Genomic DNA, 49,868 nt, shown 5'->3' with positions numbered 1-49,868 from the left:
TCGCCGTCTCTACAAAAGACCGATTATTGTAGAGACGGCGATTTATCGCGTCTTTTGCCTTAACCGAACCGTATTGAGTGCTATGGGAGCAAAGCAAAGCATTCCCGGACGATGAGCTTAAACTAGGAAAGCGGTAAACTCAGAAGATAACAAGATAGCAACTCCTTTGGCTATCAGTTAAGCTCAACTTTCGCTTCCCATACTTGGGAAACTATATGCTACAGCTTGTAATCATTGTGTTTGTTGTTCTTTTAGGTTCAGCGCTTTGTTCTAGTGTAGAAACGGCCCTGTTCTCTGTTTCGACCCTAAGAGTTAGACAATTAGCACAATCAAATAATCGTTCAGTAGTAACACTTTTAGCGATTCGTGAAAACATGAATCGGCCTATTGCGGCTATTGTAATCCTCAACAATACTTTCAATATCATTGGCAGTATTCTCACAGGTAATATTGCTACTCAAGTATTAGGAGATAGATGGCTTGGTGTATTTTCAGGGGTATTAACATTCTTGATTATCATCTTTGGTGAAATCATCCCAAAGACAATTGGAGAGCGTTATTCTGAACAAATCGCTATACTTGCGGCTATACCTGTGGCTGGACTTGCTATTGCTTTCACACCCTTAGTTTGGATTCTAGAAAATGTTACTGCACCTTTTTCTAAAGGGCAAAAACGACCAACCACCAATGAGGCTGAAATAAAGCTGTTGGCAAAGATTGGGCATCAAGAGGGAATTATCGAAAGCGATGAAGCAGAAATGATCCAGCGAGTGTTTAGATTAAATGATGTGACTGCATCTGATTTAATGACACCCCGAATCATGTTGACATATATCTACGGGGATATGACTCTTGCTGAAGCGAAAGCCAACATTATTGCGTCTCAACACACCCGGATTATTGTAATAGATGGATCTCTTGATGAAGTCATTGGATATGCTTTAAAACAGAAATTACTGACAGCAATGGTTGAAGGAAGTAACAATCAAAAGATTTCTAGTCTGACTAGAAAAGTGAACTTTGTCCCTGAGATAATTCGGGCAGATAAATTGTTGAAAAACTTCATAGAAGCTCGTGAACATCTTGCAGTAGTGGTAGACGAATATGGAAGCATCGCTGGTGTCATCACTTTGGAAGATGTGCTTGAGGTGATAACTGGTGAGATTGTAGATGAAACTGATAGAACTGTTGATTTACAAGAAATTGCCCGCAAGAAGCGAGAAAAAATGTTGCAGTCTATGAATATTAACAATTAACCTTCTCTGCGGTTCGACTCCTAAAAACGATCGCTCAATCATGATCCTAATACCAATTCAATTAATGGTTGCAACACATCCTTGGGTAAAGACGCGATGAATCGCGTCTCTACAAGATGGTCTATTTGTCGCATTCTTTTTTCAGATTGGTATGAACTGGTGCGTTAACGCAGTGTAACGCACCTTAGCAATTGGCAAACTTACTCGTCAATTTGACCAACGCGGCGGATATTCAAAATGTCGCTCATTTTCTTAATTTGGACGAACACTTGCTCTAGTTGAGAGCGATCGCGTATATCTATTCCTAAGTCCATCAATGCAGGTTGACCAGCAGAGGTTTTCACCTGAGCATGGCGAACATTAATCCCTTGGTCACTCAACCGTGACAAAATATCCTTTAGCACCCCTACGCGGTCAAGGGCTTCAATTTGAACATCCACTGGGTATGTATGCGGACGACCACTATTTTCTGCACCTGGGTTCCACCTAACTGGTACTAAGCGCTCATACTCCACAGTCTCCAAATTATGGCAGCCTTGGCGATGGATTGAAATACCCCTACCTCGCGTCACCACACCAATAATTGGTTCGCCAGGAATCGGGGTACAACACCCAGCTAAATAATATACCAAACCTTCCACCCCAAAAATTGGCGAATCTGTGGAGCGTGAGGTCGTTGGAGGTGCATCTCGCAAAGCTTTTGATGTCGCTGGTTCTTTGGGGATAAATGGCGACACAGTGGAAGCTGGTTGTTGTCCCTTCGCTACTTCTCGCCAGCGATTTAGCACTAGGTTCAAGGTAATTTCACCGTAACCCAAACCAGCGAGTAAATCATCTACGCTGTGGTAATTACACTTTTCGGCGACAATCTGCATCGCATCGGACTTCAGCAAACTATCAAAACCAGTTTTACCAAGTTCCTTTTCTAACAACTCCCGTCCACGGGCAACATTTTCTTCCCGGCGCGATCGCTTGTACCATTGTTTTATCCGATATTTCGCTGCCGAAGTTCTGGCAAAGTTCAACCAATCTAAACTCGGATGGCAGTTCTTTTGGGTTAAAACCTCGACAATATCGCCATTTTGCAGCCGCGTTGACAGTGGCACCATTCGCCCATTCACCCGCGCCCCTGAACAGTGATTCCCTACTTCCGTATGAATGCGATAAGCAAAATCTACAGTGGTAGCACCAGGACTTAAAGGAACAACATCCCCCTTAGGGGTGAAGACATAGACATCATCTTCAAATAGATTATCTTTGACGCTATCAAGATATTCTTGGGCATCCTTAAGATCAGTTTGCCATTCCAGCAGTTGCCGTAGCCAAGTAAACTTGTCATCTGTCGCTGTCAAATGGCTAATACTAGAACCACCTGTTTCTTTATACTTCCAATGGGCGGCAATCCCATACTCGGCGATATGATGCATTTCGATTGTCCGAATTTGCACCTCTAAAGGACGGCCAGTTAGTCCAATCACCCCAGTATGTAACGACTGGTAGCGGTTAGGCTTTGGTAGTCCAATGTAGTCTTTAAATCTCCCAGGAATTGGGCGAAAAGCATCATGAACCACCGCCAACGCCCGATAGCATTCCTCATTAGTTTGAACAATAATTCGCAGCGCTGCCAAATCGTAAATTTCATGAAATTCCTTTTGCTGGCGGTGCATTTTTTGGTAAATGCTATAAAGGTGCTTGGGACGACCGCTGATATCCTGAAACTGGATTCCGGCTTGCTGCAAACGCTCTTGCAACATGTTCGTAGCTCTAGCCAATTTCTCTTCTCGCGCCGTCCGTTTTTCGGAAACATGCTCCTGCATTTGGCGGAAAGCTTCTGGTTCCAAATATTTAAAAGCCAAATCTTCCAGTTCCCATTTAATTCGCCAAATTCCCAAGCGATTGGCTAAGGGCGCGAATATATCTCGCGTTTCCTGGGCACTGCGGCGGCGGCTGGCCTCTGACATATATTGTAAAGTTCGCATATTATGCAAACGATCTGCCAATTTCACCACAATTACCCGAATATCTTGCGCCATTGCCAAAAACATCCGCCGGAAGTTTTCGGCTTGGCTTTCGGTTTTGCTGGTGAAATTGATTTTAGAAAGCTTTGTGACACCTTCGACCAATTGCCGCACTTCTGGGCCAAAGCGTTCTTCTATTTCTTGACTTGTAACTTCTGTATCTTCAACGACATCATGGAGAAATCCAGCTGCTATCATAGCAGCACTACCTCCCAAGTCACGCAGCAAGTCGGCTACAGCAATGGGATGGGCAATGTATGGTTCTCCAGATTTGCGGTATTGACCTTGATGCAATTGGTAAGCAAATTCAAATGCGCGACCAATCAAGACTGTATCGCTATGCCTTCGGTCATCTTCCCCTGCGCCGCTAGTTGTGGATGACTCCTTCAAACATTTTTTTAACCATTCCGGAATGGCGAGATCAACTGATGAATTTATAGCTAGACTGCTCATACAATTGGGTTTGGATAGGATCGGTAGATAACTGAATGATAAATAAAACTGGCAGCATCGCTCTAAGAAGATGCTGTCGCCCAGAGAAGGGTAGAAAAAACAGTGTAAGGATGATTCTCCAATTGCAGACGGTAGTCATCCACTGCGGGTTTCAAGGATCATAAACTTGAAAATCCATTGATGGCAAACAAAGCCTCAAACCATGATTTGAGGCTTTTAGTGCTGATAAGTACTTAAGAAAGTTTATTGTAGAAGAAAAATTACTTGACATTAATACTATCTTAACTAGCACTGGATGTCTTTAAACCGTGAGAAATATCTGGCACTCGTAACCTTGCTAGAGCAATTACGCTCCGATGCCACAACTACCCAAATAGTTGCACCTGAACTGCGACAGCGTATAGCCTCCTTGCAGCAATTTTTCGGGCAAGAGATTGTGCCTTTGGCTGATGAAAACTGGCGAGTGCAGTCTTATCAAACGGAGATGAGCAAGCAATTGCGCTTGTTGGAAATAGATGTAATGTTTTTCCAAGGAGCGCGGCAAGCATCTACTGCACAAACGAGACTTCAGACGATTTGCGATCGCTTGACAACCCTCATTCAATACTGTGATGCCATTCTGCAACCAGAAGCGGAAGGAGAAAAATAACAACTGTTCACCTTTTTCTCTAATTTCTCCATCATCTCATTTATGACCTATGATGGAAAGTTATTTTGCTAACAAGTTGGAATTGGGCATGGGGAATGGGGCATTGGGCATTGGTTATTCCGTCTCCCTTGCACCCTACTCCCTATTCCCTACTCCCTTTATCAAAAGATTCATGGTGCGGCGCATGTATGCTTCTACTGGCTCGGTTGTGGGTTTGAAGATTAGCGCATAGTATAGTGACCCGCTTACAAGGTCGATAATTAGTTCTACGTCTGCATCCTTGTGAATTTCGCCTCTAGACTTGGCACGCTCAAGTATTTTAGAAAAGGCTTCACGTCGGAGTTTTGTATATTTTGTCCAGTAAACCTCTGCAAACTGAGGATTGCTAGACGCTGTACTAATGATCAGCGCAAGTGTCTGACGTCCAAGGGGACTATCTATTTTTTTGGCGGCATTATTAATCAGGATATCCATGTCTCCCCAAAAGCTATCAGTATCGGGGATCACTAAATCATCTCTCAAACTTTCGATCGCGTCTGCAACTAATTCTTCTTTGGAAGTGTAACGCCGATAGATGGTCGTTTTACCAACTCCAGCACGGGAAGCGATCGCTTTTACGGCTTCCCTTGGTGCGATCTTAGAAGTAATTGATACCAGTATTGTTAACGTTGCCCTGACAGATATACAGGCTAGTTTGGGTGCAACTGTCAGTGAGGTTGGCTGGGTAGTAACTGGATATGCGATCGCAAATGTCGTCTTAATTCCCTTATCTGCATGGCTGGGAGATTACTTTGGACGCAAAACCTACTTCATTTTCTCGTTGATTGGCTTTACCCTGGCCTCGGTTTTATGCGGGTTGGCATTTAATCTCCCAATGCTAGTTTTTTCTCGAATTCTTCAAGGTTTATGTGGTGGCGGATTGCTAGCTAAAGCCCAAGCGATTTTGTTCGAGACTTTTCCACCTGCTGAACAGGGTTTAGCACAAGCAGTTTTTGGGGTAGGTGTAATTGCTGGCCCAGCCATCGGCCCGACTTTAGGGGGATTTTTAGTAGATGGTTTGGGCTGGCGGTGGATTTTCTTTGTGAATATTCCCTTCGGGATCGTTGCAGTGGCGATGTCAGTGGTATTTTTGCCCAAAGATAAAGACAAAAGCGAGACACAAAGTCAAGCCGTCGATTGGTTCGGGATTGGGTTTTTAGTTATCGCTATTGGCTGTATGCAAACTTTGTTAGAGGAAGGAGAGAAAGAAGACTGGTTTTCCTCTGGTTTTATTACCACATTAGCGATCGCCAGTATTATCGGATTAGGACTATTTATTTGGTACGATTTGAAAATAGACCATCCTGCCGTTGACTTGAGAGTTTTACGTCACCGTTCTTTAGCTGCTGGAAGTGTGTTATCAGCCGTGGTAGGAATGGGGCTTTATGGCACGCTCTTTGCTGTGCCGATATTTGCTCAGAGTGTGCTGCACTTTACGGCAACGCAGACAGGACTATTGTTAGCACCTGGTGCTTTAGCATCTGCGATCGTTATGGTTTTATTAGGCAAACTGTCTAGTAAAATTGATGCCCGATTTTTAATTGCGATGGGTGCTGTCGGATCGTCTGGAGTCATGTTTCAACTAGCAGCAATTACCCCACAAACTGGCATAGATGATTTATTTTGGCCATTGGTATGGCGTGGGGCTTTTACTGTGTTGATGTTTCTCCCTTTGAGTTTGGCAGTTTTAGGCCCGCTACCTAAGCAAGATATTTCTGCCGGCTCTGGTTTCTACAATCTCACTCGACAACTGGGTGGTAGCATTGGCATTGCCCTACTCACCACCTTACTTGACCGACGACAAGCTTTTCATCGAGACATCCTGTTAGCAAAACTTAGTCCTTATGACCCAGAAACCAATCAGCGCCTCGATGCGCTCAACGGGGCACTCCAAGGTCAAGGTATGGATGCGACAACGGCTCAACAACAAGCACTAGCTTTATTAAGTCAAACAGTAGATACCCAAGCTGCTGTTTTGTCTTACGCAGATTGCTTTCGGGTGGTAGGGGTAGGCTTCCTTTGCTCATTACCTCTGTTGCTATTCTTGGGTAAAGGTGGTGCAGGAGTAAAAGCGCCAGTTGCTCACTAGTATTCTGTATCGTTAGTTATGAGTGGTTAGCGGTGGTCAGATCCCCGACTTCTTCAAGAAGTCGGGGATCTCGTAGCCCAGCAAAACTACGTAAAAACACGGCTTCAGAATTAATCTCTGCTGAAAGTCACAGCAGAAAGTTAATACACACGGATTTATCTGGATAAAAAAGTAAAAGTCCCACTCAGTTTTGAACGGGACTATGTGAAGTCTTATTGCTAAAATTAGAAATTTTGATCTAGAAAAAGTTCATTATTGTGATGATACCAACGCTTGTTAACATCATTAAAGCGCCCATAATTATAGATTGGCCTAATGGATTGCTGAATTTTGCATTGTTCATTTAAGTAAAATCCCTTTTATTAATAGTCCCTTAACCATATCAAAATCAGTATAAATATCTATAAAACCATTGTAAAACTTAAATTACCGTAAAATTTCTTAGTAAATACTTATTTTTGAACTTAAGTATCAATTTTTACTTTTAATGATTTGTTCTTCTGGTCTGCCGACTTCCCATTCTCCAGTTCCACAACGTAGTAATTTCCGAACAGAATAAATACCTGAACTCCGAGCGGAATACGTGCCTTGATGGGATAAAATAAATCTTAATCAAGGTAAAAATATTTTGAATAGAAGATTATCATGACAGCATCCACGGAATCTAGAAACCAAGCGATCGCTTTTGACTTAGAAAAATTAAATGAGCAATTTGAAACTGCCACTCCCAAAGAAATACTGGCATGGTCTATAGAAAATATCCCAACGGGACTGGTGCAAACAAGCGCCTTTAACGTGGATGACATGATAATTACCCATATTCTTTACAGTGAACTGAAGCATCCCGTTCCTGTGATCTTCCTCGACACCTTGCACCACTTCCCTGAAAGCCTAGAATTAGTAGCCAAAGCTATACAAATCTACAACTTGGATTTGCAAACTTTCAAAACTCCAGATGTAGACACCCGCGAAGCCTTTGAAGCCAAATACGGCGACAAACTCTGGGACAAGGATATTGCTAAATTCCACCACATTACAAAAATTGAACCACTGCTACGGGGTCTAGACGAACTCAATAGCGTCGCTTGGATTACCGGACGCCGCCGTGACCAAGCAGTAACCCGTGCGAATATGCCCATATTTGAATTTGATGGTAAAGGTCGGCTGAAAGTAAATCCTATAGCTACTTGGACACGCAAAGACAGCTGGCTTTACGTGGCTGAACACGGAGTTATCTACAACCCCCTCCACGACCAAGGTTATCCCAGCATCGGCGACCAACCCATCACAACCAAAGTAGGCGAAGGCGAAGACGAACGCGCCGGACGCTGGCGGGGAAGTGATAAAACAGAATGTGGAATTCATATTTAGTCATTGGTCATTTGTCATTTGTCATTAGTATTAGACAAAGGACAAATGACTAAGAACAAAGGACAAATATGATTAAAATCCTCCATCTCTCCGACATCCACATGGGAAGCGGCTTTTCCCACGGACGAATTAATCCGGCGACGGGATTAAATACACGATTGGAGGATTTTGTCAATACTCTCTCTATATGTATTGACCGAGCGCTGACAGATGCAGTTGATATGGTGATATTTGGTGGCGATGCTTTCCCGGATGCGACACCACCACCTTATGTACAACATGCTTTTGCCAACCAGTTTCGCCGTCTTATGGATGCCAATATTCCAACAGTACTGTTGGTAGGCAACCATGACCAACATTCCCAAGGACAGGGAGGGGCGAGTTTAAATATTTATCGCACTTTGGGAGTGCCAGGGTTTGTTGTCGGTGATACATTAACTACTCACTGCATCCAAACCCGTAATGGCAAAGTGCAAGTAATCACGCTGCCTTGGCTGACTCGTTCGACTTTGATGACTCGCCAAGAGACTGAAGGTTTATCTTTGGCGGAAGTCAACCAACTATTAACAGAACGTCTGCGAGTTGTTCTAGAAGGGGAAGTTCGCCGTCTTGACCCTGATGTGCCTACTATTCTTTTGGCCCACTTGATGGCTGACAATGCAACCTTGGGCGCAGAACGATTTTTGGCAGTAGGTAAAGGCTTTACTCTACCCCTATCTTTGCTGACGCGACCTTGTTTTGATTATGTAGCGTTGGGACATGTCCACCGCCATCAAAATCTGAATAAATCCAACAACCCACCGGTGATTTATCCAGGGAGTATTGAGCGGGTAGATTTTAGCGAAGAAAAAGAAGACAAAGGCTATGTAATGCTGGAACTGGAGCGGGGAAGCGCTGAGTGGGAATTTTGTCCTTTAACGGTTCGGACTTTCCAGACCATTGAGATAGATATCTCGAAAGCAGATGATCCGCAAGCGGTGTTAATGAAAGCGATCGCTAAGTATGATATTGAAGATGCTGTAGTGCGGCTAATTTACAAACTCCGCTCTGAACAGATGGATTTAATTGACAGTTCCTCTCTACATACTGCTTTAAGTCCTGCTCACACCTACACTATTCAAGCAGAATTAGTCAGTCAATTAGCCAGGCCCCGGATTCCTGAATTGAGTGCGAGTAGCAGTATTGACCCAATGGAAGCGTTAAAAACTTACTTGAACAACCGCGAAGACCTCAAAGACATTGCAACATCAATGATGGATGCAGCCCAGAAGTTGCTAGCAAATGAAGTGGAAGTTTGGCTAGAAGCAGCAACTAATGAGTAGTATAAAGCCAATTAATTTACTATACTCCACTCCACAAAACTTATGACGAAAACAATCCAAGTAAAGGACACTGACTTACGCTATTTAATCGATAACTTTGGTATTGAGTTAGTTTTGGATGACTCATTTTTCCGGGAATGGCAAGAAGATTTACCAGAAATTAATTGCTGAGTACTTAAATCTTAATTGCTTGATTATATATTCTGACAGAAGGGGTGATGTCTGACACCAGCCGATACGCGTTTACGCTACATAAGTTAGCATTAAGTAATAAGAAAATGTCTTATATTTCAATAGTAGTGATTACAGGAGTAAGCAGACAATGAAGATTAGGGGAATCAAACGCGGTCAAACTATTGAATTATTAGAGCAAATTCACAGTATTCCTGATGGAGCAGAAATAATCGTTAATCTAGAACTTACTTCTACTGAAGCTGTCGTAGCAAAACTAGACTTGACAGATGAAGAAAGGCTTACAAAATTGAATAAATTATTTGGAATTTGGCAAGACCAACCAGAGTTGATAGATATATTTGCTGAAATTGACCAGCAACGTCATACTTACCAAGGAAGGGTGATAGACTCAATAGATAAATAGAAGAAAGACTAATGTATCTTCTAGATACTAACATTTGTATTGCATTGCTTAATGGCAATCCCAAAGTAGTACCTATATTTAATCGCTATTTCAGCCAATGCTATCTATCTACAATAGTAGTTTCAGAACTTTACAAAGGTGTTTACTGTTCTAAGCAAGTTGAAAAAAATTTAGAAACACTAGCACAACTAACTGAACTATTACCCATTGAGGCATTTGATATAGATGCTGCCAGAGAATTTGGTAAAATTCAAAGTGAATTGAGGCAAATTGGTAGACCAACAGGAGAAGTAGATGCACTCATTGCTGCCGTTGTCCGCTCTCGTAATGATATTTTGGTTACGAACAATATCAAGGATTTTGAAAATATACTTAATTTGCAATTAGAGAACTGGTTAGAGTAGCAAAAAATCTGTATGAGTATTTCTACAATTGAGCGATCGCCTGATTATACTTTCTCACGGTAGGAGCGATCGCTCTTTCAATAATGAGAGAATATACTGTCTATAAATTTAGGGAAGTTCATAATGAAGCGAGAATTTAATGTAATTATCGAACGAGATGCAGATGGCTACTTTGTTGCTTCCGTCCCAAATCTTCCTGGTTGTCATACGCAAGCTAAAACTTTAGATGAGTTAGTGGAACGTATTAGAGAAGCGATTGAACTTTGTCTAGAATTTGAGGAAGAACAGCAGGATTCACTCGACTTTGTTGGTATTCAACGAGTCGCAGTTGAGATATGAGTCAATTCCCAAGTCTCACAGCAAGGGAAGTTATTGCAGCCCTGAGCAAAGTTGGTTTTGAAGTGGCTAGGATACGTGGCAGTCATCATATTATGATACATAGTGATGGGCGTAGGACAGTAGTTCCTGTACATTCAGGTGAAACAATTGGTCGTGGTTTGCTAGCACAAATACTACGCGATTGCCAAATAACTCGTGAAGAATTTAGGGAATTGTTGTAAGTATTGATGATTTTGAAGGTTAAATATTATATACAAATAATAGTCGTAATAAGCGCGATCGCAAAATATGATACTCAAGATGTTGTAGTGCAGCTACTTTGTTTTAAAAAAAGCTTTATTGGCTAAAAAAATTCGAGTTTATACTATTGTTTTGTATTACTTATGACATCTTTTTATCAAATTTTATGTATGTGTGCAATTAGATTGTCTCCCTTTGCAGCAGAAAAAACCCATTTCTTGAAATTCCTTGGTAAATCAGACTTTTGATGACAAATTGCTCACCTAGTAAAAAAATTGAAGCCAGATGATAAATATTATTCTATATACCCTATAATTCTTTTAATTACGGTATACATCTAGAAATACCGTAGATTTAGGGGTGATTCTAATGAGCAAGTCGCAACAACCAACCAAATTAAGTAAATTCTTAAGTGAGGGGATACAGGCTTATGCCACGAAAGCCTTGCGGACTATGCAACTATCGTATCAACACGCAATTAGAAGTTGGTTGAATGGCCGCAGTATCCAAAGCTTTGTAAGTCTGTTTTTAATAAGTATTTTTTTGAGTATAGCAGTTGCCTCCTGCTCTGGAAGCAGTTCAGCTAGCAAGAATGATGTTAATTTAAAACTCGTTTCATTCTCTGTTACCAAAGCCGCTCATGACCAGATAATTCCCAAATTTGTCGAAAGCTGGAAGAAAGAACACAACCAAAACGTCACGATTGAGGCGACTTATGGGGGTTCTGGCGCTCAAGCGGCAGAAGTTATTGCAGGCTCACAAGAAGCAGATATAGTACATTTGGCACTCCCTCTAGATGTCATTAAAATTCAGCAAGCAGGTTTGATTAAATCAGGTTGGGAAATCCGATATCCGAGAAATGGTATTGTCAGTAAATCTGTAGCTGCGATCGTTACTCGTGAAGGTAATCCCAAAAATATTCAGACTTGGGCAGACTTAGCAAAAGATGGTGTAAAAATAATTGCAGCTAACCCCAAAACCTCTGGTATTGCTATCTGGGAATTCCTAGCTTTTTGGAGTTCTGTGAGTTTAACAGGTGGTGACGAAACCGCAGCATTAGATTATGTCACCAAAGTTTATAAGAACATCCCTGTATTGACGAAAGATGCCCGTGAAGCTAGCGATTCATTTTTCCAAAAAGGTGAGGGAGATGTCTTAATTAACTACGAAAATGAGGTAATTTTGGCGCAAATAGGTGGATTGAAGTTGCCTTATGTTGTACCTCAAGTTAATATTTCCATCGATAATCCTGTGGCTCTAGTTGATAAAAACGTTGATAAACACGGTACAAGAGAAGTTGCACAAGCATTTGTGAATTTTCTTTACTCCACAGAAGCTCAACGAGAATTTGCCAAATTACAGTATCGTCCTGTTAACCCCACCGTTACTCAAGAAGTAGCCTCAAAACAACCGCCAATTAAAACTTTATTTACCTCTCAAGATTTAGGTGGTTGGGAGCTTATCCAGAAAAAGTTTTTTGAAGATGGGGCAATTTTTGACAAAGTTCAAGCTGCTAGCAAAGCATGAACTTGATTTTTTCATGCAGCATTCTTTGTATAGTCACTTTATCTCAATTGATAATTTATGAGCTTTCATAGCCGATTTAAAGATAGCATTTTCTTCACATCTTTAATGATTCTTGCCAGTAGTATCACTGCTTGTAACGGTGGACAAGAATTGAAAAGTCAGGTGAGTATTGATGGTGCAGCCGTGGGTTTTCCTATCTCTTTAGCAGTTGCAGAAGAATACCAAAAGGTTAAACCTGACGCGAAAGTTAGTGTTGCTTCCAGTGGTACGGGTGGCGGTTTCAGTAAGTTTTGCAATGGTGATATTGATATTGTTGGTGCTTCTCGTACCATCAGAAATGAAGAAATCAAAAAATGTAAAAGCAAGAATATTGAGTTTGTAGAGTTACCTATAGGTTTAGACGGCGTAGCTGTAATTGCAAATCGTAAAAACGACTTTGCTAAATGTCTAACCATTAAGGAAATGAACACAATTTGGAGTGCTAAATCAGACGGCAAAATCTTGACTTGGGATCAAGTTAATCCTAAATTTCCTAAGCTACCACTAAAGCTTTATGCTCCAGCTTCTGATACAGGAACTTTTGATTATTTAACTCAAGCTGTTACTGGCAAAGCCAAGAATGGCCGCACCGACTACACTCCTAGTCATAATCAAAATCTGCTAGTGCAAGGTGTTTCTGGAGATGAATCAGCATTGGCTTATGTAGGGATATCTTACTACATTCAAAACCAAGAAAAGCTCAATTTAGTTGCTATCGAAAATCTCAAAGGAGAATGCAAAAAACCAGTTCCGTTGGATAATGTCCTCAAAAATACCTATACACCTTTGTCTCGTCCCCTCTTCATTTATGCCAGCAAGATATCTTTAGATAACAAGCCAGCAGTCAAAGAATTTGTAGATTTTTATTTAGAAAATTCTTGGAAGTGGGTAGATGGTGCTGGATATGTAGCACTACCTGATGAAGCTTACGTCAAGGTAAAACAAAAATTTGCTACTGGTGAAACTGGGACAAAATTTCAAAAAGCCAAACCAGGTGAACCAATTACAAACTTTCTTTAGACAAATACCCATTCAGATGTAACTTGATTTGTAGTTAAGACTTAACTGTTTATGCAAAATTACACTTCTCAAGACGATTCTTATTTATTACCTAGACCATCACTAGACAAAGATATATCTGAAGATATATCTGAAAGGATTGTGGGAACGATTTTATTTGCTTGTGCTTTAGTTTCTGTTTTGACTACCTTTGGTATTGTTGTAATTATTTTTCAGGAGACATTTGGTTTTTTTCAAGAAGTTTCCTTTGCTCAATTCTTTCTTGATACTAAATGGACACCTCTATTTGCAGAGAGGCATTTTGGCATTTGGCCTTTAATTAATGGCACTTTCTTGACTACAGCTATTGCTATGTCAGTGGCGATTCCTTTGGGTTTATGTTCTGCCATTTATTTGAGTGAATATGCTCAACCCAAAGTAGCAGCAGTTTTACGCCCAGCAGTGGAACTTTTAGCAGGAGTACCAACTGTAGTATATGGTTACTTTGCACTATTGTTTCTGACACCATTGCTGCGGCATATTATCCCTTTAGAAATTTTCAATTCCTTGAGTGCGGGGGTAATGATGGGGATTATGATTACTCCCACCGTTGGCTCTATTAGCTTAGATGCTATTAAATCAGTTCCACGTTCTTTGCGGGAAGGAGCTTATGCTTTAGGTATCACGAAACTGGAGACTATTTTTAAAGTAGTTTTACCAGCAGCACTTTCAGGAATTATCGCCTCGATTATTTTGGGTATTTCCCGCGCTGTGGGTGAAACAATGACTGTCCTCATCGCCGCCGGACTACAGCCAAAGCTGACTATTAGTTTTGCAGAATCAATAGCAACAATGACAGCTTACATGGCACAAATTTCTGGCGGAGATAGTCCGCGTGGAAGTCTTAATTTCAAGACTTTATATGCTGTAGGTGCGGTTTTGTTTGTGATTACCCTATCTTTGAATATTGTTAGTTACTGGATTGCTAATCGTTACAAGGAAAAATACGAATAATAAATATGACTACGAGTTATCAAGAAGATGATTCCTTTGCATCTGGGGCAGAATTTACTGATAATGTTGACCAAAGGGAGAGCTTAGGAAAAGTATTTGAAGTAATTTTTTTCTTGGGTTTGATGATTGGGATATTTGTCCTAGCTTTGCTCCTTTTTGATATTTTGGGAGACGGATTAGGTAGATTTTTGTCCCCAGGATTTCTCACAGATACCCCTTCTCGTTTTCCTGACCAAGGTGGTATCCGTCCTGCTATTGTTAGCAGCATTTTGTTGGGACTTGTTGTGATTTTTGTAACTGTCCCAATTGGTGTAGGAGCAGCTTTATATCTCGAAGAGTATGCACCCAAAGCTTGGTGGACAGCGATTATTGAGATTAATATCAGTAATCTGGCGGGTGTGCCTTCTATTGTCTATGGATTGCTGGGTTTAGGAGTTTTCAATTATTTGCTTGGCTTTGGGCCGGCTTTGATTTCTGGTGCATTGACTTTATCTTTGCTGTCTTTACCAGTAATTATTGTCACCTCTAGAGAAGCGATTCGCGCTGTCCCGGATTCTCTGAGAAATGCTTCTTACGGTTTAGGTGTCACCAAATGGAAAACTATCAGCAGTCATGTTTTACCTTATGCTGTCCCTGGTATTTTGACAGGGGTGATTATCTCTGTATCTCGCGCCATTGGTGATGCAGCATCTCTAATTGTTGTCGGTGCTGTAGGTTTTCTCACCTTTGACCCTGGTTTGTTCCAGAGATTTATGGCATTACCCATTCAAATTTACAGTTACATCACTCGTCCTGAACCGGGTTTTGCTAGTGCAGCAGCAGCAACAATTATTGCGTTGTTACTCTTGATTTTAGCTTTGAATGGTGTAGCAATTTATATCCGGCAACGTTTTTCAATCCGTTAGATAATTAAATATCTAATTTAATACATTCACAGATATTAGGAGATACGAAAAATGACTTATAGCAATAGTAGAAGTCAATCAGATAGTGCCACAATAGACAAAGATAATTCTGTATTTAATGTTGAAGGTGTGAAAGTCTATTATGGAGGATTTCTAGCACTTATAGATGTCTACCTAAAAATTCCTGATAAACAAATTATTGCTTTTATTGGCCCTTCAGGATGTGGTAAAAGTACCTTATTGCGTTGCTTCAACCGGATGAATGATTTAATCCCTGGTGCTAAGGTTGAAGGTAGACTGAATTATCGCGATCGCAACATCTACGATTCTAAGATAAATTCGGTCAAATTACGCCGCCAAATCGGAATGGTTTTTCAAAGACCGAATCCTTTCCCTAAGTCAATATACGAAAATATTGCTTTTGCACCGCTTGCTAACGGTTACAAAGGTAACGTTGATGAATTGGTGGAAGATTCCCTCAGACGCGCTGCTATTTGGGATGAAGTCAAAGACAAACTCAAAGAGAAGGGTACTGCATTATCTGGCGGACAACAGCAACGACTTTGCATTGCGCGTGCGATCGCCATGAAGCCAGATGTATTATTAATGGATGAACCATGTTCTGCTCTCGACCCGATTTCTAGCCGCCAAGTAGAAGAACTCTGCTTAGAACTCAAGGAACAATACACCATCATTATGGTGACACACAATATGCAGCAAGCTTCTAGAGTCGCAGATTTCACGGCTTTCTTCAATACAGAAATTGACGAGCATGGCAAGCGTCGCGGAAAATTAGTTGAGTTTAATCCTACAGCCCAAATGTTCAGTTCTCCTCAAACTAAAGAAGCTGAGGATTATATCAGTGGACGCTTCGGTTAAAGAGACATTACAGCAGAAGGGGAAAGGTAAAAGCCAAGTTCAGTTGTGAGCGACTATTATCAAAACCTTTCCCTAAATTGTATGGTGCGTTAAAGCACCGCGTAACGTATGATATTCCCAGGTGCGTTACGGCTAAATTAGACTTTCTCAAACCCTCAAATTCCTACACAGCCGTAACACACCTAATTAATATTTACTTTATAAATAGGCTCGTATACAACTGTATATAAATACTTGCAAAGGAGCTATTCCTTGGGAAACACTTCCCGAACTTTTGCAGCTTGCTATTTTCACACAAATTACCCCTGCACAAGCTGAGACTAGGTAATATATATATAACCATAAATAAAAAGCGTACAGTGGAAATTCAAGAATTAAAAGCTTTGATTAAAGAAACTATGCGTGAAGTTCTGCAAGAAGAAAGACTTCGCCTCTGCCAAATTCTGATTCCTTACATAAGTGATGATGAGCAACGCGAACTTGAAGCCGAATTTGGTGTACCTTCAGATGATACTGAGGATGAAGTAGTTGATATGACCGATTGGGTAAAATATGGTAATAAAATTTCGCAAAAAAGCGATTAAATTTTTAGACAAAGCCAATCTCGAAGATGTCGAAAATATTCGAGAGCAAATAAAGCAAATTGTTATTGCTGTCGAAGACCAAGGTATTATCCCGTTTACAGAACTAGATATCCAAAAAGATGAAAGGTGATTGGGAGGGATTTTACAGACTAGGTATAGGTAAAAACAGAATTATTTTTACAGTTAATATTGATTCCAAAGACATCGAAATTTACGCTATTGGTGCGAGAGGAGATGTTTATAACAAATAATTCGTAATTCGTAATTTAATAACTGGGAATTACCAATAGTAATTCTGGAAAATATACTGAGGCTTAATAGTACTTGATTGAAGTAATATTTCAGTTTAGTAGTTATACTGTGTTATTATGTTTAAGCCTTTGTCATTTGCTTTAGTTGCAGCAACCATTGTAGTTGCATCAATCAATAACCCCAGCAATACTTTAGCTGGAACTTGTGCTTCTAAGTGTGGTTCTCGCCCAATTCAGTTTACACCTGGGCAACACATCAGAGTTGAAGTTGTAAATAGCACACCCAACCTGATTAAAATTCAAAAACCCTCCGGGACTGGTGCAATATCTTTGAGTCCAGGGCAGAAATTAAATTTAGAACAAATAGAGGGTACGGAGCCGAATACATCTTTGATATTTTGGAGCGAAACGGGTTTATCACTACAGGCAATTATCTCGAAACCTAACTTTGGTACATTGCGGTTGGAACTCCGTCCGACCTGGCGCTCTCCAGGCGATCGCTCTTTGTATATTATGGATGATGGTAAGATAAACGTGTTTTAGATCGCAAATAGTGTTATTAGTTATGAGTTAAGAAACAACTTTCAATTCAAGACTCATAACTGAAAACTCCTAACTTTTATTGTGCTAGACCGAGCTGTATCTGAAGTATCAAAGCCTCGCAGGCGCTTACCCGATCAGCGCTGGCAAATTTATCCACAAAAACCAGAATTTGCCCAAAAGCTGGCGATTTTGACAAATATTTCACCGATTGTCAGCCAGTTGTTGATTAATCGGGGTATGGAAACACCAGAACAGATACAAGCATTTTTAAATCCAGAGTCTTTAGTTTTGCCTTCGCCGTTAGAAGATTTTCCAGATTTGGCAATTAGTTTGGAGTTGTTGGAAAATGCGATCGCTTCTCAAACAAAAATTGCTATTTGTGGTGATTATGATGCTGATGGAATGACCAGCACTGCTTTACTTTTGCGTAGTCTCCGCACTTTAGGCGCACAAGTAGATTATGCTATTCCCAGCCGGATGCATGAAGGCTACGGTATTAATAAGCGCATAGTTGAAGAATTCCACAGCGAAGGTGTGGGATTAATTCTGACTGTAGATAATGGCATCTCTGCGTTTGAACCAGTTGCGAGAGCTAGAGAGCTTGGTGTTGCAGTTATTATCACCGATCACCACGATATCCCCCAAAAATTACCACCAGCTAACGCTATCCTCAATCCCAAACTAATAGCAGAATCGTCACCTTATCGGGGTGTTGCTGGTGTTGGTGTTGCGTATATTTTGGCAGTGTCTCTAGCACAACAGCTAGGAGAGACTAAGGGCTTGATCCAGCCGATGCTAGCACTGTTTACACTGGGAACGATCGCAGATTTAGCTCCCTTAACTGGCGTGAATCGCCGTTGGGTGAAACGCGGTTTACAGCATTTACCCAAATCCAACTTAGCTGGGATACAGGCGTTGATTCAAGTAGGTGGAGTGCAGGCGAGGGGAGATGAGGGAGCAGGGGGAGCAGGGGAGCAGGGGAGCAGGGGGGCAGAGGAGAAAAGCTCTAATCTAAAATCCAAAATCCAAAATCCAAAATCGCTCAAGCCTGAAGATATCGGGTTTCGCTTGGGGCCGCGAATTAATGCTATTGGTCGGATTGGTAATCCCCAGACTGTGATTGAATTGCTGACTACAGATGATATGGGGGTGGCGCTGGAAAGAGCAATGCAGTGCGAACAAATAAATGCCAGTCGCCAGGAGATGTGTCAGCAAATTGAACAAGAAGCGATCGCTTATGTAGAAGCAGAATTTGTTGCATCTCTACAGCAAAACCGTGTATTAGTTGTTGTTCAACCCAATTGGCATCACGGCGTTATTGGTATCGTCGCCTCCCGCTTGGTGGAACGCTACGGTGTTCCCGTGTTTATCGGTACTTATGAAGATGAGGAACATATACGCGGTTCAGCACGCTCAATTCCAGAGTTTCATGTATTTGAAGCTTTGGAATATTGTCACGATTTACTAGGCAAATTTGGTGGACACAAAGCAGCCGGGGGATTCTCTCTACCAGCAGAGAATTTAGAGATGGTGCGATCGCGTTTGATTGAGTTTGCTAACCAGTGTCTTGAACCCCAACATCTCAAGCCTTTGCTCAAAATTGATGCTGAAGTCAATCTCAATCATCTCAATCAACAGCTTTATCAACAGCTTAATGCTCTACATCCCTGCGGTATGGACAACCCCGATCCAGTTTTCTGGACACCTAATGTCCAAGTGGTTGAGCAAAAAATCGTTGGTAAAGGTCACATCAAACTGACAATTGCCCAAACTATTGATAATCAAGAGTACAGAATTAAAGCGATCGCCTGGCGTTGGGGCGACTATTTCCACCTACCATCGCGAGTGGATGTTGCTTACAAACTACGAGAAAATTACTTTAACGGTAACACCACCATTGAGCTAGAGTTAATCGGTGTCAGACTGCCAATTCAGCTTCAACAATTTTTTGTTTCGCCACCTACCACATCAAGCACAACCTTTGAGTACAATCAGCGACAGTATACTTGTGGTTTTTATAAAAACGGTATTGAAGCAGAATTAAGAATTAAAAATTCTGAAGGTAAAGTTTTAGCTATGCAGCCAGGACATATAATTGGTTTGATAGGAACTAATCGGCAAAACGCCAAAGAAGTTGATATTTCTCAACCACAATATGACAATATTATCCAAGCTGCCCTTCAGGCGTTATCAGTATTGAGTGCTGATTCATGAGTTATCAGTTTTAAATTCCAAAATTTTCTTCTACTCAGCACTCAGCACTCACTACTCAGCACTCTTATAGGTTGCCGTTGCGAAATGCCAGCACAAAGATTACTGCTGGGCCAGCAATCACAATTAGCGCCACGGACAGCAATTGGAAAATAACTTCCCAATTGATACTTAGAAAAGCATTAAACAAGTCAGACACAGCGTCAAACATTTTTCCTTTTCTCCTCTTAATTGCTTTAAAAAATTCAATAACTTAATTACAAAACCCGCAATTGATCATATCTGGCTATGGCCTGTTAGATTTAATTTACTTAACAAAATTATAAGAAAAGACATAAAAACGTAAAATAGGGGGATTGGGGACTGGTTCGGTTAAGGCAAGAGACGCGATGAATCGCCGTCTCTACAATAATCAGTCTTTCGTTTTGATGGCGATTTATCTATCGTGTTTTTGTGATCTCGAATTTTCAATCAAAAAACCTTAACCAAACCGTATTGGTTCCCAATCCCCAGTCCCTAATCCCCAGTTCCTAATCCCCAATCCCCAATCAAAAATGTCAACTTGGCAATGTGTAAAGCAATGTGGAGCCTGCTGTAATCTTGATCCAGCAGAGCGTCCAGATTTGGAAGACTATCTCTCACCACCAGAACTAGAACTCTACCTCAGCATGGTAGGCGAAGGGGGATGGTGCGTTAATTTCGACCATACCACGCGAGAATGTCGCATCTACGCCAATCGTCCTCGCTTCTGCCGCGTTGAATCAGAAGTGTTTCAAGATATGTATGGAGTTGAACCAGAAGAAGTTAACGATTTTGCCATTGACTGCTGTCGCCAGCAAATAGAGGGTGTATATGGCGATCGCAGTTTAGAAATACTACGCTTCGACAAAGCTGTTGGACTTTGACACTTCCACCATCCTTTTTTTGTATGTAGTTGCAATTTATTACAACAATCTGAGAATATGATAGAAATATGAAAGCAACCTAGAAACAAAACTACTGCCTGTGAAACTTGACTCTGCACCTTTGGAGATTTCTGGCATATCTCAGACTAAGATCGAACTAGAACTGAAAGACAGCACTGATTTGAACTTGGCTCCTGCGATCGTTCAGCCTGTAGTTGCCGATAGTCCTCAAAAGCAGCAATCAGCACTAGTAGTTTTTGGTACAACTTTTGTAACCATTTTTCTAGCAGAAATTGGAGATAAAACTCAGCTATCCACCCTCTTAATGAGTGCAGAATCTCATTCGCCGTGGGTGGTATTTATCGGATCTGCGGCGGCGCTGATAACCACCAGCTTATTAGGTGTGCTTTTAGGTAGTTGGATAGCCAGCCGACTCAGCCCAAAAACTGTAGAAAAATCAGCAGGCGTGATGTTATTGATGATTTCGCTAATGCTGTTTTGGGATGTATTTACTAGTCATTAGTCATTTGTCATTTGTCATTTGTCATTTGTCATTGGTCATTAGAAAAACTCCCCATTCCCCATTCCCCATTCCCCTAAATAATATGGATTGGCATCTTTTAGGACTGAGTTTTATTACAGTTTTTTTATCAGAATTGGGTGACAAAAGTCAGCTAGCGGCGATCGCACTTTCAGGACGTTCTAATTCTCCCCGTGCAGTATTTTTTGGTGCAGCAGGCGCATTGCTGTTGACAAGTTTGTTGGGATCTTTGGCTGGGGGTGCAGTAGCCGAATTGTTACCTACGCGTGTGTTAAAAGCGATCGCAGCTGTAGGATTTGCCATTCTCGCTGCACGCCTGCTGTTATTTAACAATGAACCATCAGCAGATTCTGAACAAACACCTTAAAAAGAATTCAGAATCCAGGAATCAGAATTCCTCCTTGTGGGTATTGGAACCCGCCAAGGCTTGAAACAACTCGAATTCCTACTGAATTCTGACTACTGAATTCTGACTACTGAGTTCTGAATTCTTCTTTACAAACGTTCCCAAGCGGTTTCTTTGTAGCCGTATTGAAAAATTTCTGGATGCAAAATTTCTGCCAAAATTTCTAGAGAATCCACCAGTCGCGGCCCTGGACGATTGAAGTAAGAATTGCCGTCAGTAATATAGACCCTACCAGCTTGGATAGCGTGTAATTTTTCCCACTCTGAACCTTGAGTTAATAACAAATTGGCTTCTTGGCGAGTGCGATTTAAATCAAAGCCACAAGGCATAAAAACAATTACATCTGGATTGGTTGTTAACAGTGTTTCCCACCGCAAGATTGGAGAAGGCTGACCTGTAACACAAAATAGAGACTGTCCTCCTGCTAAATTAACTAATTCAGGAATCCAATTAGCGGCAACCATCAAAGGATCAGTCCACTCGATACAGGCGACAGTAGGCAGTTCATCTAAAGAAAGTCCTTGGAGTCTTTGCTGACAAATTTTGACACGAGCTTCTAAATTTTCTAAGACTTTTACCGAATCTACGTCAAAGGTGTTGCCGACTCGCTCAATGTCAGTCCAAATATCTTTGAGAATATTGGGTTGTAAAGAAATAATCTGGGGTTTACTGTCAACGAGTGTGGCAACTGCTTTTTCCACTTCGTGTAAGCTGACAGCACAAACATCGCACTGGTCTTGAGTAAGAATGTGGGTAGGCTGTAACTGTTCTAAAACATCTGTCTTGATTTCATAAATACTGAGAGCCGATTGCAATAAATTGTTCACTTCCTCGTGAATTTGGCTGCTGGAGGTATTGGAATTTAAGCGTGCTTGGGTACAAATCGGGCGATTGAGGATTTCTGGAGGGTAGTCGCATTCGTGCGATCGCCCCACAATAGCATTAACCAACCCTAGTGCCGCTAAAATCTCCGTTCCACCGGGAATCAGGGAAACAATTCTCACATTACTATCTGTCATCGCTCCACCTCCACAAAAGCTGCCATTGCTTCAATTCTTGCAAAATTTAAGTCTTTAGGCATCTTTCTCTAGGAGAATCAACGGTGCTTTGATAGTAAGCACTAAGCAAGAAATTGAACTAGGGACTGGGACTAAGCACTGGGGATAGGGAAGAGTTTTTCTAAAATCCAATCCCTATGACCCAGTGCCAAATTCAAAATTTTACACTAATTATACCAATTAACAGTAGAATCACTTAATAATGTAATCCTTAAAAATGTTAATTACCACCTAGCAAAAACCACTGATATGAAGTAATAGAAGCGACTAGCAAAATCTAGTTTGTAACTCATTATCCACAATCATAAAATTTGATTAGAAAAATTATACTTTCCGGTTATGAAAAACCATATCAAGTAATTGTAGTTATACAAAGAAAGTTCTAGTTTTCCGTAGAACTGCAAGGCAAAATTATTTCTTCTTGAGGGCAACTAATGCAGGTGGTGTCAGCTAGAAATATTACAGAGCACAACCAGGCCCAAGAGGCTTTCCGAATCAGAGAAAATAGTCGGCGAAAACAAAGCCAGTCTCTGGTGCAACTGGCAAGAAGCAAGACATTTCAGGAAGGTAATCTCAATGCGGTTTTGAGGGAAATCACCGAAACTGCTGCTCGGACACTCTTGGTGGAGCGAGTTGGGGTATGGTTATATAATGAAGAACGTTCAAAAATTGAATGCATTGATTTGTATGATGTAAGGACTAAAGAACATACCTTTGGTAAATCGCTTTCAAAAACAAATTTTCCTGCTTATTTCCAGGCTTTAGAAGAGGAACGTACCATTGCCGCACATGATGCCAGAAATGATACAAGAACCCAAGAATTATCCGAGTCTTATCTTTCCGTTTTGGGCATCACATCCTTACTGGATGCACCGATTTGGCTAGAGGGTCGTTTGGTAGGCGTAGTGTGTCACGAACACATAGGCGAAAGTCGCCAATGGACTTTGGAGGAAGAGACTTTTGCTGGCTCGATTGCAGATTTCGTGACAATGGCTATAGAAGCGAGTGAGCGAAACTTCGTGCAGGAAGCACTACGACAGAGTGAGGCGCAATTTCGGGCGATTTTTGAGCGTTCCTCTATCGGCATTGGACTTATAGATATGAAAGCGCAGATAGTCGATACTAATCTGGCGCTGTGCGAGATTTTAGGATACAGCCGAGAAGATTTATACGGCAAGCGGTTTACAGATTACATTTCCATAGAAAGGGGGGATTTAAAACTTTACAAGCAACTGATGTCAGGAATTCGCACAGACTTAAAGACAACTTCGAGAGATGACTTACAACCCTCCAAACATCAGGAACAGCTTGTTGAAAGACATCGGATTGAGATGGAAAGACGCTGCCGGCATCAAAATGGTAGCTTAGTTTGGACTCATATCTCAGTTTCTGTTATACCAGGCAGCAATGGTGAACCTGAGTTTTTTTTAGCGATGATTGAGGACATTACTGAACGTAAGCAAACAGAGTTAAAACTGCGTGCCTCCCAAGAAGCAGCAGAAGCCGCCAGTCGGGCAAAAAGTGAATTTTTAGCAACCATGAGCCATGAGTTGCGGACGCCTCTAAATGCGATTATGGGTTTGTCACAGTTACTGCAACAAGAAATAGTTGGCTCTCTCAATGAAAAGCAGAACGAATATGTAAGTTGTATATATAGTAGTGGTGAACATCTGCTGGCATTAATTAACGATATCCTTGACCTATCGAAGGTAGAAGCCGGCAAAGAGGAACTGTTACTGTCACCTTTGCCAGTGTCAGATTTGTGTAATTATGTCATATGGACAGTGCGCGATCGCGCCTTAGAAAAGGGATTGCAACTCACACATGAAATTCACCTAGAAGCGGATATTTGTATTGCTGATGAGCGGCACATCAAACAAATGCTACTCAACCTGCTCACTAATGCTATTAAATTCACCTCAGTCGGTCAGGTATCACTGGTAGTCAAAAAAGTACCGCAAGGGATAACATTTACAGTTTCAGATACTGGAATTGGTATAGACTCAAATCATTTTCAATTTCTATTTGAACCGTTTAAACAGCTTGACAGTCAGCTAAATCGGCAGTATGAAGGCACTGGACTGGGTTTAGCTTTAACGCGCAAATTAGCGCGTTTGCATGGTGGAGATGTTACCGTAACATCGACTTTGGGAAAAGGTAGTCAGTTCACTCTGTTTCTACCAAATCCAGTGCATCCGAGAGATGAGGGGGCAAATTTTACCTTGTCCTCCTTGTCTTCCTCTTCCTCAATCATCCCTACAAATAAAACCATTTTGCTTGTGGAAGAAGAAGAAAATACTGCCACAGTGCTGCAAGATTATCTCCACACAATTGGCTACCAAGTCAAGTGGATAGATAATGGGAACGACTTTTTGAAACAGGTGCAAAACCTCCAACCAGATTTAGTTTTTTTTGATTTCCAGTTAGCAGAGGATGTTCGCATATTGAATTTGCTGAATATCCTTAGACAAGAGCCTTCTTGGGAAGATTTGCCAATTGTAATGATGACCTTTAGCGAACCTTTAGAAGAGGAAATTAGCAAGCTACCAGGGAATGTAAATGACTACCTTGTTAAGCCTATTCGGATAGTCCAACTAGAGTCAATACTGATTAGATATTTGAGTTAATTCGTTATAAAAAATGCGTTCTTATGACCAATTAGTGAAAAAAATATAATATATTTTTACGCTGACTGTGAAAAAATTTTCTCATTGTCAAGTGGAGAATAATAGCTTATTCACATCAAGTGTTTCTGAGTCGGTTAGAGCTAATTGTTATGATGAAAAAATCGATTTTTTTAGCCAATATTCTACACATTACTTTCATCATTTCATTTTTGAAATCTTTCAGAGTAATACAAGCATCAATTAAGTATTAAGTAATTTATAGCACCTTAGTCTACGTAGCTGTGATTAGTGTTGGCGCAGCCTCTCGCAGAGAAGCGGCATGAAGTCCGGGGATGAAGTTTCCCGCCGCTTTCAATAAAATTTATTTTACTCTTTGCATAAATCAATAGAAATGGGGTGAAAAGTGATCAAGCTCTCGTGGAAGATAAGCACTCCACAAAACAAAAAATTTAGAAACCCCATCATGATTATGGGGTAAGGGGTAATTAAGTATGATTCATCACATATCAATTTCTGTTCAAAATCCCCTGCACGTTGCTCAAGTTCTGGCTGAAGTCTTGAATGGGCAGGCTTTTCCCTTTTTCCCTCACCCAGGTAGTTATATGGTTTTTCCCCTTGACGAACATGGAACAGGAATTGAAGTTTATCCATTAGAAACTCAGCTAATACCTGGTGAAGGAGATAAGCAGTGTATATTTACAGAAAATGTTACTCCTTCTGGGTTCACAGCTACTCATGCAGCAGTCTCGGTTTCTTCTAGTCAGGAAAAAATTGAGTTGATTGGCGAACGGGAAGGTTGGAGAGTATTACGTTGTAACCGCAACTCTTTTTTTGATGTCATTGAGTTCTGGTTAGAAAACAAAGTCATGATAGAACTACTCACACCGGAAATGTCGGCTCAATATTTGGCGGTAACACAGCCAGAAAATTTGAAGAAAGTTTTTAGTTGATCACTCTGCTGCTGCTAATTTAACAACATCATTCAGGAGGCAGGAGTAAGCCACCTTCAAAAGCGTCAGACTTAGGCTGTAGACAATGCCAGATGCTCCAATTATGTATCGCACTGGAATGTACCTCACTTAAGCGAGAACCGCTATATAACTAAATTAAAAAATTAATAAAGAAAAACCCTAGTGTTGTGTATTTTTGAGCAGTGCTAGGATTTGGCCTTGGGAATTGACCCTTCGATTCCCTCAACATACCAATCCATCGCCAGTTGTCCCCGATCATCCAACACCTTACCCTTTGGCACTCGCACCATCCCTTTTTGATCTTTCACTGGGCCATCAAAAGGATGTGCAGTACCCTGAATAAACTCATCACGCTTCGCATTCACCAGTTGTTGCACATCAGATGGAATCGCCTGATTCATCGGGGAAATATCCACCATCCCTTCACCAATACCATCCCAAACATCTTGAGGCTTCCAAGTGTTACTCATTACAGCCAAAGCTTTATCTGTATAGAATTTGCCCCATTTGTTAATAGGTGATGTCAGGTGAGCTTTTTGACCAAACTTACTCATATCAGTGTTGTAGCCAAAAGCATAAATATCTTTTTCCTCTGCAAATTGGACAACTGCACCAGAGTCAGTATGCTGTGTTAATACATCCGCACCTCAATTGACCAAAGCTTGAGCCGCTTCTCTTTCTTTCGCTGGATCGTACCAACTTTGTACCCAAAGTACCTTAACTTTTGCTTGGGGATTTGTTAGGCGCACTCCTTGAGTGAATGCACTGATTCCTCGAATTACTTCTGGAATTGGGTATGCGCCAATAAAACCAACTACATTTGATTTTGTCATCTTGCCAGCAATCATACCGGTTAAATAACGCGGTTCTTCAAAGCGTCCCAAATAAGTACCAACATTAGCAGCACGCTTGTATCCTGTACAGTTTTCAAAGATAACATCACCAAAGTCCTTGGCAACTTTAATTGTTGGGTTCATGTAGCCAAAGGAAGTTGTAAAAATCAACTTATTACCATCTAATGCTAATTGGCGAATCACCCTTTCAGCGTCAGCGCCTTCGTTTATATTTTCGACAAAGGTAGTTTTTACCTTATCTTGGAGATTGGCTTCCATGTCTCTGCGACCCAAATCATGGGCATAAGTCCAACCAAAATCACCTACAGGGCCCATATAAACAAATCCCACCTTCAGAGGTTCATTTACCGCCATAGGTGATGCTGAGAGGGACACATCCGGCTGTGAATTGGAATTTCTACCTTGAAAACAACTAGTTAAGGCAAAGCTAGATCCTGCTAAAGTGACATACTTTAGAAAATTCCGACGATCCATATTCTATTGATTGGATTTACCTGTGTAAATGGGTAAAAAGGTTTTTTGATTGCTATTAGCACCAGACACGGTTTAAATTGGCTACTTATTTAAGTTTAGTTTAATTTTAGCTTTTACTTTTGCTATCAATTTACTTAAGAAAGAAGATAAATAATGATTAAATTTATACAAGAAACAAAGTTTTTTTACGAAACGTATATTGGAAGCCAGCTTTGTAAAAGGAATTGGGGATTGGGTAACCATCGAAACATACGACGCTAGATAGTGAAGCGTTAGCGACGCGATCAGTTGATTTTAGAAAAAATGGTTCTTCAGCAATATGCCAAAAATTTAATGGAAAGGTAAAAAAATTAAATTTATGATACTTCATCATAAATTATATTATTAGCCTGATAACATAGAATTTCAGCTATTAATTTAGCATATAGGATTACTCTGTGATTTTTGAACAAAATTAGGTAGTGGCGTGGCAAAGCTAATGCACTATTTTAGCTGTGTCACGCCACTACGTATCTTTTTAAAAATCAAATAGTAGTCCTATAGTTAATACTGAAAAACCGAAAAAATTTACCAACTCAGCACTCTTCATTCAGCGATTTGTGAGCATTGCTTGGGTAATTCGCTGTTTAAGTACCCGATAAAAAAATAATGGAATGCCTACAATATAACGATCCCAGAGACGGGTAGGTTCAGTAATTAAGCGTGTTAACCACTCAAGTCCATTATCAGTTAGCCAACGTGGACCGCGGTATATAGAGTCAGTATAAAAATCTAGACAAGCACCTAAAGGTAAAAATACAGTAGCTTCAATTTTATTGAAGTTATCTAAAATCCAGCGTTCTTGTAACGGCATACCAAAACCAATATATAAAATATCTGGTTTAAATTTATTAATTTTGTCTATTACCAAATCATTCTCTTTTCCTGATTTATCAAAATAACCATGATGTCCATGTATACGTAAATTAGGTGCAATTGCTGCTAACTTAGTAATTGCTTTATCGACTACGCCGGGTTTTCCAGCTAACAAAAATAAAGAAAGGTTTTCTCTCTCACATTTTAATGCTAAATCTTCTATGTAATCTGGTGCTGTCATGCGATGTACAGATTGCACTGAATAACCGTTGAATTTAGCTCCTATCAATACACCAAATCCGTCACAAAATACTAAATCAGCTTTATTCAAAAAATCTCGATACCAATACTTTTCGTATGCTAAATTCATAGCTTTGATATTCACATGTTCTACAATTGTCTTTTTTTTGCTTTTTGCTGCTTCTATTAAATAATCTATTAATTCTTGTACTTTAACTTTATGGAATCTTGTGTAAAGTAACTTTACTTCAGGAAAAGTTTTCATTTCTGAACCTCATTTATTAGCGAACACACTAAATAGAAAAAGAGATGAACAATAAAATTAGTGACTTGAGCATTCCCTTAATTGTTAATAATATTAATTCCATACTTTTTAATGCTTGCTATCCTTCTAGAGGATGAATTGCTTAGTTTTTAATTTCAGTATTTAATAGACTGCATAAATCCCTTAACTATAAGGGTAGCTATATAACTAAAAAAACTGCTTATCTTTAGATCAAGAAGACTCTCAATCTAGAACTGCTTTATAAATGCATTTCAAAGATACAAAATAATCCTTTATATCCAAGTGTTTAACGCTGACTCGTGCATTATTTCCCAGAGACATTCTCAGATTTTCATCTATAATTAAGGATTGCATTGCTTCTGATAATTGTTGAATATCCCCCGGATTAACTAATAAACCATTCTGGTCTTGAGTAACTATCTCAGGTATTCCTCCTACTGCGGTAGTGATAACTGCTAAACCCCAACTCATTGCTTCTAGTAGTGCCATAGGAAGACCTTCATTGTAAGAAGGCAACACAAATACATTAGCTTCAGTTAAAAGCTCGTCGCGTTTTTCTTGGTCTACCCAGTCAAGAATAGTGATGTGGTCAATAAGATTTAGAGTTGGAATCAAACTGCGAGCTTTTTCTACATCTCCATCCCCCGCCATAACTAACTTTGCTCGGCTTTGTTGAGCAGCAGGTATAGAAGCAAATGCCTTAATTAAATCAAATGCACCTTTGCGCTCACCAATGCGCCCTAAAAATAAGAAAAATATCTCCTTGGAATCTATCCTCTGTGGAATTTGTGCGGGAATTTTTACCGGGTTAGGGAGAATTATAACTTGCTCTGATTTCAAACCAAGATTTTCAATATAGAATTTTTTCCAGCTATCTGATAAAACAATAAAATGGGTAGATTTACGAAATGACCAATTGAGCCACTGCTTAAGCAATTGAGGAAGTTTAGAGTAAAACAAATGAAAATCAGCACTATGAGTATGAATAATTACTGGTTTTTGAAATAGCCAACCAATAATAGTAGTAATTGAGTGACGAAAAGCACTACCTCTATCAGAAACATGAATGTGAATTAGGTCAGTTTTCTGGTTTAATAAGTTCCAAAATAACTTAGCTATTGCTTGCAAAAACACTAACACTTTATGGACAGTAGAGCCATTCGGTAAAGTAGTGATATGTGTAATTTGAATATCAGATGTAGTTTCTTCAAGAATGAGTTTTTCCACAGAAACTATTCCACCTTGGCGCTCTAAGCTTTCGCCTAACATAGTAATTTTCATGGGACTCATAATTGCTATTAATCTATTTTTGAAATTCAGTATGCTGCTGTATCTATAAGCATTGAAGGGATGGGGGTTTCAAAGCCTCTCAGGAGTGGCGAAGAGGTTTGAAGAGGGGGTTTAAGATATCTTGCGACTTTTTAAACATTTAAAACGTTTACTTAAGTAATTTTAACTTTTTAATCCCGTAGAATATATCATGTATCATGTCCATAGCCAAGACAATATAAGAAAAACTGAACTTTACTTATTTTTGACAGGGGTTTGGGCTTAAGTTTACACTAATGGCATCTGGCTACGGGCGCTCGTGTCGCCCACTCCACAAGAAGTAGTTGAGTATTTTTTTATTTGGAAGTCCCTTAGCTGTAAAGTAGACATCTCTAAAAGGAATGTAGATACGCGGAATTTTGCTTCTCTACAAAAATTCTGGATAACGCATATTTAATTTCTGGAGATGTCTACCAATAAAACCAAAGTAGAGACGGGAAATTTCGCGTCCCTACTTTTCTGCGTAGCAAGCAACCCTTACGCCTTAAACGTCAACACCGGACTCAACCGTGCCACAACATCAACCATTTCTGCCTGAACCTGCACATTAATCACAGACTGAATTGGTTTGTAAGCAGCGGGTGCTTCTTCAATGCGGCGTTCTTGACGCAGGGTGATGCAGTCTACCCCAGTTAATCCCAGTTCTGCCTCACTTTCAGATGCACCTCTGCGATTGAGGTCGAAGCGAGAATGAATTCTTCCCGCCCCGTGTGAGGCCGAATTACAAAATGCTGGATTGCCTCTACCCACCATCAGATAAGAATAAGCACCCATTGAACCTGGGATAATCACTGGTTGCCCTAGATGGGCGGGACAAGCGCCCTTGCGTGTTATCCACTTCTCAATTTTGGATTTTGGATTCTGGATTTTAGATTGGAGAGATTTTGTGTACAACGTCTCTACATCTTCAAGTTGTGGCAAGGTGATGTTATGCGGCAAGTCATAAACTAGAGGTGCTTCCACATCTTTGTATACTTCTCGTAAACGCAGACGTAGCAATTCTGCTAACAGCAGGCGATTGACAAAGGCATAGTTAGCAGCAGTGGCTTCAGCTTGTAGGTAACTGGCGACTAGTTCGGGATGAGAATAAGTAGAGAGAGGAAAAATCTGAGACTCAGGGTATTTCAGACCTTTTTGCCAAGTCGCCTTAGCTTTATCTCGCCACATTCCCCCAATATATTTACCCACGTTTCGAGAACCAGAGTGAATCATAAAAGCTAGCTGTCCTTCGCGCACTCCCCAAGCGTGGGCAAGTGTGCGATTTTCGACTTTATCAACCCGTTGCACTTCTACAAAATGATTACCACCGCCAATAGTTGCCAGTCCGCCATCGCGTACTAGTCCAGTATCGGGAACTAATTCTTCAGGCGCTAGTTTCCAGTTACCATCCATTGAACCACCTAAGAAGATGCGTTCGCTCTCTTGGGCAAGTTGTTGCAAATCAGATTTGACCACACTCCCCGTAGGTTTATCTAGCATGGCATCCAGCCAACCGGGAACTCCGTATTGAAACAAAGCTTGCATTGCGTGAGCAGTCATCGTCACATCACGCGTACCGAAGAAGTAATCCCCCTTCATGCGTTCTACAAATTGGTCACGCTTTGCCAGAAATTCGTCGATTGTCAAATCAGCAACATGCAAGCGCATCCCACAATTGATGTCAGAACCGACAGCACCAGGGATGACCTGCCCCACAGTTTCTACGACTGAACCAATGGCAACACCCGCATCACCTGGGTGAAAGTCAGGCGTGGCACAGGCACGACAAACACATCCACCTGACGGGTGGCGGACACTTGCCAAATTCGCTAACTGCTTCAGTGCCTTAGCTTCTACGGGAAAATCTTCCGGTAGTAACACTTCTGCGACAGGGGCATCAGGAGAATTAACTAGACGAACTGAATAAGTACAATTGTTATAAGTTACATCTAAACCTTGCCGCTCTAAAGCACGCAAGAGACGTTTCAGATTTTTGGGCTGCATGAAAACTCCAAATAGAGTCTTAAAAAAGACTCTTTGTTGTGAAGAAATGAGGAGACTTGGGTTCAGCAGCCGCGTCTCAAGTGGTGCGGAGGGTTGTTTTCTCTACAATTCTGAGAAAATAACAGGTTAATTCTGACTAATGTGGTTATATAGCCTTAATAACACACACTTTCAGCGGATGACAAGTGTTTTGTAGTACGTTGTATTTTTGATGGGCAACGGTTACTCGGCTAAACCAAGCTTGTAAAGAGATTTGAAGTTTAGAGAAAAACTTTTAAAAATCTCTAGACTCTCTAGCCGGCTAGAGAGTCTAGGATAAATTCAAGGCGACTCTCTTTCCAGTTATTTCTGACTGTTGACAGATGTCCCTCAGTCATCCAGCTTGGTTTGGCTAGGTTGTTCATTTTATCCCGTAAATCTATGACTCTCCAACTCACGGTTCCTAACATGTCTTGTTCTGTTTGTGCAAGCACCATCACCAAAGCACTTCAGGCAGTTGATGCTAATGCTAGTGTTCAGGCTGATCCAACAACCAAGCTTGTCAGTGTAGAAACTCAAGCATCAGAAACAACAATTAAGGAAGCATTGGCTGCTGCTGGCTATCCAGTTGCTTAAGGGGACTAGGGACTGGGTACTAGTAGAATGACCAATCCCCAATCTCCAATCTCCAATCCCCAATCCCCAATCTCCAATCCCCAATCCCCAGTCCCCAGTCCCCAATCCCCAATCCCCAACATGGATACTCTCACACTCAAACTTCGAGGCATGAGTTGCGCCGCTTGCGCCAACAACATCGAAAAGGCAATTCGCTCTGTTCCTGGGGTAAGGGACTGCAACGTTAACTTTGGAGCAGAACAAGCTACCATCAAGTACGATCGCTCTTTAGCCAATTTGGAGAAAATTCAAACTGCGATCGCATCTGCGGGATACTCTTCTTACTCACCCCAGGAAGAATTGCTCTCTGAAGAAGATGATGCCGAGAAAGCGAGTAGGGAAGCATTACAACGCCAACTCTTCCTCAAGGTAATGGTGGGAGGTGTAATCAGCATTTTCCTACTTTTGGGGTCGTTGCCGATGATGACTGGGCTGAACTTACCCTTAATTCCAAGTTTCTTACAAAATTCTTGGGTACAGTTAGTGCTAACAACACCCGTCGTCTTTTGGTGTGGTGGATCTTTTTATCGGAATGGCTGGAAATCCCTCAAGCGCCATACGGCGACGATGGACACACTGATTGCTTTGGGTACAAGTGCAGCCTATCTATATTCTTTGCTTGTCACTGTTTTCCCGAAATTTTTTATTGCTCAGGGCTTGATACCTCATATTTATTATGAAGTTGCCGCAATAGTCATTACCTTAATTTTGTTGGGGCGGTTGTTGGAAAATCGCGCTAGGGGACAAACTTCTGAAGCCATCCGCAAACTCATCGGACTGCAAGCCAAAGATGCCAGAGTTATCCGTGATGGTGTGGAAATTGATGTTCCCATCGCCGAAGTCAGAATTAACGATGTAATTTTGGTGCGTCCCGGTGAAAAGATTCCCCTAGATGGCGAAGTGATTGCAGGTGCTTCGACGGTAGATGAAGCGATGGTGACTGGTGAAAGTTTGCCAGTTAAAAAGCAGCCAGGAGATGAAGTAATTGGGGCGACGATTAACGGTGCAGGTGCATTTCAGTTTCGGGTGACACGAGTTGGAAATGATACGTTTTTGGCTCAAATCGTCAAATTAGTGCAACAAGCCCAAGGTTCTAAAGCACCTATTCAGCGTTTGGCAGATCAGGTGACAGGATGGTTTGTACCAGCGGTGATTGCCGTTGCGATCGCCACTTTTGTCATTTGGTTTAATTTCACTGGCAACCTCACCCTAGCCACAATGACAACGGTGGGTGTACTGATTATCGCTTGTCCCTGTGCTTTAGGTTTAGCTACTCCCACTTCTGTAATGGTGGGGACGGGTAAAGGTGCAGAAAATGGCATTTTGATTAAGGGTGCTGACAGCTTAGAACTAGCACACAAAATTCAAACGATCGTTCTAGATAAAACTGGCACTTTGACTCAGGGGAAACCGACAGTTACAGACTTTGTAACTGTTAACGGCACAGCTAATGGTAATGAAATCAACCTTTTACAGTTAGCAGCAACAGTGGAACGAAATTCTGAGCATCCTTTAGCTGAAGCGGTTGTTAAATATGCTCAGTCTCAAGAGGTGAGTTTAACAGAGGCAGAGAACTTCCTAGCTAATGCAGGTAGTGGAGTCCAAGCAGTTGTTGCAAATCAGCTTGTACAAATTGGTACACAACGCTGGTTAACAGAACTTGGAATTAACACCATGAGTCTCCAGCAGTATCAAGATGCATGGGAAGCGGCTGGTAAAACAGTCATTTTGATTGCTGTAGATGGCGAACTACAAGGAATAATGGGTATTGCCGATGCCCTCAAACCTTCATCAGCAGCAGTGGTGAAAGCATTACAGAAGTTAGGTTTAGAAGTCGTAATGCTCACCGGAGACAATCGTAAAACTGCTGATGCGATCGCTCTGCAAGTTGGCATCGAGCGAATCTTTGCCGAAGTCCGCCCAGATCAGAAAGCGGCGATTATTCAATCTCTGCAAAGAGAGCAGGGGAAGCAGGGGAGGATGAGGAAGCAGGGGGAGCAAGCAAACAATTATTATTCTCCTTCATCCCCCTCATCCCCCTCATCCCCCCACTCCATTGTCGCAATGGTAGGTGATGGCATAAATGATGCCCCAGCCCTAGCGCAGGCTGATGTGGGAATTGCCATTGGTACGGGAACAGATGTAGCGATCGCAGCTAGCGATATCACCTTAATTTCTGGAGATTTGCAAGGAATTGTCACAGCAATTCAACTCAGCCGTGCCACCATCAACAATATCAAGCAAAATCTCTTCTTTGCCTTTATTTACAACGTCATTGGTATTCCCATTGCGGCGGGAATTCTGTTTCCCATCTTTGGTTGGTTACTAAATCCAATTATCGCTGGGGCTGCGATGGCTCTTTCTTCGCTCTCTGTCGTTAGTAATGCCCTCAGATTGCGTAACTTTCAACCAAAAACTATCTCATAACTTCAGGGTAATTTAGCAAATGTTCAGTAAAAAAATGCTTTGGGGAAGCCTGACAGCTTTAGTGCTGCTCACTGGAACATCAGGTGTAACATTAGCAGAAATGCCAGCCCACTCATCAGAGCAAACCAGCCAATTCCAGCGCATCGAGCAACCTCTGGGTTTGAAAGTCGGGGTTGCGATCGCAGGTTTAGCCTTTATCGGACTAGAATTGTGGTGGTTTCTTCTCTATAAAAGTTCTGAGTCCTAAATGAGGAACGAAGAAATTGCTTTATTTTTTAATTTTTAATTCCGTCTTGCGGTACTAGTGGTCTGTCCCATTAATTTTGCAAGGTTTGTAGTAAGCACTTAAGTGCTTAAAAATTCAGGACTAAAGTCCTTACTACAAACACTAAAAACTAGTTTGACAAAGTACTAGTTCTTTGAATGATGGGACAAATTGTATTCTCATTTTCATGGTGAACGCTGATATTCTTCCAGCCTGAAAGTAATCCCTTTATTTCAGAGCGTAAAGTCAACAGCTGATCAATTTGGTGATCAATCTGTAAAACCTTCTCTTCAAGTTTTTCTTTAATTTCCCCACAGGGAGTTTGTCCTTGGTCATAAACCTGAAGAATATTTCCAATTTCTTCTAAGCTAAGACCAAGATTTTGCGCCCTTTTAATGAATGCCAAACGAGTTAAAACATCCAATGAAAACTGCCGAAAACCTCCCTCTGTTCGTCTTAATGAATTGATTAAGCCCAAACTCTCGTAATAACGAATTGTCCTAATGGGTATTCCGGTTAAATCTGTTACCTGACCAATTAAAAGCAGTTTGTTATCTTGAGTTAACATGGTAGATTTTCCAAATTTTGTAATTATTATTACCTATTTTACCAAATATTAAGTAATTTAAGAGTTTAGCAAATTATTAGCATCAGTATTTGAAATTTTTATCTGATTAGAGATTTTACTAAGTTTTAATTTTTCAAGCATATATTCTGAATGGATCTTAGCTTAATTAAGCTGATATTCAATTAGTATAATTTTTACAATATTAATAATATTTGTTCAAGAGCTTACCTTCTAAATTTCATCTATTTATGGGGTAGCTGTTTCTCATGGTACTGAAAGTAACTGTTTTTTTTGAGTTCCCATGTTACTTCTAGATTAACTGCTTCACTTCAAGTGAAACCATAAAATGAATCTCAACTCGCAGACTTCTAGCTCAATCCGTAAACCTAAAATTTTCAATAATCCAGAGCGTTTTATTGAGGGATGGTATTGGGTAATACCCTCTCAAAATCTGCGGGTGGGTGAAGTAAAACCTATCACGATTTTGGGCAGAGAATTAGTGATTTACCGTGGTAAAGACAAAAGAGTAGTTACCCTTGATGCCTATTGTCCACACATGGGCGCTCACCTTGCTGAAGGCAAAGTTGAGGGTAATGCACTACGTTGTTTTTTCCACCACTGGAAGTTTGATGCTGAGGGGATGTGTGTTGATATCCCATGTTTAGATACGCCGCTTTCGCTAAAGTTACAAACTTGGCCCACTGCTGAAAAGTACGGGATGATTTGGGTTTGGACTGGAGAAATACCACAACAACCTCTACCTTTTGTTCCAGAGTTGGAACAAAAAGAGTGTGATGTCGCCATCCATTCTCATTTTGTGATGAATTGTCACCCCAATGTGGTGATGATTAATGCCATCGATGCTCAACACCTCAATACAGTTCACAAACTGCCAATAGAAGTTGTTTTTGAAAGACAGGAACTGAACGAGAATGCTATTATCTTCAGTAATACTACACCCATCAAAGACAATTCCTTTTTCATTAAGCTCATCCGTCTTTTCTACAAAAATGCCATAACTTATAGTATTTGCTATTGGTACGGTAGCATTGGCATTGTGACACTTGGCCCCGATTTTTTCCATGTCCACATGATGGTTGCAGTTCGCCTCTACGAAGGGGGAAAAACTGAAGGTCAAGTTCTGTTGATGACTAAAAAACGTAAAGGAATTTTTGGTTTGTTATGCAATAGAGTTGTGCTATGGCTGACCAAGATTGCAGCTAAGTACTTTCTCATGGGTGATATTAAGATTCTCCAAACAATTAAGTTTGATTTGAAAACTCCCATCAAAGCAGATCACTCAATTATGCAGTTTATTAACCATGTTGAAAAACAGCAATCCCTAATGTGGGGAACTTGGAAAGAAGGGCGATTGCGCGATGTGGAGAGCAAACCCAAGCGTGAAAGATGGCAAGATACAATGAGTAATGACTAAGTAAGTCGGCGCAATTAAAGCTAACTGGTGGGGCTGTCCTTTGTCATTGGTCATTGGTCATTGATAAGGGTTTTAAGCCTATTTAAGTTTCGTAACATAATTTGGTTTGTTCCCACCGACTTACTTAACATCATGTCTAGATGACCAAAATTCCGTCAGAGTGCTTGGTCAATTAAACAGATACCATATCATACCATTGTCAAAATCTTTGCAACAAATTAATCGTTTGTAGGGGCGTACAGATATACGTCCCTCCAATGTATGGATAGCAGATATTTTATGAAAAATTATAATTAATAAAGTTTAAAAGTTCAATAAAGTTACTTTTAACTTTTAATTTATTTTTTACTGGGCTACCATATTAATAAAAAGAAGTGGCAAAGCCACTTCCTAATTCCCAGGTAGAACCTAAGTTATGAGTATAACGACTACAAAATTTTGAAATAGTATAAACAAACACCAATTAGCTGAATATCTCTATTTTCCTTGTTTTCTGGGTGGGGAAATCCTGATTTCCATCCGCCAAATAACTGTATATTTACATAAGTTTCATGATTGCAATGCAAACTCAATTTTATCTAGTTCATCGCTAAGATATGCCAGCTTTGTCTCTTCATCAAGAAGCTGCTGTTCTAATTGAAACTTGACTGCCGTAGCAGTCTCAATAGCTACAGCTTTCTTCATCTGCTTAAACTTTTCGCTGCGGATATCAAATTCTGCCTGAAGTGCGTCTAGTTTTTGGTGCGATCGCTATCAATCAGTATATCTCGTATAGCCGTTGCATCTTTGCACTCACTACTTCTATCGTAAGCGATTATCCGGACATAATATTATTTATATAAATCGGAGTTTCCCCACCACTCATACCAATTCGCAGTGACGCTCGTTCGCCCTTGGCATGCCGTATACAAGACTCGCTAACGCAATGACGCTCTCTACGAGACGTTAAAAGCGTAGCTTGCTTCTCTGTAAGAGTACGCAAACTTGCTACCGCTACGAAGAGAGCAATTAAAAAACTTAGATGCAGCAAAGCTTTCAGGGGTTACATCTGTATCAGATTTTTCGTTAAATGGTATCAGAATAAAAATCCGCAAATATACGATGTGTTCTATTCAGTGTTTGATTTTATTCTGGGTATCCTAAGAAAGACAAGGTTAAATGATATAGACGAAAGAACAAAGCTTATCACTGTGGTCAATTCTGAAGAGAAAAGCTGGTATGCACCCACATACCAATGAGATCACAGATAGTGAAAACTTTGATTGAGAAAATTTTCCCAGAAGTGCAGCCTGAAAATCTGAACTTCTGGGAGTAGTATTTTTCAGACTAAGACATAAAAATATGAGAATTTGAGGAACAGCCATGCTAGGAAATGAGCGGGAAAAAATACGCCATTTGTTGGTCATCCAAGACCTGGAAGGGCGACGAACTGTCCCTTTACGAGAGACTACTTATTCTCTGGGGCGGCATCCCGCAAACACTATTGTCTTGGCTTCCCGGTCAGTATCAATGCAACATGCAATTTTATTGCGAGTAACTGTTCCAGAGACTGACCAATACGGCTTCCAAATTATTGATGGCAACTATAAGGGTAAAGGAAGTACTAATGGTTTATTTGTGAATGGTGCTAAATGCTTTTCTCATAATCTTAGGCACGGAGATGTCATTGCCTTTGGCAGTAATAAAGCTCAGGCTAAATATTATGCTATTTCTAACCTCTCAGAACAAGCGTTTTCAGAATATTGTGATGTTGAAGACTTATCTGGTTTCCTATCAGAGCAAGCCAATCCTGCCAATCCTTTTCAAACCTTAGCGATCGATCCCAGCTTTGAAGCCGCTAGTGAATCCGCCTTAGCTCGCCTAGCATCCTTCCCTGAACTTATTCCCAATCCAATTATTGAGATGGATTTCGAGGGAAGAATTACTTATCTCAATCCAGCCGCAGGTATCAAGTTTCCTAAACTTCGGGAAGTTGGTACAGAACACCCGATTTTAACAGGACTCCTGAGTGAAGTTAACAATCTAGAACAAAATTCTTTTGTGCGGGAAGTGGAAGTAGGCACTGAAGTTTTTGAACAATCCGTTCTCTACCTTCCTGAAAGTGATCTAATTAGAACTTTTATTGTTCGGGATATTACAGAGCAAAAGCAAGCCACAGCCGAACTTCATCAGCGCGATCGCTTGCTACAAGCAGTTGCGGAAGCTGCCAATTATTTGCTAGGAGAAATGAATTATGAAACTGGTATTGATCGAGCCTTAGCTGTACTGGGTGAAGCTGCCAAGGCAGATCGGGCTTATCTTTTTCAAAACCATCTTCATCCTGCTACAGGGGAAATAGCCGTCAGCCTACGATTTGAATGGACGCACTCTTTTTTTGAATCTACCCACCACCATTGGCAAAATCTGCCTTATCAAGCTTCTGGATTAGCTCGTTGGTACAATGTTCTCTCTACCGGCCAGTCAATTAGCGGAATTACCCAAAAATTTCCTGTCGCCGAACAAGAATTCCTAATTCGAGATGGCATTCAATCCCTTCTTTTAGTGCCTCTTCGCTTGGAAAATGAGTTTTGGGGATACCTTGGCTTGGCAGACTGCACTTTTGAGCGTCATTGGTCTAGGCACGAAGAATCTAGCCTTTTGACCATGGCCGCCAGTATCATTGGTACGCGGCAGCGTCAGCAAGTAGAAGAAAAGATTCGCTATCAAGCCCTCCATGACGTGCTGACAGGGTTGCCCAATCGCCTACTATTTAACGAACTGCTCAGTAAAACTCTGCCCAACGCCACTCGTAATAGTGAAAGTTTAGCTGTGATATTCCTTGACCTGGATCGCTTCAAGGTTATTAATGACACTCTGGGGCACACTCTGGGAGATCAATTGTTACAAAGCGTCGCTCAAAGGTTAAAAGACTCACTTAGAGGCGGAGACACCATAGCCCGTTGGGGAGGCGATGAGTTCACTATCTTACTCCCACGAGTTAATGATATTGAAGAGGTAACGCTGGTGGCGTACAGAATCTTACAAGCTTTAGAGGATGCTTTCCATCTACAAGGGCATGAACTTTACGTGACTGCCAGCCTCGGTATTGCGTTGCTTGATAACAACAGTCCTGATGCCGAAACACTAATCCAGCACGCCGATGCTGCTTTGTACTATGCCAAGGATAAAGGGCGAAATAACTACCAGTTCTATAGTGTTTCCCTGAGCGCTAAAAATCCTGAACTCTTGACTTTAGAAAAGAGCTTGCGCTATGCCCTAGAACGCAATGAATTTACGGTGTACTATCAGCCTCGTGTGAACATTGCCACAGAAGAAATTACTGGTGTGGAGGCTCTGTTGCGTTGGCAGCACCCAGAGATGGGATTGGTTGCACCCAGTGTCTTTATTCCCCTTGCCGAAGAAAGTGGATTAATTGTCCCCATCGGCGAATGGGTGCTGCGGACAGCCTGTATTCAAAATAAAATCTGGCAAGATGCAGGATTACCACCCATAATGATGGCTGTCAATCTTTCTCTTAAGCAGTTCCGCCAACCCAAATTGGTTGAGACTATAGCCACAGTTTTAGAACAAACGGGTCTGGAAGCGCGCTTTTTAGAATTAGAAATTATGGAAACCACAGCCATTGAGGATTTGGATTTTACCAGAACGGTGTTAGAGAATCTAAAGCAGATGGGTGTTTATATCTCCATTGATGACTTTGGTACGGGTCATTCCTCGCTCTCGCGCCTACAACTTTTACCACTCCATAATTTGAAAATAGATAAATCTTTCATTCAATATTTGACGCAGGATGTCAAAGTAGCTCATATTATCAAGGCCATAGTTACCTTGGGACACAGCTTGGGATTAAAGTTGACAGCTGAAGGGGTAGAAAAAGAAGAGGAATTAGAGTTCTTAAAATCTATCAATTGCGAGGAAGTACAAGGCTTTCTATTCTACCGGCCGCTTTCTGCCCAGAAAGCAACAGAAATCCTTGAAAGTAAACGACCAAAACTGTAGTACAAAGAAAAACTCTTTGTACCAGTGACGATACAATAACATTCAGTGTCGCTGCTGCCAACCTTTTTCGTCCTATGCTCCCAGTCATCTATTCCGACGAATTTTTAGATCACAAGACTGGAAAATACCATCCTGAAAAACCAGAACGCTTGATAGCGATCGCAAATGCCCTAAAAGCAGCTACATTTGCAGATCAAATCTCCTGGCGATCGCCTACACCAGCATCAGAACAATCATCACTGATGCCATCGTTGGTTAGAGCACATAGCCCAGCCTACATCAAAAAACTTTGGCAAATCGCTTCTAGTGGCGGTGGCCCTTTGGATGGAGATACACCAGTTTCCCCACGCAGTTATGATGTGGCACTGTTGGCAGTCAGTGCATGGTTGGATGGAGTTGAGGTTGTGTTAAGTTCAGCTAATCCAGCTTTTGTCCTAGCGCGTCCCCCAGGGCATCATGCAGAAAGTGATGCGGGGATGGGCTTTTGTCTATTTTCTAATGCTGCGATCGCAGCTTTATTTGCCCTCGATCAACCCGGAATTAACCGCGTCGCCATCCTCGATTGGGATGTACATCACGGTAATGGTACTCAAGCGATCGTCGAAGCTGAAGCACGTATTGCCTACTGTTCCCTACATCAGTATCCCTGCTATCCCGGTACTGGGAGAGCGGCAGAACGCGGTTTTCATAAAAATGTCTTAAATTTACCAGTACCCCCCGGTAGTGATATTGCACTATATCAGCCATTATTTGAAACACAAGTCGTACCGTTTTTAGCTAACTTTCAGCCGGATTTACTGATTGTGAGTGCTGGTTATGATGGCAATGCCGCAGATCCTTTGGCAAGTATCAATTTGCAACCAGAAGACTACGCATTATTTACTGATTATTGTCTAGGGATAACTCGTAAAATTCTGTTTGGCTTAGAAGGTGGTTATGACTTTGATAGTCTTTCTCAATCAGTTGTAGCGACGATTGAACGCTGTTTACTTTAGGACTTTCCTTTTTTTTTAAGTGAAATTTCGGTATTCCTGATTGAATCACTCTGGTATATGTACTGAGATCATAGTAATCCTAGAAGGCAGGAGGCAGGAGGTAGACTACTCTCTATCCAATACTTGTCGGTTAAGGGGGAAAGGGGAAGGGGGAAAGGGAAATTAAAAACCTTTAACCCAAACCCAGTAACCCTTTCCCAAAACCAAACTTTGGGTTCAAAATGCTTAACCGAGTAGTATTGACTCTCTATCTACTGCCGCGATGCCTACGGTGGCAAGCAATGCTATGGAAGCTCACGGTTTAAGACCCCATTCAACGAAAGTTCATAACTGCCAAATAATCCGCTGGATTATTTGGCAGTTATGCCTTCTACCTTCTGTCTCCTGCCCTCTACCTCCTGCCCTCTGCCTCCTGCCTCCTGCCTCCTGCCTTCTACAATGTGAGTTAGTTGACTAATTTAACAACTATCTTTACGTAAATTTAGGGCGACACAACTTTTGCTCTAAACTCAACCTAAGTAATTTCTTTTACCAATACTCTCTAAAGTTCATCAAAACTTCAGAAATAAAAAGTTTAAACAGTGTTCTTAAACAGCTAAAGTTTTGTTAAGATGCAATTGCTAGCAGTTTCTTAGCGAAATTCACCTATCGGTGTGTGGAGAAATAAAAAGTACTAGCAGCACAAATTTCAACAGGTGAAGCAATGACCACCTACATTTTTTTTGATGAAGCCCTACGGATGCTGACCAACGCCTATTTGATGTCAATAGTACTGTTAATAGCAGGTTCTGGTATAGGTTTGGCGGTAATTGAGACGATAGAAAAGACAGGAGAACGCTAAGTTTACAAATGGCAGTGTAGTTATTGCCAAAAACCATTGGGTGCAAGTGTTCGCCGCGAATAAATCCTGGGAACACTAAAGCATGAAAGTCTCACAGCGTTACAGTCTTACCTGGAAATCTACCAAATACACAGGTAACTGTCGCGCTGGTGGGACTCTAACCAAGGAGTCACTACAATGGGTCTATTCGACGCTGTGTTGGGCACAGAAAGCCAAACCCAAGCAGCACTCAATCCAGCAGAAGCTTTTGCTGTCATTATCTTGGTGGCAACAGCCTCAGACGGTTACCTTTCTATTGAGCAAGCAAATTCTATCACTTCTGTGCTGTCACGGATGAAACTTTTTAAAAGTTATCCCTATGAGATGATGAACAGGCTGTTTGACAAAATCTTGTGTATTCTTCAGGGGGATGGTTTTAATGCTTTATTTAATGCAGCAAAAGATTCTCTATCTCAAGATTTACGGGAAGCAGCCTTTGCAGTAGCTACCGATTTAGTCTTAGCTGAAGGTATCGTAGCTGAAGAAGAAAAAAACTTCTTAAATGATTTATATCAAGCTTTAGGGGTTTCTAGTGAGATAGCAATACAAATTGTGCAAGTAATCTTGATTAAAAACCGGGGATAGGACGATAGAAGATATGCCTAATTAAACTATATAAATAGCTTATAAACAAAGCGTGCCAAAGGAGTTAAGTTTCTTTGGCACTATTTTTGGTGTTATTGTGACCAGGCTTAGATTCGCGCCTTTTTAGATAAGTCGTAAATCTTGTTGTTCAATGCAGTATTGTGTCATAATCCGATTTTATAATTTTGAACATTAAATTGTAAATCACTTATTATGCATTGTTCTGCCACCCTAACCGAACTGGTTGAAGTTATTTTTGCCCAAACTCTAAACTTATCTGAAACTACTTTAACAAAAGTAAGTAGCGGTATCCAAACAGATAGCCGTACCCTAAAGCCGGGTGAAGTATTTGTCGCTTTCCGAGGCGATAAGTTTGATGGACATGAATTTGTGCCAACTGCGATCGCAAAGGGTGCAATAGCTGCAATCGTAGATTTTGAATACGAAAATCCCGGTTTTCCGGTATTACAAGTAAAAGACACCCTCAAGGCATATCAAAAACTTGGTAGATGGTGGCGCGATCGCTTTAATATTCCTGTAATTGGCGTAACGGGTTCGGTGGGTAAAACTACAACCAAAGAATTAATCGCCGCAGTTTTAGGAACAAAGGGACGAGTTCACAAAACTTATGGAAATTACAACAACGAAATCGGTGTTCCGAAAACTCTCCTAAAACTTGGCGCAGAAAATGACTACGCCGTGATTGAAATGGCGATGCGCGGTAGAGGACAAATTGCCGAACTGACACAAATAGCGCGTCCAACAATTGGAGTGATTACCAATGTGGGGACAGCGCATATTGAGTTACTGGGTTCCGAAGAAGCGATCGCTGAGGCAAAATGTGAGTTATTAGCAGAAATGTCTGCTGATGGTGTGGCAATTCTCAACCACGATAATCCCTTATTAATGGCCACGGCGGCGAAAGTTTGGCAGGGAGAAGTTTTGACTTACGGCTTTTCTGGCGGGGATATTCAAGGGCAATTAATTGATAACGAAACTGTGGAAGTTGCAGGAATCCAACTGCCTCTACCTTTACCCGGTCGTCACAATGCGACTAATTTCTTAGCTGCTTTAGCCGTGGCAAAAGTACTGGGGATAGATTGGGCAAGCCTCAAAGCAGGTGTGATCGTGGATATGCCTACAGGAAGATCGCAACGATTTACTTTACCTAATGATGTGGTAATTTTAGATGAAACTTATAATGCTGCACCAGAAGCTATGATAGCAGCGTTGCAATTATTGGCAGACACACCCGGAAAGCGGAAGATTGCCGTATTGGGTGCAATGAAAGAATTGGGAGAGCGATCGCAGCAGTTGCACCAGCGAGTGGGAGAAACAGTGCGAAAGTTGAATTTAGACGGCTTGTTGGTTTTGGTAGATGGACAAGATGCCGAAGCGATCGCTCTTAGTGCTGAAGGTATTCCATCGGAGTGCTTTGCAACTCATGCTGATTTGGTAGCTAGGTTGAAGACATTCGTGCAAACAGGCGATCGTTTATTGTTTAAAGCTGCCCATTCTGTGGGATTAGATCGGGTAGTTAATCAGTTACGTGCAGAATTTCCCAAATGAAAAACTCCACGCCACTTGCGGGATGGAGTTTTTGGGCATGGAAAATGGGTATGGGGAAGAGTCACCAATGCCCAATGCCCCAATAGAAACTCTCACAACAATCCCCGATAACGAATAAAAACCAAAATCACCGCCCATGACCCTAACGCGACTTTGACTGCAACCAGAATATTCAGCAAAGGGATAACTCCCCCACTAACAAGTGCGCCTAACTCTCCGTGCGGTAACTCAATTCCAGCCAGAGTTATAACCGCCAGTAAAATGAAAACCAGAACCGAAACTTTCTCCCATGTAGCGGCGTGCCATCGCTGGTAGATGCCTTGCATCCACTCCGCCGATGAGGTAATTGCAACCAGTCCGATCGCTGTTCCACCCGCTACCCCGGCGGCAAAACCACCACCGGGGCTGAGATGTCCCCGAATCGCGAGTTCGATACTTACCAACGCGGCAATAGTCGCTCCTAGCCGTGCTAGAACAATAGATGGTTGATCGGTGAAACGATAGATTGTGCAAGATGGTCTTTCATTTGCCAGCAGAAAACTAGCTCCCATGATTGCGATCGTAAATACCACCACCTCGAAGATAGTGTCATACAGCCGATTTCTGAGAATGATCACTGTAACCGCATTGGGTACGCCACCATCTTTGACAATCGATTCAACGATAGAGAAATCCGGTAAATCTGCTGCTGGATTGGGCATGATGAGCATTTTGAAGTACAGTGCTATGCCCGCCGCAATGTAGATCCATTTCATGTATGCTCCTCCCCTGAATGTAGTGTATTTACATAGGCTAGGATTGTTCCTGGTGACGAAAGTTCGGTTTGCATGATGTCATAGATGCGTTGGATTCTGGTTTTGGTGTGATAGGGTTGCTTTTCGTCCTCATACACTGCGCCGTTTTGATCACTTTGTTTCGGTCGGACACAGATTGTATGGACTTCTTTTTCCATCAGTGCCCGGTGCAATGACTGTGTATTAGTGTAGGTAACAAGTTCAAGACGCATATAGCGCTTGCCAAAAATTGTGCGGAACTCATCCATCAGTTTCGCAAAATGCTGATTGTCATCTTCCTCATCTTTGAGTACGCCAAGACGCATGACCAAGGATGAACGCACTGCCACAGCGTAAAGCGTAATTGCCAGCATAGTACCCACCAAGGCTTCGGTCAAAGCCACATCAGGCGCTCCCAAAACCGTATATACCAATGCTGCGATCGCTCCCAATATGCCGCGAATCACCAACGCATGGTATGGATTAACTTGAAATACCAGCATACAAGCAGCCAATGGCAGCAGGGCAATGATCACATATATATAGCTATCATTCATGGCTACGCTCGCTACTAGAACAGTAAGCCAACACATACCCCAGCACTGTATTCCAAATCGCTAAAGAGATGATGGCGAGGATGAGTAACGGCCATTCACTAGGTATTTTCAAGAGCAGTCCGATGATAATACTCATCGATCCGAGCGTATCTGCAACCGAAAGACTATGCAGCTTGAATAACACCGAGCGATCGCCAAGCAAGGGTAAGGTTCCCCAAAACCAGAAGAAGATTCCTAAAACTATGCAAGTATAACTAAGCAGGTTAATCATATATTACTCATTCGCTAAATCATTCATTCTTTTGAGGACATGTGCCAACAACATTAAGCCGGCATTCCCCACACTCAAGATAATTACTCCGACAACACCAATCATCCAATCGTCACGCAAGACAGATACAACCAAGATCATGATTGAACATTTGGTTGCAGCACTGGCAAATGCCAGCATTTTTTGCCAAATATCATCATCTTGCCATGCCTCATACATGGGGATGAGCAGTGTCAGAATCATTGCAATCAATGCCAAGTTCAGGATCATACTTTTCTCCTCCGTCGCACTCGGTGGACTTCATACCACCCTGCTTCGTGATATTTCAAAACAATGGTCTTGGGTGTAAAGGTGATCAAGAATATATCCAGGAATATCAGTCCTGGTGTCCGTCGTGGTTTGACTTGTTCCGTCGTGATATCTTCGTGATTATGCGGACGGAGGATGATTTCAAATGCCTCAATATACGCCTGCGGAATTGCCACGATGATCTCACCTAGCACACGCAGCCAATCTTTTAATGATTCTCTAGCTGTTTTACCGCCAGGCAATAGAAGTGCGATGCTTACGCCAATGATGATATTTGCCACACTAAAATCGGCAGTGAGCAAAAACCAGATAGTCAGTCGCAATATAAAATTTAGATGCCCAACCATGCAAATCCCTTCCAGAAAAGCAGGATTAAAATTAGACTCATTACACCAATCAGATGATCAAATTCTTCAAGGACACGCGGTAGCTTGAGTATTGAGTGTTTGAAAATTAGTAAGTACGCCAACCATCCAACGCCGATGGTTGCAAGGGGTTTGATAATATTCGCAACCGTGTACGCCTCGTAATACACAACGTTGGCCAGAATCAGCCCACCGAGTAATAGGATCATGGCTGCCCAAAAACCAGGCTTTACATCTGCTTGTCCTCCACGCGGCAGAAATATGAATTTAGCAAAGGATATTGCCGTTCCGAGGGCTGCAACATTCATTGCGATCGCTTGCCAAGGCAGCAAATTCTTTGTCGTCAACACCTTCGCCCCAAAGCCGGACAACAAGGGGAACCCAGAGATCGAAAAGCTGGCTATCACCAAGGCAATCCAAATTGGGGTAGCGATCGCTTGATGTTGTAGTTCCTTGAAATTTCGACTCGGTAAAGCCCCAGCAATTAGAAAAAGCGCCGATTTAACCAGTCCGTGCGTCAGCGCATAAAAACCACCCACAACCGGGGCGGCGAGGATAAAACCTAACTGCGAAACTGTATGAAATGCCAGCATCCGCTTGGTATCTTTTTCAAAGACTGCATAGAAAACTCCCAGAAGCGCCGTGCCAACTCCGAAGATTCTCACTATTGGGTCAACCTCTTCCACCATCAGCGCACACCGTACTAATGGATAGACACCAGCTTTTACCACAACTCCCGACAGCATCGCCGACACTGGCGTTTCCGATTCCGAGTGAGTCAACGGCAACCATAATCCCGATACAAAAATTCCTCCTTTTGTCAAGAGTCCCAGAAAGATGAGGGCAAGTGCCTCTGGAGGTGCTACGCGCAAACCTGCAAAACTAAAGGAATGATCCGCCTGATAGACCAGCACCGCACCAACCAGATAAAACAGCATTGCCACGTTGCTGATGAACAGATAGCGTAGACCAACCCAAATCGATCGGTCAGTTCGAGGATAGGCAATCAAGAGAAACGCAGCAATACCGCTTACCTCTAACGCCACGTATAAACTGATCAAATCCGCACAGGCAAACGCGGCATTGATGCTGCCATGCAAAATGATAAGTTGTGCGTAAAAAAAAGCTGTCTTATCGCTGTGCCAACAGTAGAGGATGACTGCTGCCGTCACCAGCCCATTGGTTAAGATAAAATAGCCGCTTAATTGATCGACTGTTAAAATAACGCCAAAATTATCCAGTAACTTTAGTGTCAGTGGAGAACGTTCAAGAAATAGCTGTAACGCATAAGTTGCCGAAGCAAACGCCATGCACAGGGCAAGGTATCTATCAAGCTTGGGGAGTAGATAAATGACGAACCCCACAAAAAATGGTAGTGCAATCCATGCGATTGTAATGGTACTCATGGGGTATTGTTCTTCTCGATTTCGTTACTTTCTAAAGTCGGATTATCCCGTGCTAGCTTCATAACACCGACCAGCATTAACGCCTGAATCGAAAATCCGATCACAATCGCCGTCAATATCACCGCCTGGGGAACCGGATCGGCGTATCTGACATTTTTGACGTTGGAAATAATTGGTGTGAACAAGCCACCTCGTGATGCAATCAGTACGTAATAGGCGATAACCCCCGTACTCATGACATCCATAGAGATGATCTTCATCACAAGGTTCTTTTTGAGGATGATGCCGAAAAATCCGCACAATATTGTTGCGAATATGCACGCTTCTAACACGGGAATTGCCTGTTGCATAAAGGTTGAAGGTAAAAGAAAAAATAAAATTCGTTTCTTTTACCTAATCTTGTGTTTAAGAGGATATTTTAAAAGTGGTGGCTGATGTATCAAAAACTTTAGATCCTCCTAAATCCTCCTTAAAAAGGAGGACTTTGATTCCGGTTCCCCCCTTAAAAAGGCTACCGTGTATACACAAGTCGGGTTGAGAATCAAATAGAG

Annotated in this window: 49 protein-coding genes and 1 pseudogene; 33 read left to right on the top strand and 17 right to left on the bottom strand. The window is 41.5% G+C overall.

Annotation, left to right across the window (positions count from 1 at the left end; all coding sequences use genetic code 11):
• Positions 1–215: 215 nt before the first annotated feature.
• Complete coding sequence (locus ABF638_RS14545) at positions 216–1,256, top strand: hemolysin family protein (protein ID WP_181928866.1); 1,041 nt, start codon at positions 216–218, stop codon at positions 1,254–1,256.
• A 200-nt stretch (positions 1,257–1,456) separates the two neighbouring features.
• Here ABF638_RS14545 and ABF638_RS14540 read toward each other — a convergent pair whose 3' ends face one another.
• Positions 1,457–3,727 carry a RelA/SpoT family protein gene (locus ABF638_RS14540; protein ID WP_435023377.1) on the bottom strand — a complete coding sequence of 757 codons (2,271 nt, stop codon included), beginning with the start codon at positions 3,725–3,727 and terminating at the stop codon, positions 1,457–1,459.
• 295 nt (positions 3,728–4,022) lie between these two features.
• Between ABF638_RS14540 and patD the strand changes: the two genes are divergently transcribed.
• On the top strand, positions 4,023–4,376 hold the full coding sequence (patD, locus tag ABF638_RS14535) for a heterocyst frequency control protein PatD (protein WP_069074330.1): 354 nt from the start codon (positions 4,023–4,025) through the stop codon (positions 4,374–4,376).
• Positions 4,377–4,511: 135 nt separating this feature from the next.
• Here patD and ABF638_RS14530 read toward each other — a convergent pair whose 3' ends face one another.
• Complete coding sequence (locus ABF638_RS14530) at positions 4,512–4,898, bottom strand: TetR-like C-terminal domain-containing protein (RefSeq protein WP_435023374.1); 387 nt, start codon at positions 4,896–4,898, stop codon at positions 4,512–4,514.
• A gap of 85 nt (positions 4,899–4,983) precedes the next feature.
• On the opposite strand from ABF638_RS14530, the gene ABF638_RS14525 reads away from it, so the two are divergent.
• From ABF638_RS14525 to ABF638_RS14445, 17 genes are all read left to right on the top strand, one after another.
• On the top strand, positions 4,984–6,504 hold the full coding sequence (locus ABF638_RS14525) for a DHA2 family efflux MFS transporter permease subunit (RefSeq protein ID WP_435023380.1): 1,521 nt from the start codon (positions 4,984–4,986) through the stop codon (positions 6,502–6,504).
• A gap of 645 nt (positions 6,505–7,149) precedes the next feature.
• On the top strand, positions 7,150–7,875 hold the full coding sequence (gene cysH, locus ABF638_RS14520; RefSeq protein ID WP_435023372.1) for a phosphoadenosine phosphosulfate reductase: 726 nt from the start codon (positions 7,150–7,152) through the stop codon (positions 7,873–7,875).
• A gap of 68 nt (positions 7,876–7,943) precedes the next feature.
• Complete coding sequence (gene sbcD / locus ABF638_RS14515; RefSeq protein ID WP_435023370.1) at positions 7,944–9,197, top strand: exonuclease subunit SbcD; 1,254 nt, start codon at positions 7,944–7,946, stop codon at positions 9,195–9,197.
• A 42-nt stretch (positions 9,198–9,239) separates the two neighbouring features.
• Positions 9,240–9,368: a hypothetical protein gene (locus tag ABF638_RS14510; RefSeq protein WP_435023368.1), complete on the top strand. Its 129-nt coding sequence runs from the start codon at positions 9,240–9,242 to the stop codon at positions 9,366–9,368.
• A gap of 151 nt (positions 9,369–9,519) precedes the next feature.
• Entirely contained in the window at positions 9,520–9,795 is a 276-nt protein-coding gene (locus ABF638_RS14505; protein WP_435023366.1) for a hypothetical protein, read from the top strand.
• Positions 9,796–9,806: 11 nt separating this feature from the next.
• Positions 9,807–10,199, top strand: a complete 393-nt coding sequence (locus tag ABF638_RS14500) for a type II toxin-antitoxin system VapC family toxin (RefSeq protein ID WP_435023364.1) — start codon at positions 9,807–9,809, stop codon at positions 10,197–10,199.
• Between the two features lie 123 nt (positions 10,200–10,322).
• Complete coding sequence (locus ABF638_RS14495; RefSeq protein ID WP_435023362.1) at positions 10,323–10,538, top strand: type II toxin-antitoxin system HicB family antitoxin; 216 nt, start codon at positions 10,323–10,325, stop codon at positions 10,536–10,538.
• On the top strand, positions 10,535–10,759 hold the full coding sequence (locus tag ABF638_RS14490) for a type II toxin-antitoxin system HicA family toxin (protein ID WP_435023361.1): 225 nt from the start codon (positions 10,535–10,537) through the stop codon (positions 10,757–10,759). Before ABF638_RS14495 ends, ABF638_RS14490 begins: the two co-directional genes overlap by 4 nt.
• A 388-nt stretch (positions 10,760–11,147) precedes the next feature.
• Positions 11,148–12,305, top strand: a complete 1,158-nt coding sequence (locus tag ABF638_RS14485) for a sulfate ABC transporter substrate-binding protein (RefSeq protein ID WP_435023359.1) — start codon at positions 11,148–11,150, stop codon at positions 12,303–12,305.
• A 57-nt stretch (positions 12,306–12,362) separates the two neighbouring features.
• Positions 12,363–13,364, top strand: a complete 1,002-nt coding sequence (locus ABF638_RS14480) for a PstS family phosphate ABC transporter substrate-binding protein (protein WP_435023357.1) — start codon at positions 12,363–12,365, stop codon at positions 13,362–13,364.
• 51 nt (positions 13,365–13,415) lie between these two features.
• The gene (pstC, locus tag ABF638_RS14475; protein WP_435023355.1) at positions 13,416–14,357 is read left to right on the top strand and encodes a phosphate ABC transporter permease subunit PstC; all 942 of its coding nucleotides are present in this window, start codon (positions 13,416–13,418) and stop codon (positions 14,355–14,357) included.
• A gap of 5 nt (positions 14,358–14,362) precedes the next feature.
• A complete protein-coding gene (gene pstA / locus ABF638_RS14470) occupies positions 14,363–15,262 on the top strand; it encodes a phosphate ABC transporter permease PstA (RefSeq protein WP_435023354.1) in 900 nt (299 codons plus the stop codon).
• A gap of 51 nt (positions 15,263–15,313) precedes the next feature.
• Positions 15,314–16,141, top strand: a complete 828-nt coding sequence (pstB, locus tag ABF638_RS14465; protein ID WP_420762704.1) for a phosphate ABC transporter ATP-binding protein PstB — start codon at positions 15,314–15,316, stop codon at positions 16,139–16,141.
• A 359-nt stretch (positions 16,142–16,500) separates the two neighbouring features.
• Positions 16,501–16,725, top strand: a complete 225-nt coding sequence (locus ABF638_RS14460; protein WP_435023351.1) for a hypothetical protein — start codon at positions 16,501–16,503, stop codon at positions 16,723–16,725.
• Positions 16,694–16,855, top strand: a complete 162-nt coding sequence (locus ABF638_RS14455) for a hypothetical protein (RefSeq protein WP_435023350.1) — start codon at positions 16,694–16,696, stop codon at positions 16,853–16,855. Before ABF638_RS14460 ends, ABF638_RS14455 begins: the two co-directional genes overlap by 32 nt.
• A 238-nt stretch (positions 16,856–17,093) precedes the next feature.
• Positions 17,094–17,519, top strand: a complete 426-nt coding sequence (locus ABF638_RS14450; RefSeq protein WP_435023348.1) for a hypothetical protein — start codon at positions 17,094–17,096, stop codon at positions 17,517–17,519.
• Positions 17,520–17,600: 81 nt separating this feature from the next.
• Positions 17,601–19,733 (top strand): single-stranded-DNA-specific exonuclease RecJ, encoded by a 2,133-nt coding sequence (locus tag ABF638_RS14445; protein WP_435023346.1) that lies wholly within the window; start codon positions 17,601–17,603, stop codon positions 19,731–19,733.
• Positions 19,734–19,797: 64 nt separating this feature from the next.
• Here ABF638_RS14445 and psb30 read toward each other — a convergent pair whose 3' ends face one another.
• Entirely contained in the window at positions 19,798–19,941 is a 144-nt protein-coding gene (gene psb30 / locus ABF638_RS14440) for a photosystem II reaction center protein Ycf12/Psb30 (RefSeq protein WP_435023345.1), read from the bottom strand.
• A gap of 343 nt (positions 19,942–20,284) precedes the next feature.
• Here psb30 and ABF638_RS14435 point away from each other — a divergent pair, with 343 nt between their 5' ends.
• The 3 genes from ABF638_RS14435 to ABF638_RS14425 all read left to right on the top strand — a co-directional run bounded on the left by ABF638_RS14435 (position 20,285) and on the right by ABF638_RS14425 (position 21,543).
• Entirely contained in the window at positions 20,285–20,635 is a 351-nt protein-coding gene (locus ABF638_RS14435; RefSeq protein WP_435023343.1) for a YkgJ family cysteine cluster protein, read from the top strand.
• A 100-nt stretch (positions 20,636–20,735) separates the two neighbouring features.
• Positions 20,736–21,158 carry a TMEM165/GDT1 family protein gene (locus ABF638_RS14430; RefSeq protein WP_435023342.1) on the top strand — a complete coding sequence of 141 codons (423 nt, stop codon included), beginning with the start codon at positions 20,736–20,738 and terminating at the stop codon, positions 21,156–21,158.
• 82 nt (positions 21,159–21,240) lie between these two features.
• Positions 21,241–21,543 (top strand): TMEM165/GDT1 family protein, encoded by a 303-nt coding sequence (locus ABF638_RS14425; protein WP_099100177.1) that lies wholly within the window; start codon positions 21,241–21,243, stop codon positions 21,541–21,543.
• A 128-nt stretch (positions 21,544–21,671) separates the two neighbouring features.
• On the opposite strand, the gene ABF638_RS14420 is transcribed toward ABF638_RS14425, so the two are convergent.
• The gene (locus ABF638_RS14420) at positions 21,672–22,601 is read right to left on the bottom strand and encodes a cobalamin-binding protein (RefSeq protein ID WP_435023340.1); all 930 of its coding nucleotides are present in this window, start codon (positions 22,599–22,601) and stop codon (positions 21,672–21,674) included.
• 473 nt (positions 22,602–23,074) lie between these two features.
• On the opposite strand from ABF638_RS14420, the gene ABF638_RS14415 reads away from it, so the two are divergent.
• Both ABF638_RS14415 and ABF638_RS14410 read left to right on the top strand, forming a co-directional pair.
• Positions 23,075–25,267 (top strand): hybrid sensor histidine kinase/response regulator, encoded by a 2,193-nt coding sequence (locus tag ABF638_RS14415; RefSeq protein ID WP_435023337.1) that lies wholly within the window; start codon positions 23,075–23,077, stop codon positions 25,265–25,267.
• Between the two features lie 491 nt (positions 25,268–25,758).
• Entirely contained in the window at positions 25,759–26,217 is a 459-nt protein-coding gene (locus tag ABF638_RS14410; protein WP_435023334.1) for a hypothetical protein, read from the top strand.
• 206 nt (positions 26,218–26,423) lie between these two features.
• Here the strand turns inward: ABF638_RS14410 and ABF638_RS14405 are convergent.
• From ABF638_RS14405 to ABF638_RS14390, 4 genes and pseudogenes are all read right to left on the bottom strand, one after another.
• A pseudogene (locus ABF638_RS14405) lies at positions 26,424–27,566 on the bottom strand (BMP family ABC transporter substrate-binding protein).
• A gap of 589 nt (positions 27,567–28,155) precedes the next feature.
• Positions 28,156–28,926, bottom strand: coding sequence for a WecB/TagA/CpsF family glycosyltransferase (locus ABF638_RS14400; protein WP_435023332.1), 771 nt, complete (start codon positions 28,924–28,926; stop codon positions 28,156–28,158).
• A 243-nt stretch (positions 28,927–29,169) separates the two neighbouring features.
• A complete protein-coding gene (locus ABF638_RS14395; protein ID WP_435023331.1) occupies positions 29,170–30,228 on the bottom strand; it encodes a glycosyltransferase family 4 protein in 1,059 nt (352 codons plus the stop codon).
• A 525-nt stretch (positions 30,229–30,753) separates the two neighbouring features.
• Positions 30,754–32,259, bottom strand: a complete 1,506-nt coding sequence (locus tag ABF638_RS14390) for an RtcB family protein (RefSeq protein ID WP_435023330.1) — start codon at positions 32,257–32,259, stop codon at positions 30,754–30,756.
• A 420-nt stretch (positions 32,260–32,679) separates the two neighbouring features.
• On the opposite strand from ABF638_RS14390, the gene ABF638_RS14385 reads away from it, so the two are divergent.
• From ABF638_RS14385 to ABF638_RS14375, 3 genes are all read left to right on the top strand, one after another.
• Complete coding sequence (locus ABF638_RS14385) at positions 32,680–32,874, top strand: heavy-metal-associated domain-containing protein (RefSeq protein WP_181928896.1); 195 nt, start codon at positions 32,680–32,682, stop codon at positions 32,872–32,874.
• A gap of 120 nt (positions 32,875–32,994) precedes the next feature.
• Entirely contained in the window at positions 32,995–35,340 is a 2,346-nt protein-coding gene (locus ABF638_RS14380) for a heavy metal translocating P-type ATPase (protein ID WP_435023379.1), read from the top strand.
• A gap of 19 nt (positions 35,341–35,359) precedes the next feature.
• Positions 35,360–35,587, top strand: a complete 228-nt coding sequence (locus ABF638_RS14375) for a hypothetical protein (RefSeq protein ID WP_435023329.1) — start codon at positions 35,360–35,362, stop codon at positions 35,585–35,587.
• A 148-nt stretch (positions 35,588–35,735) separates the two neighbouring features.
• On the opposite strand, the gene ABF638_RS14370 is transcribed toward ABF638_RS14375, so the two are convergent.
• Positions 35,736–36,173, bottom strand: coding sequence for a heavy metal-responsive transcriptional regulator (locus ABF638_RS14370; protein WP_435023328.1), 438 nt, complete (start codon positions 36,171–36,173; stop codon positions 35,736–35,738).
• Positions 36,174–36,519: 346 nt separating this feature from the next.
• Here ABF638_RS14370 and ABF638_RS14365 point away from each other — a divergent pair, with 346 nt between their 5' ends.
• Positions 36,520–37,608, top strand: a complete 1,089-nt coding sequence (locus ABF638_RS14365) for a Rieske 2Fe-2S domain-containing protein (protein ID WP_435023327.1) — start codon at positions 36,520–36,522, stop codon at positions 37,606–37,608.
• 549 nt (positions 37,609–38,157) lie between these two features.
• Here the strand turns inward: ABF638_RS14365 and ABF638_RS14360 are convergent.
• Positions 38,158–38,292 (bottom strand): hypothetical protein, encoded by a 135-nt coding sequence (locus ABF638_RS14360; RefSeq protein WP_435023326.1) that lies wholly within the window; start codon positions 38,290–38,292, stop codon positions 38,158–38,160.
• A gap of 678 nt (positions 38,293–38,970) precedes the next feature.
• Between ABF638_RS14360 and ABF638_RS14355 the strand changes: the two genes are divergently transcribed.
• The 5 genes from ABF638_RS14355 (at position 38,971) to ABF638_RS14335 (ending at position 45,636) form a co-directional block, all read left to right on the top strand.
• Entirely contained in the window at positions 38,971–41,607 is a 2,637-nt protein-coding gene (locus tag ABF638_RS14355) for an EAL domain-containing protein (protein ID WP_435023325.1), read from the top strand.
• Between the two features lie 74 nt (positions 41,608–41,681).
• Positions 41,682–42,602 (top strand): histone deacetylase family protein, encoded by a 921-nt coding sequence (locus tag ABF638_RS14350; protein ID WP_435023324.1) that lies wholly within the window; start codon positions 41,682–41,684, stop codon positions 42,600–42,602.
• A gap of 703 nt (positions 42,603–43,305) precedes the next feature.
• Entirely contained in the window at positions 43,306–43,443 is a 138-nt protein-coding gene (locus ABF638_RS14345) for a hypothetical protein (RefSeq protein ID WP_176727159.1), read from the top strand.
• A gap of 177 nt (positions 43,444–43,620) precedes the next feature.
• The gene (locus ABF638_RS14340) at positions 43,621–44,067 is read left to right on the top strand and encodes a tellurite resistance TerB family protein (protein ID WP_435023323.1); all 447 of its coding nucleotides are present in this window, start codon (positions 43,621–43,623) and stop codon (positions 44,065–44,067) included.
• A gap of 213 nt (positions 44,068–44,280) precedes the next feature.
• Positions 44,281–45,636, top strand: coding sequence for a UDP-N-acetylmuramoyl-tripeptide--D-alanyl-D-alanine ligase (locus ABF638_RS14335; protein WP_435023322.1), 1,356 nt, complete (start codon positions 44,281–44,283; stop codon positions 45,634–45,636).
• Positions 45,637–45,728: 92 nt separating this feature from the next.
• Here ABF638_RS14335 and ABF638_RS14330 read toward each other — a convergent pair whose 3' ends face one another.
• The 7 genes from ABF638_RS14330 to ABF638_RS14300 are packed head-to-tail and all read right to left on the bottom strand — an operon-like array spanning position 45,729 to position 49,649.
• The gene (locus ABF638_RS14330; RefSeq protein WP_435023321.1) at positions 45,729–46,391 is read right to left on the bottom strand and encodes a Na(+)/H(+) antiporter subunit B; all 663 of its coding nucleotides are present in this window, start codon (positions 46,389–46,391) and stop codon (positions 45,729–45,731) included.
• On the bottom strand, positions 46,388–46,966 hold the full coding sequence (locus tag ABF638_RS14325; RefSeq protein WP_435023320.1) for a DUF4040 domain-containing protein: 579 nt from the start codon (positions 46,964–46,966) through the stop codon (positions 46,388–46,390). Before ABF638_RS14325 ends, ABF638_RS14330 begins: the two co-directional genes overlap by 4 nt.
• A complete protein-coding gene (locus ABF638_RS14320; protein ID WP_435023319.1) occupies positions 46,959–47,237 on the bottom strand; it encodes a monovalent cation/H(+) antiporter subunit G in 279 nt (92 codons plus the stop codon). Before ABF638_RS14320 ends, ABF638_RS14325 begins: the two co-directional genes overlap by 8 nt.
• A 3-nt stretch (positions 47,238–47,240) precedes the next feature.
• Positions 47,241–47,507, bottom strand: coding sequence for a hypothetical protein (locus ABF638_RS14315; RefSeq protein ID WP_181928936.1), 267 nt, complete (start codon positions 47,505–47,507; stop codon positions 47,241–47,243).
• Positions 47,504–47,893: a cation:proton antiporter gene (locus tag ABF638_RS14310; protein WP_435023318.1), complete on the bottom strand. Its 390-nt coding sequence runs from the start codon at positions 47,891–47,893 to the stop codon at positions 47,504–47,506. The genes ABF638_RS14315 and ABF638_RS14310 overlap by 4 nt, the downstream gene beginning before the upstream one ends.
• Positions 47,878–49,317: a cation:proton antiporter gene (locus ABF638_RS14305; protein WP_435023317.1), complete on the bottom strand. Its 1,440-nt coding sequence runs from the start codon at positions 49,315–49,317 to the stop codon at positions 47,878–47,880. The genes ABF638_RS14310 and ABF638_RS14305 overlap by 16 nt, the downstream gene beginning before the upstream one ends.
• The gene (locus ABF638_RS14300) at positions 49,314–49,649 is read right to left on the bottom strand and encodes a cation:proton antiporter subunit C (RefSeq protein ID WP_181932850.1); all 336 of its coding nucleotides are present in this window, start codon (positions 49,647–49,649) and stop codon (positions 49,314–49,316) included. Before ABF638_RS14300 ends, ABF638_RS14305 begins: the two co-directional genes overlap by 4 nt.
• Positions 49,650–49,868 lie beyond the last annotated feature (219 nt).

Source organism: Nostoc sp. CALU 1950 (assembly GCF_051172895.1).
Lineage (GTDB): Bacteria > Cyanobacteriota > Cyanobacteriia > Cyanobacteriales > Nostocaceae > Nostoc > Nostoc edaphicum_A.
The sequence above is the reverse complement of the archived record's forward strand: the minus strand, read 5'-3'. Positions and strand labels throughout refer to the sequence as shown.

Coding starts and splice junctions, on each gene's coding strand:
- ABF638_RS14545 (WP_181928866.1), top strand. CDS start 216: ATGCTACAGCTTGTAATCATTGTGTTTGTTGTTCTTTTAGGTTCAGCG.
- ABF638_RS14540 (WP_435023377.1), bottom strand. CDS start 3,727: ATGAGCAGTCTAGCTATAAATTCATCAGTTGATCTCGCCATTCCGGAA.
- patD (WP_069074330.1), top strand. CDS start 4,023: ATGTCTTTAAACCGTGAGAAATATCTGGCACTCGTAACCTTGCTAGAG.
- cysH (WP_435023372.1), top strand. CDS start 7,150: ATGACAGCATCCACGGAATCTAGAAACCAAGCGATCGCTTTTGACTTA.
- sbcD (WP_435023370.1), top strand. CDS start 7,944: ATGATTAAAATCCTCCATCTCTCCGACATCCACATGGGAAGCGGCTTT.
- ABF638_RS14510 (WP_435023368.1), top strand. CDS start 9,240: ATGACGAAAACAATCCAAGTAAAGGACACTGACTTACGCTATTTAATC.
- ABF638_RS14505 (WP_435023366.1), top strand. CDS start 9,520: ATGAAGATTAGGGGAATCAAACGCGGTCAAACTATTGAATTATTAGAG.
- ABF638_RS14500 (WP_435023364.1), top strand. CDS start 9,807: ATGTATCTTCTAGATACTAACATTTGTATTGCATTGCTTAATGGCAAT.
- ABF638_RS14495 (WP_435023362.1), top strand. CDS start 10,323: ATGAAGCGAGAATTTAATGTAATTATCGAACGAGATGCAGATGGCTAC.
- ABF638_RS14490 (WP_435023361.1), top strand. CDS start 10,535: ATGAGTCAATTCCCAAGTCTCACAGCAAGGGAAGTTATTGCAGCCCTG.
- ABF638_RS14485 (WP_435023359.1), top strand. CDS start 11,148: ATGAGCAAGTCGCAACAACCAACCAAATTAAGTAAATTCTTAAGTGAG.
- ABF638_RS14480 (WP_435023357.1), top strand. CDS start 12,363: ATGAGCTTTCATAGCCGATTTAAAGATAGCATTTTCTTCACATCTTTA.
- pstC (WP_435023355.1), top strand. CDS start 13,416: ATGCAAAATTACACTTCTCAAGACGATTCTTATTTATTACCTAGACCA.
- pstA (WP_435023354.1), top strand. CDS start 14,363: ATGACTACGAGTTATCAAGAAGATGATTCCTTTGCATCTGGGGCAGAA.
- pstB (WP_420762704.1), top strand. CDS start 15,314: ATGACTTATAGCAATAGTAGAAGTCAATCAGATAGTGCCACAATAGAC.
- ABF638_RS14455 (WP_435023350.1), top strand. CDS start 16,694: ATGGTAATAAAATTTCGCAAAAAAGCGATTAAATTTTTAGACAAAGCC.
- ABF638_RS14450 (WP_435023348.1), top strand. CDS start 17,094: ATGTTTAAGCCTTTGTCATTTGCTTTAGTTGCAGCAACCATTGTAGTT.
- psb30 (WP_435023345.1), bottom strand. CDS start 19,941: ATGTTTGACGCTGTGTCTGACTTGTTTAATGCTTTTCTAAGTATCAAT.
- ABF638_RS14435 (WP_435023343.1), top strand. CDS start 20,285: ATGTCAACTTGGCAATGTGTAAAGCAATGTGGAGCCTGCTGTAATCTT.
- ABF638_RS14425 (WP_099100177.1), top strand. CDS start 21,241: ATGGATTGGCATCTTTTAGGACTGAGTTTTATTACAGTTTTTTTATCA.
- ABF638_RS14420 (WP_435023340.1), bottom strand. CDS start 22,601: ATGACAGATAGTAATGTGAGAATTGTTTCCCTGATTCCCGGTGGAACG.
- ABF638_RS14415 (WP_435023337.1), top strand. CDS start 23,075: ATGCAGGTGGTGTCAGCTAGAAATATTACAGAGCACAACCAGGCCCAA.
- ABF638_RS14410 (WP_435023334.1), top strand. CDS start 25,759: ATGATTCATCACATATCAATTTCTGTTCAAAATCCCCTGCACGTTGCT.
- ABF638_RS14400 (WP_435023332.1), bottom strand. CDS start 28,926: ATGAAAACTTTTCCTGAAGTAAAGTTACTTTACACAAGATTCCATAAA.
- ABF638_RS14395 (WP_435023331.1), bottom strand. CDS start 30,228: ATGAAAATTACTATGTTAGGCGAAAGCTTAGAGCGCCAAGGTGGAATA.
- ABF638_RS14390 (WP_435023330.1), bottom strand. CDS start 32,259: ATGCAGCCCAAAAATCTGAAACGTCTCTTGCGTGCTTTAGAGCGGCAA.
- ABF638_RS14385 (WP_181928896.1), top strand. CDS start 32,680: ATGACTCTCCAACTCACGGTTCCTAACATGTCTTGTTCTGTTTGTGCA.
- ABF638_RS14380 (WP_435023379.1), top strand. CDS start 32,995: ATGGATACTCTCACACTCAAACTTCGAGGCATGAGTTGCGCCGCTTGC.
- ABF638_RS14375 (WP_435023329.1), top strand. CDS start 35,360: ATGTTCAGTAAAAAAATGCTTTGGGGAAGCCTGACAGCTTTAGTGCTG.
- ABF638_RS14370 (WP_435023328.1), bottom strand. CDS start 36,173: ATGTTAACTCAAGATAACAAACTGCTTTTAATTGGTCAGGTAACAGAT.
- ABF638_RS14365 (WP_435023327.1), top strand. CDS start 36,520: ATGAATCTCAACTCGCAGACTTCTAGCTCAATCCGTAAACCTAAAATT.
- ABF638_RS14360 (WP_435023326.1), bottom strand. CDS start 38,292: ATGAAGAAAGCTGTAGCTATTGAGACTGCTACGGCAGTCAAGTTTCAA.
- ABF638_RS14355 (WP_435023325.1), top strand. CDS start 38,971: ATGCTAGGAAATGAGCGGGAAAAAATACGCCATTTGTTGGTCATCCAA.
- ABF638_RS14350 (WP_435023324.1), top strand. CDS start 41,682: ATGCTCCCAGTCATCTATTCCGACGAATTTTTAGATCACAAGACTGGA.
- ABF638_RS14345 (WP_176727159.1), top strand. CDS start 43,306: ATGACCACCTACATTTTTTTTGATGAAGCCCTACGGATGCTGACCAAC.
- ABF638_RS14340 (WP_435023323.1), top strand. CDS start 43,621: ATGGGTCTATTCGACGCTGTGTTGGGCACAGAAAGCCAAACCCAAGCA.
- ABF638_RS14335 (WP_435023322.1), top strand. CDS start 44,281: ATGCATTGTTCTGCCACCCTAACCGAACTGGTTGAAGTTATTTTTGCC.
- ABF638_RS14330 (WP_435023321.1), bottom strand. CDS start 46,391: ATGAAATGGATCTACATTGCGGCGGGCATAGCACTGTACTTCAAAATG.
- ABF638_RS14325 (WP_435023320.1), bottom strand. CDS start 46,966: ATGAATGATAGCTATATATATGTGATCATTGCCCTGCTGCCATTGGCT.
- ABF638_RS14320 (WP_435023319.1), bottom strand. CDS start 47,237: ATGATTAACCTGCTTAGTTATACTTGCATAGTTTTAGGAATCTTCTTC.
- ABF638_RS14315 (WP_181928936.1), bottom strand. CDS start 47,507: ATGATCCTGAACTTGGCATTGATTGCAATGATTCTGACACTGCTCATC.
- ABF638_RS14310 (WP_435023318.1), bottom strand. CDS start 47,893: ATGGTTGGGCATCTAAATTTTATATTGCGACTGACTATCTGGTTTTTG.
- ABF638_RS14305 (WP_435023317.1), bottom strand. CDS start 49,317: ATGAGTACCATTACAATCGCATGGATTGCACTACCATTTTTTGTGGGG.